Raw genomic sequence first — 57,671 nt, forward strand, 5'->3', positions numbered from 1 at the left:
GGACATCCGTGTTTTTAGGTACAGTCCCCGATTTCGCATTTCTACCGCGCATAACCACCGCTAGTTCCTCTTCATCGAGCAGTTGATCATCGATCATGTGAAAAAGAATTCGGCTTTGTGCTTTCGCCGACACGTAAGTGGTCCCTGTCCGATGCAACTGATTGGGCCTTACCTTTCCGCTATAGAGGAGGTGGCGCCTTACATACGTTTCATAAATGGCGTCACCCATGTAGGCAAGGGCGAGACTATTCAATTGTTTAACATCGATTGTATTTTGATATTCAAGCATGAATTAGCCTCTCTTCCACCTTGTACCCTGCGGTGTATCTTCTAAAATAATATTCATTTCTTTTAACTGGTCTCTAATTTGGTCAGACAATTGGAAGTTCCGGTCTTTCCGAGCCTGGATTCGCTTTTCAATCAGCGCATCGATCTCTTCGTCAAGCATTTCTTCTTTTTCAAATGTCAGCCCTAAGACATGGAATAACTCTTCAAATTGTGTTGTGAAAGCATCAATCACTTCAACCGCTGTATTTTTTTCTAAAAGATAATAATTAGCTAGTTTCGAGAGGTCAAATAAAACGGAAATAGCTTTTGCTGTGTTAAAATCATCATCCATTGCTTCAATGTATTCTTGGTGCAATTTTGCAATCTTTTCAAGCCATTCCTGATTTGTATCTGTTAAGTCCGTGCTAGCTTCTTTGCGATGCTTTAAGTTTTGATAGGAAGTTGTTAAACGTTCAAATGCTGCTCTCGTGCTCTCCAGTAATTCCTCGCTATAGTTAATCGGATTACGGTAATGAACTGATAACATGAAAAACCGTAACACTTGCGGATTATGCTTTTTAATAATGTCATGAACAAGGACAAAATTCCCTAATGATTTAGACATTTTTTCATTGTCAATATTGATATAGCCATTGTGCATCCAGTAACGAGAAAATAACTTTCCTGACAAGGCTTCTGACTGAGCAATTTCATTTTCATGATGCGGGAAAGTTAAATCCTGTCCACCAGCATGAATATCAATGGTTTCGCCCAAATACTTTTTCGCCATCGCGGAGCACTCGATATGCCAGCCGGGACGACCAAGTCCCCATGGGCTCTCCCAGTAGATTTCCCCTTCCTTAGCCGCTTTCCATAAAGCAAAGTCTAAGTCGTCTTGTTTTCGGTCCCCGACTTCAATTCTTGCCCCTACCTGCAAGTCATCAATCGATTGATGCGACAGCTTCCCATAATCATCAAATTTTCTCGTCCGGAAATAAACATCGCCGGCAGATTCATAGGCGTAGCCCTTTTCGACTAATTGACTGATGAAATCAATGATAATATCCATATTTTCCATTACCCGTGGGTGAACATCCGCCTTCTGGCAGCCTAATGCTGTCACATCTTCATAATAGGCATTAATAAATCTGTCAGCAATCGCCGGCACACTTTCGCCTAACTGATTGGCTGCTCGAATCAATTTGTCATCAACATCGGTGAAGTTAGAAACATAATGTACCTCATAGCCGCGATATTCCATATAGCGCCGAACCGTATCAAAGACGATCGCCGGACGGGCATTACCGATATGAATATAATTATAGACCGTCGGACCGCAAACATACATTTTTACTTTTCCTTCTTCAAGCGGTACGAACGTTTCCTTCTTGCGTGTTAGTGTATTATAAAGTTGAATGGCCATTGATTTTTATCCTTTCTCCTTTTAATTCTTCGAGTTCATGCATTAACTTATCCAGATCATTTTGCATTTCTTTAAAGCGGTCTGCAACAGGGTCCGGCATGTCACAGTGGTCCAAGTCCCTGGTAATTCTTCTTCCATCCTGAATGACGACTCTCCCGGGAATCCCAACTACCGTTGAATTAGGAGGAACTTCTCTCAATACAACCGAGCCGCCGCCAACTTTGGAGTTTTCACCCACCGTTATTGAACCTAGTACCTTTGCACCTGTGGCAATCAGAACATTATCCTTAATCGTCGGATGCCGCTTTCCTTTTTCTTTACCCGTTCCACCAAGGGTCACCCCTTGATATATAGTTACATTATCCCCAATTTCACACGTTTCCCCTATAACGACACCCATACCATGGTCAATAAAAAATCGTCTGCCTATTTTTGCCCCGGGATGTATTTCAATTCCCGTAAAAAATCGGCTTACTTGTGATATAACCCTGGCAAGGAAAAATAATTTCCGATTAAAGAGTGCATGTGCGAGTCGATGTGACCAAATGGCATGTAAGCCTGAATACGTCAAGATTACTTCTAAATGACTTCTTGCTGCTGGATCTTGTTCAAAAACAACCTCAACGTCCTCCCTCAACTTCTTGAACATTACCATTCTCCCCCTTATTTATAAAGCGTAAGCACCCGTTTAGCGGCGTATGGACTGGAGCACTTTGACTGAGATAAAGGAAACACGGAGAGCGTAGCGATCCGATGTTGACTTATCGTAGGGAAAAGGGCGAAGTACACTAGCCGCTGGGTGCTGAAGCTAGACTTTATCTAAGTTCAAAGTAATAACAACCTTTCTGAGAAATAAAAAACGCCTCTGTCTTAACGACAGAGACGCTTATGCGCGGTTCCACTCTGATTAGACCGTAAAGCTCGTTCGAAAACGGAAGCTTACAACTGGTCTCACTCTACCTGTTAACGGATAGGTTCCGCCCATTTCTACTCGGAGTTGACTCCTTTCAAAACAGGGCTCAGAGGTGCATTTCAAAAAACGAGAGGCTTAAACCATTTTCAGCCGGTGATGGTTTTCTCTTTAAAGCGTCTTTTTTTTACTTATCCTCTTCTACACTTTTAGAAGTATGAAATTTCTTTCTTTTACTATATTACATTTCTTCTACAATGTTAACTAATTATTTTACTAATTCTCATTTGAACTTTATCTTTCCCTAGCAACTCAATCGCTTGTGGAAGGTCTGGCCCGTGTGTTTGGCCCGTTACTGCCGCACGAATTGGCATAAATAGGTTTTTCCCCTTTTGGCCGGTCGACTTTTGTACAGCCTTCATAGCTGCCTTAATTCCATCTGCACGGAAATTTTCAAGCTGATCTAGTTCATGAGAAAACGCCTTTAGCACTTCTGGAACGGTTTCTCCCGCTAATATCTCTTTCGTATCTTCTTCATAGACGGCATCTTCTCGGAAAAACATATCTGATAATTCCACGATTTCAGCGCCATAGCTTAGTTTTTCCTGTAAAAGAGCGGCAAGTCCCTGCAGCCATTGGTATTGTTCATCCGTCATAATTTCACTGATTCGCCCAGCTTTCATTAAGTGGGGCTTGACCAGATCAACGACACGGTTAAGCTCAATTTTTTTCATATATTGGTTGTTCATCCACAACAGCTTTTGCTTATCAAATAGTGCCGGAGATTTCGATAAACGATTCGCATCAAAGATTTCAATAAACTCATTCTTAGAATAAATTTCTTCTTCACCCGCTGGCGACCAGCCGAGCAGTGTAATAAAGTTAAATAACGCTTCTGGGATATACCCCAGTTCTTCATATTGTTCAATAAATTGGATGATAGACTCATCACGCTTACTCAACTTTTTGCGGCTTTCATTGACAATCAAGGTCATATGTCCAAATATTGGCGGCTCCCAGCCTAATGCTTCATAGACCATCAATTGCTTAGGTGTGTTAGAAATATGATCATCGCCACGAAGCACATGCGAGATTTTCATTAAATAATCGTCAATCGTTACCGCAAAGTTATAAGTCGGGGTACCATCTTTTTTAATGATGACCCAATCGCCCATCCCTACGGACTCAAACGAAACAGTTCCCTTTACCATATCATCAAATGTGTAGGTTTTTCCTTCAGGTACGAGGATACGGATACTTGGCTGACGGCCTTCGCTTTCGAATTGGCTTCTTTGTTCATCTGTTAAATGACGGCATTTGCCTGAATAATGAGGTGTTTCTCCTCTTTCAGTCTGAGCTTCCCGCTCTGCTTCAATCTCTGCTTCCGTACAATAACATTTATAGGCATGTCCATTGGCTAATAATTGATTATAGTATGTTTCATACATATCATTTCGTTCCGATTGACGGTACGGGCCGTATTCGCCTCCGACATCGACACTCTCATCCCAATCCATGCCAAGCCATTTTAAATATTTTAACTGGCTTTCTTCGCCGCCTTCAATATTCCGCTTTTTATCGGTATCCTCAATACGGATGATAAATTTCCCGCCTTGATTGCGGGCAAATAAATAATTAAATAACGCTGTACGGGCGTTGCCAATATGTAAATGTCCCGTTGGACTTGGAGCATATCTTACACGAACTTCGTTTGACATCTTCATGCCTCCATTCTAGTAATGCGAAAGCGTCTGGGCGTTGTAGCTAGACAGCTTACCTTTTGATTTCAGGTCTATTGTATCACTGTACATTTGACTGTAAAAGGTTAATTGTTAACCTTTTTTAACAAAACAGCTACCTGGGAAGCAATCCCTTCTCCTCTGCCGGTAAAGCCCAGCTTTTCTGTTGTGGTCGCCTTTACATTGATTTGTTCAGGTGCTGCCTCAAGTAATTCTGCAATCCTTATGCGCATTTGGTCAATATAAGGTGCCATTTTCGGCTTTTGAGCAATAATCGTACAATCGGCATTAACAAGTTCGTAGCCTTTGTTCTTTACCAATTGCCAAACATGCTCCATCAGCTTAGCCGAGTCAGCATCTTTAAAATTTGGATCAGTATCCGGAAAGTGTTTCCCAATGTCGCCTTCCCCAATCGCACCAAGGCAGGCATCAGCAACAGTATGTAATAAAACATCGGCATCTGAATGACCGAGCAAGCCCTTTTCATAAGGTATGGTGATTCCACCTATAATTAACGGGCGCCCTTCTGTTAATTGATGAACATCAAAGCCCTGACCAATTCGAAACATCATTAAAAACCCCTTTTTCTTAATTGTCTAGCTACAGCGCCCCTGACCAAGGCGCTTTCGCTTTTCTAGTATAGCTTCAGCAAAGAATAAATCTTCTGGTGTTGTTAATTTTATATTATCGTAATCGCCCTCTACCATGGCAACTGGATACTTAAGCCGCTCAACCAAACTAGCATCATCTGTTCCTAGGAAGTCATCCTTTTCTGCCTGTTCGTACGCTTCCTTTAGAAGTAAAACGCGAAAAGCTTGTGGGGTTTGAACAGCCCACAAGCTTGAACGTTCGACAGTTTCAACGACTACACCGTCATCTACCTTTTTGATGGTGTCTTTTGCCGGTACTCCCAAAATGGCTGCACCTGTTTCTTCAGCTATGTCTGCTAAACGGTGGATGTGTTCTTTTAAGATAAAAGGACGTGCCGCATCATGGACAAGAATAATTCCGTTGGGGTCCACTGATTTAAGTGCATTATAAATGCTATCCTGACGTTCTTTGCCGCCCGGTACTAAGGTAATTACTTTCGTTACATTGTACCTGGCTAATAGCACTTTAAATTCCGGTTCATCCTGGGGGTGAATGGCAAGAATCATTCCACTGCATGCCTCATCCTGCTCAAACACCCGAAGTGTATGAATGAGGACAGGAATCCCGTTTAGCTCCAGCAAAAGCTTATTTTTCCCTGCACCCATCCTTTTTCCCTGGCCGGCTGCCGGGAGAATGACTTGGTAAGTCATAAAATTTACCCCACTCTATCTAGTATCTATAGTGCTTTTTCTAATAATTTGGGTTTAGCAAAAATCATACGTCCCGCGGATGTCTGAAGAACACTCGTGACAAGAACCTCAATTCTTTTACCGATATATTCTCTTCCTTCCTCTACGACAATCATCGTACCGTCATCTAAATAGGCAACGCCTTGATGATATTCTTTTCCATCTTTAATGACTTGAACGGTTAATTCCTCACCAGGCAGGACTACAGGCTTGACGGCATTGGCTAAATCATTGATGTTTAGCACCGAAACATTTTGTAATTCACAAACTTTATTCAGGTTAAAATCATTCGTAACTAAGATGCCATTTGTAATTTTTGCTAATTTAACGAGCTTTGAGTCCACTTCACTAATTTCCTCAAAATCTCCCTCATAAATTTCCACCTTAATGGCGAGTTCCTTTTGAATTCGATTTAAGATATCCAAACCTCTGCGGCCGCGGTTTCGTTTCAACACATCGGAAGAGTCGGCAATATGCTGTAATTCTTCAAGTACGAATTGAGGAATGACAATGGTACCTTCCAAAAATCCCGTCTGACAAATATCGGCTACACGACCATCAATGATGACACTTGTATCTAATATTTTCAAAGGATGATTAACTTCCTTATCATTTTCTTCATCAGCGCCCTTTTTCTTATTACTGCGGTTCCCAAAAAGACCTAAGAGCTCATCCCGTTTCTTGAATCCAACCTGAAAACCCATATAACCAAACAAGATGGTAAGCAGGATTGGAGCAACGGCATTTAATATTGGGACCTGAACGGCATTAAGGGCAAAGCCGATTAAAAAGGCTACCAACAGGCCGAATATTAAGCCCACACTACCAAAAAGAACATCTGTCACAGGAACCTTTACTAAAGAATCCTCAGCCCACTTAATAAAATTAAAGACATAATCTACTGCCCAAAAGGTAATAAGATAAAAAATAATAGCACCTAAAACAGCAGTGATATACGAGTTGTTAATCAGGGGAATGTCATTGATATGAAGTAAATTGAACAATTCCGGTAATAATAAAATACCAAGCGTACCACCCATAATGAGGAAGCAAGCCTGCACAATACGTTTTAACATTCCTTCACCTCCTCTACTCATTATAAACATTTTCATGGAAATGAAACCTTAATTTCCAGATTATTTTTCAGTAACAAAATCGTATAAAAGATTATCTTGTTAGTTAAAATAAATAGGTTTAGGATGTCTCCCCTAGGGTAACATTGGAAAAATTTTGTGTCAAACGGTTGGATTTTTTTTACTTTCGTTAACTCGAAGTTTATTAACCCTAAAGATGACGGTCGGTGTATAACCGTTCTTTAATCAATTTAAAGCCTTCTTTGATCTTTTTAGCCCGAACTTCCCCGATTCCTTCTACATCATCTAGTTCTTCAACTGATGCAGAAATTATTTTGGAAAGCTCACCAAAACTGCTAATTAGATTTTCGATAATGATAGAAGGAAGCCTTGGTATTTTATGAAGAATTCGGTAGCCACGCGGACTTTTATTCTCATCCAGATGCACATAGCCGAGATATCCCATTAATTTCAAAAGAACCATATCCTCAATCGTACCAGTACCGCTCGTAGCGATTGCCTGCATTTTTCCGAGCATGTCTCTTGCCTTGATGTCTCTGTCAAAGGCATAATCCTTGATAATGAGCATCGTCTCGTCTTCTAGATCTGTGAGTATTTCATTCAATTGCAACCGAATGAGACGGCCTTCTGTTCCCAACTCGTGTAAATAGGTTAACAGTTCATTCTTAATCTTTAAGACCATTTCAAACCGATGGAGAACAAGCAAAAAGTCGTTATAGGTAACCGACTCCTCAAACTCGAGAATACTCAAATTGGTAATACTTTGTTCCAATACCGTCTTATACTTTTCAAGTGTCTGTATCGCTTGATTCGCTTTTGTTAAAATAACAGCAATATCTTTTAAGGCATAGCGGAAATTCCCTTGGTAGAGTGTAATGACATTTCTCCGTTGCGAAATCGCAATGACTAAAGCTTTGGTCTGCTTTGCCACTCTTTCAGCTGTGCGATGCCTCATTCCTGTTTCTGAAGAAGGAATATCGGAATCAGGAGCTAGCTGGGCATTGGCAAAGAGAATTTTATTTCCTAATTCGTTGAGGATGATGGCACCGTCCATTTTTGCTAATTCATATAAAAAGCTAGGCGAAAATGGACAATTGATTTCAAAGCCGCCGTCAACGATGCTTTTTACTTTTTCGTTAAATCCAATGACAATGAGGCCCCCCGTGTTCGCACGGAGAACATTGTCGATTCCCTCGCGGATGGGTGTACCAGGTGCAAGGAACTGTAAAATTTCACTTACGGTATGTTCACCTAGCTTTTTATTCTCCATCTGCTACCCTCCCAACGCTGCTTTTAATGCTTCACTTACGTTCGAAACCCCAATGAGTTCAATTCCCTTTGGTCCCTTCCAGCCGCCAAGATTATTAGCCGGCAAGATGACCCGTTCAAATCCCAGCTTGGCTGCTTCCTGGACGCGCTGCTCAATCCTAGATACCCTTCTCACTTCACCGGTTAACCCGACTTCACCAATAATACAATCGGTTGGTCTTGTTGGTTGATCTTTATAACTCGAAGCAATACTCACAGATATGGCTAGATCAATCGCCGGTTCATCTAATTTTACGCCCCCTGCAACTTTCAAGTAGGCATCCTGATTCTGAAGGAGCATTCCGACTCGTTTTTCTAATACGGCCATCAATAGGGGCACACGGTTATGATCGATTCCAGTTGCCATTCTTCTTGGATTCCCAAAACTAGTCGGGGATATCAATGCTTGAATTTCAACGAGGACCGGCCTTGTCCCTTCCATTGATGCCACTACCGTAGAGCCTGCGGCACCCCGTGAACGCTCTTCCAAGAATATTTCTGAAGGATTGGCCACTTCTTCCAGACCTAATTCTTTCATTTCAAAAATCCCCATTTCATTGGTTGAACCGAAACGGTTTTTGACTGCCCTTAGAATTCGGTAGGTATGGTGTCTTTCCCCTTCAAAATAGAGAACGGTATCCACCATATGCTCAAGCAACCGAGGACCCGCAATCGAGCCTTCCTTGGTTACATGCCCGACAATAAATATGGCAATCCCTTTGGTCTTCCCGATTCTCATTAATTCCGATGTACACTCACGAACTTGTGAGACACTTCCCGGTGCACTGGTTACATCTGGATGAAATACCGTCTGAATGGAATCAATGATCACAAAGCTTGGATTCGAATGATCAATGGTTCGGTTGATTTCCTCAAGATTCGTTTCAGCGTAGACGAGGAGATTTTCAGAGGATATCCCTAATCGTTCCGCACGAAGCTTGGTTTGTCGCATGGATTCCTCTCCGGATATGTATAAAACCTGATTGCCTTTATTGGCGAGTTGGGAAGATACTTGTAAGAGGAGTGTTGACTTACCGATTCCGGGGTCTCCGCCAATCAGCACTAAGGAACCCTTGACCACGCCCCCGCCAAGCACCCGGTTTAATTCATTTAAGTCCGTTAGAATCCTTGGTTCATTTTCCATCTCTATGGAGTTAATCGGCATAGGTTTAGCTAATAGTCCTGACCCGCTTTGGGAATGAGCAAAGGCACCTCTTCTAGTCACACCGGTTACTTCAACTTCCTCAACCATCTTATTCCATTCACCACAGCCGGGACATTTACCCATCCACTTAGCTGACTCATACCCGCACTCCTGACACATAAACTTTGTTTTTCGTTTTGCCATTCTTCTTCGATCCTCTCATACAGAAGTCCACTAGCCGCTGGGCGCTGGAGCCAGAAAGTTTTCTAAGTTCAAAAACTTATACTTTTTTCTAAAAACAAAAGGCACAAGCACCCTATAGCGAGGACGCTATTTGCTGGGCGCTAGAGCCAGAATCTGTTGACTATTTCAAGGTTACCACACCTAATTTATTTTTTCACTTCAAAGCGCAAGCGCCCTGAAGCAGGACAATTTTCAAAGTCGAAATTATTATACTTTCTTTCTTTTCTCGAAAAAAAGAGGTACACGATTTTTCTTTATTTACGTGTACCTCTGCATGGGTATAGCAGCCTAATTGATTACCATTCTATTTGACCAAACTTGTTTTCTCAGCTGTTCGAACAGTGAATTCGCCATTGTCTACATCGATTACTGCATGCTGACCTGTTAATAATGTTCCTTTTAATAGTTCTTCAGAAAGCCGGTCTTCAATATGCTTTTGAATCGCACGGCGTAGTGGTCGTGCACCATACTCTGGATCATAGCCTTCTTCAGAAATCTTTGCCTTTGCCGCAGCTGTTAATTCTAAGGAAATATGCTGCTCCTTTAAGCGTTTAATTAACTGCTCTGATAACAAGGTGACAATTTCTTCAAGATGCTTTCTCTCTAACGCATGGAAAACAATAATTTCATCGATACGATTCAGGAATTCAGGACGGAAGGCTTTCTTTAATTCTCCCATTACTTTCCCCTTCATATCTTTATAATCCTGATCGCCATCTTGAATATTAAAGCCGACATACTTGTTCCGTTTGAGTGCTTCAGCACCAACATTGGATGTCATAATCAAGACCGTATTACGGAAATCTACAGTTCTTCCTTTTGAATCTGTCAAACGGCCATCTTCAAGAACTTGGAGCAGGATATTAAATACGTCTGGGTGTGCCTTTTCAATTTCATCGAGCAAAACAACAGAGTATGGCTTTCTACGAACCTTTTCTGTTAATTGGCCGCCTTCTTCATAGCCTACATATCCTGGCGGTGAACCAACCAGACGGGATGTAGAATGTTTCTCCATATACTCGGACATATCAATTCGAATCATCGCATCTTCATCACCAAACATAGCCTCAGCAAGAGCACGAGCTAATTCCGTTTTACCAACACCTGTAGGTCCTAAGAAAACGAAGGAACCAATTGGACGTTTTGGATCTTTTAATCCTGCTCTCGCACGGCGGACAGCCTTAGAAACCGCCTTAACAGCCTCCTCTTGGCCAATGACACGAGAATGAAGAACTTCCTCTAAATTAAGCAGCTTCGTCATTTCTGTTTGAGCAAGCTTAGAAACAGGTACTCCGGTCCAGCTGGAAACAACACTGGCAATATCTTCAACGGTTACTTCATTATTTTCTTTCCCTTGCTTTTCTTTCCAGTTCTTCTTTGTCTCCTCGAGTTGTTCACGCAAACGCTGCTCCGTATCCCGTAAAGAAGCAGCCTTTTCGAATTCTTGACTCTGCACGGCAGAATCCTTTTCTTTTCGAACTTCCTCAAGCTTCACTTCTAATTCTTTTAAATTAGGTGGAGTCGTAAAGGAACGAAGACGAACCTTGGACCCTGCTTCATCAATTAGATCGATCGCTTTATCCGGCAAGAAGCGATCAGAGATATAGCGGTCTGATAATTTTACAGCTGCTTGAATGGCTTCATCCGTAATCGAGACACGGTGATGGGCCTCATAGCGATCACGTAAACCTTCTAAAATTTGAATCGATTCTTCAGCCGTTGGTTCATCGACACGAATCGGCTGGAAACGTCGTTCAAGTGCTGCATCCTTTTCAATATATTTACGATATTCATCGAGAGTAGTCGCACCGATACATTGAAGCTCCCCACGAGCAAGCGATGGCTTTAAGATATTGGAAGCATCAATAGCCCCTTCTGCACCACCAGCACCAATCAATGTGTGGAGCTCATCAATGAAAAGAATAATATTCCCGGCTTGGCGAATTTCATCCATAACTTTTTTTAGACGATCTTCAAATTCACCGCGATATTTTGTCCCTGCTACGACTGTACCCATATCAAGGGTCATTACCCGTTTATCACGAAGAATTTCTGGAACCTCATTATTAACAATTTGCTGGGCGAGTCCTTCAGCAATTGCTGTTTTACCAACTCCCGGCTCTCCAATTAATACCGGGTTATTTTTAGTCCGACGGCTTAGCACTTCAATGACACGTTGAATTTCTTTTCCACGTCCTATCACAGGATCAAGGCTTCCTTCACGCGCAATCGAGGTTAAATCACGGGCAAGACTATCGAGTGTAGGCGTGTTGGCACTAGCTGATGCTCCGCCTTGATGCCCGCCAGACTCATTACTTCCCAATAGTTGAAGCACCTGCTGTCTTGCCTTATTCAAACTTACACCCAAATTGTTTAGTACTCGGGCTGCAACCCCTTCGCCTTCGCGGATTAAACCAAGGAGAATATGTTCTGTGCCGACATAGGAATGTCCTAATTTTCGTGCCTCATCCATTGATAATTCAATGACCTTTTTAGCTCTAGGAGTGTAGTGAATAGTTTGAGAAGCTTCCTGTCCTTTGCCAATTAAATTTTCTACTTCTTTTTGAATTTTTTCAGAACCTAACCCCAGTCCATAAAGGGCCTTTGCTGCTATCCCTTCGCCTTCTCGAGTTAAACCTAATAAAATGTGCTCTGTTCCAATATTATTATGGCCAAGACGAATGGCTTCCTCTTGTGCTAAAGCTAGAACCTTCTGCGCTCTTTCAGTAAAACGGCCGAACATCATATTCTCTTCCTCCCCACCTATTTTTCTTGCTCCATTTTTATTCGATCCCTAATTAACGCTGCCCGTCTGATGTCTCTTTCATATGGCCTTAATGAACCCCCAGCGTATTGCTGTAAGAAACCTGGCTGGGTCAAAATCATTAATTCATTTAAGATTGTCTTAGGCATTTTATCAATATAACCCATATCTATTCCAAGCCGAACATCAGATAAACACCTAGCTGCTTCTTTTGATTCAATAATTCGGCTATTAGATAACACTCCTAATGATCGGAAAACCCTATCTTCTAATTGTATGTTTGAAGTTTTGCGTAATGCTTCACGTGCCGACCTTTCTTGTGAAATTAGCTGGCTGACAACCCCCTTAAGATCACGACTAATATCTTCTTCTGATTTCCCAAGTGTGATTTGATTAGAAATTTGAAATATATTACCTAAAGCTTCGCTACCTTCCCCATAAATTCCTCTAACAACAAGGCCTAATTGATTAATTGCTGGAATAATTTTATTAATTTGCTGTGTTAACATTAACCCGGGCAAGTGCATCATCACAGAAGCACGGAGACCGGTTCCCACGTTTGTCGGACAACTGGTTAAATATCCATGTTTTTCATCAAATGCGTATTGAACATTACTCTCAAGCCAATCATCGATTTCATTCGCAGCATCCAATGCTTCCGATAATTGCAACCCTGGGTATAAGCACTGAATCCGGATATGATCCTCTTCATTAATCATAATACTAACTTCTTCATTTTCGGTTAATAGAACTGCCCCATATCGTGAATCTTCCGCAAGATGCGGGCTTATTAGATGTTTTTCAACTAGTACCCTTTTCTGAAGCGGCTGTAATTCCTCAATTTTTAATAATTCCATATGGCCAAACTTTTCTATAGGCGATTGATTTAATATAAATTCCATATTTTCAATAATCAATTTGGCTTCTTCATGAGTAAAAAGTGTTGGAAACTTATACTCATCAAAGTTGCGAGCCAAGCGTATCCGGGAGCTGAGGACAATATCTGAATCCGGTCCTTCTGCGCTCATCCACGAACTGACAGCTTGATTTAGAAACCGTTCGAGCGACACGTTATTCCCCTCCCTCGTGGCTGGCTGCTAAATTTTTCTCCAGGTTTCGTATTTCATCGCGAATTTCTGCAGCCTTTTCAAATTCTTCATTGTTGATTGAATCTTTAAGAATACTTTTCAATTCCTCAATTTGTTTACGTAGATGAATTCCTCCACCTATTCTTTTTGGTATTTTCCCATTATGTGTCCAGTTTCCACTATGGAGTCGCCTTAATACTGGTTTAAGTTGTTCCTTAAATGCTTCGTAACAATGGGAACATCCAAAGCGACCCACTTTTAAAAACTGTGGAAAGGTCATTGAGCAAGAGTCACATTGAAGAATTTCCTCTTGATGGAAGGGACTCTGGCTAGGCTTTTGGAAGTTAGGATCAATATTTAATAATCCTGCCAATAAATTATTAAAAGTAAAACCGGATTCCCCATTAAAAATAAACATTTCGCCCTTTTCCTGAGCACACTTTTCACACAGATGCACTTCTGTCTTTTCCCCATTGATTATTTTTGTAAAATGAAGCGCTGCAGGTCTTTGATTACATTCTTGGCAAATCATACTTTCACCTCTTTACACAGAAAAAATTTACTTATATTTTAAAGATGTTAACATCGCTTTAAGCATTCTTGCTCTTAATTCATCTCGGTATGGAAGATCAATATACAGAACGGAACGATCGATTACACTTAGCATAATTTTCGCTTCCCGCTGTGAAATAATTTCTTCTTGTATGAGCCTTAATATGACATCCTCTGCACTTGTTTGACTAACCCTGCCTTGAATAAGTGCGAGCAATTGATCTATTAAGTGGGCCAAGTCATGGGATTGAACTTTCATAATCCGTATATATCCGCCGCCGCCCCGTTTACTTTCGACAATATATCCTCTTTCAATCGTAAAACGGGTATTAATCACATAATTTATTTGAGAGGGTACACATTGGAATTTATCAGCAACTTCACTCCGTTTAATTTCAACAAGATCCTTTTCACTTAATTCCAATACTTGTTTAAGATATTTTTCAATAATATCAGAGATGTTTCTCATCTTCCCACCCCCATTCTCTGACTTTGACTATCTTTGACTAAATTATACTTAATTTTTTATGTAGATGCAACGATTCACTATTATAGATTTTCTCCAAATCTCGTCATTGTGAAACCTAGGAAAGATGAAAAGTATTGCTGTGTTGACTCCTTATTTAATTTGGGCATAAAAAAAACAACCATTTCTGTAAAGGATTCTGTTAACTATTGCAAACATTAAAAATGTAATGCAAAAAGACCTTCAAATTGTATGGTAATTTGGAGGTCCTTTTTTGTTGATATAAAGGGATTTCAATAATTATTTAGGAGAATTTGTAGTGCAATTTGTATATTAAAGTGTTGGGGTACAATAGCCAGTGTAACTCTGCAAAATAAACTACAATTTTACTTACAAATTGGTATACAGGAAATATTGGTTAGGCTCTTCTATAACTGAATGTTGATTTCAATGTGTCTGAAAAATAAACGGAGAAAATCCGGCTAAATTGGGAAATACCCATATTTCCTTAAAAATAAGGGGAGTTTTTCCGCTTATATGATCCAAATCTTTAGATATTGTCTTACTTAGAGGAGTTAAGCGGAATATCTCCGTCTATATCGGGTGCTTTAGCTTCATCTAAAAATAATAGACGGAAATTTTCCGCCTATGAATTCTCATACCTACGCAAAAATCGATTCGAAAGACACTTTCCCTGCTTTCCGATGGTGTTTTGTCCTTCGGAATCCCCATATAACTAAAAAAACAACCATTTCTGGTTGTTTTTTTAAATGTGCCTGGCAACGTCCTACTCTCACAGGGACGCGTGTCCCAACTACCATCGGCGCTGAGAAGCTTAACTTCCGTGTTCGGTATGGGAACGGGTGTGACCTTCTCGCCATTGCTGCCAGACTATAAAATTAGAGGTATCATTCCCTCAAAACTAGATAATGCAGAAGAAGTTTGTAAAAACGAGTTCGCTTTAAAATTTGGTTAAGTCCTCGAACGATTAGTATCAGTCAGCTCCACATGTTACCACGCTTCCACCTCTGACCTATCAACCTGATCATCTTTCAGGGTTCTTACTAGCTTGCGCTATGGGAAATCTCATCTTGAGGGGGGCTTCATGCTTAGATGCTTTCAGCACTTATCCCGTCCGCACATAGCTACCCAGCGATGCCCTTGGCAGAACAACTGGTACACCAGCGGTGCGTCCATCCCGGTCCTCTCGTACTAAGGACAGCTCCTCTCAAATTTCCTGCGCCCACGACGGATAGGGACCGAACTGTCTCACGACGTTCTGAACCCAGCTCGCGTACCGCTTTAATGGGCGAACAGCCCAACCCTTGGGACCGACTACAGCCCCAGGATGCGATGAGCCGACATCGAGGTGCCAAACCTCCCCGTCGATGTGGACTCTTGGGGGAGATAAGCCTGTTATCCCCGGGGTAGCTTTTATCCGTTGAGCGATGGCCCTTCCATGCGGAACCACCGGATCACTAAGCCCGACTTTCGTCCCTGCTCGACTTGTAGGTCTCGCAGTCAAGCTCCCTTGTGCCTTTACACTCTGCGAATGATTTCCAACCATTCTGAGGGAACCTTTGGGCGCCTCCGTTACTCTTTAGGAGGCGACCGCCCCAGTCAAACTGCCCACCTGACACTGTCTCCCACCCCGATCAGGGGTGCGGGTTAGAATTTCAATACAGCCAGGGTAGTATCCCACCGACGCCTCCACCGAAGCTAGCGCTCCGGCTTCTCAGGCTCCTACCTATCCTGTACAAGCTGTACCAAAATTCAATATCAGGCTACAGTAAAGCTCCACGGGGTCTTTCCGTCCTGTCGCGGGTAACCTGCATCTTCACAGGTACTATAATTTCACCGAGTCTCTCGTTGAGACAGTGCCCAGATCGTTACGCCTTTCGTGCGGGTCGGAACTTACCCGACAAGGAATTTCGCTACCTTAGGACCGTTATAGTTACGGCCGCCGTTTACTGGGGCTTCGATTCAGAGCTTCGCTTAGCAGCTAACCCCTCCTCTTAACCTTCCAGCACCGGGCAGGCGTCAGCCCCTATACTTCGCCTTGCGGCTTCGCAGAGACCTGTGTTTTTGCTAAACAGTCGCCTGGACCTATTCACTGCGGCTCTTCGAGGCTATTCACCTCAAAAAGCACCCCTTCTCCCGAAGTTACGGGGTCATTTTGCCGAGTTCCTTAACGAGAGTTCTCTCGCTCACCTTAGGATTCTCTCCTCGCCTACCTGTGTCGGTTTGCGGTACGGGCACCATTTATCTCGCTAGAGGCTTTTCTTGGCAGTGTGGAATCAGGAACTTCGGTACTAAATTTCCCTCGCTATCACAGCTCAGCCTTAGTGAGAAGCGGATTTGCCTACTTCTCAGCCTAACTGCTTAGACGCGCATATCCAACAGCGCGCTTACCCTATCCTCCTGCGTCCCCCCATTGCTCAAACGATAAAGAGGTGGTACAGGAATATCAACCTGTTGTCCATCGCCTACGCCTTTCGGCCTCGGCTTAGGTCCCGACTAACCCTGAGCGGACGAGCCTTCCTCAGGAAACCTTAGGCATTCGGTGGATGAGATTCTCACTCATCTTTCGCTACTCATACCGGCATTCTCACTTCTAAGCGCTCCACCAGTCCTTACGGTCTAGCTTCAACGCCCTTAGAACGCTCTCCTACCACTGACATCTAAGATGTCAATCCACAGCTTCGGTGATACGTTTAGCCCCGGTACATTTTCGGCGCAGAGTCATTCGACCAGTGAGCTATTACGCACTCTTTAAATGGTGGCTGCTTCTAAGCCAACATCCTGGTTGTCTAAACAACTCCACATCCTTTTCCACTTAACGTATACTTTGGGACCTTAGCTGGTGGTCTGGGCTGTTTCCCTTTTGACTACGGATCTTATCACTCGCAGTCTGACTCCCACGGATAAGTCTTTGGCATTCGGAGTTTGTCTGAATTCGGTAACCCGATGAGGGCCCCTAGTCCAAACAGTGCTCTACCTCCAAGACTCTTACTACGTGAGGCTAGCCCTAAAGCTATTTCGGAGAGAACCAGCTATCTCCAAGTTCGATTGGAATTTCTCCGCTACCCACACCTCATCCCCGCACTTTTCAACGTGCGTGGGTTCGGGCCTCCATCCAGTGTTACCTGGACTTCACCCTGGACATGGGTAGATCACCTGGTTTCGGGTCTACGACCACATACTCATACGCCCTATTCAGACTCGCTTTCGCTGCGGCTCCGTCTCTTCAACTTAACCTTGCATGGGATCGTAACTCGCCGGTTCATTCTACAAAAGGCACGCTATTACCCATTAACGGGCTCTAACTACTTGTAGGCACACGGTTTCAGGAACTATTTCACTCCCCTTCCGGGGTGCTTTTCACCTTTCCCTCACGGTACTGGTTCACTATCGGTCACTAGGGAGTATTTAGCCTTGGGAGATGGTCCTCCCTGCTTCCGACCGGATTTCTCGTGTCCGGCCGTACTCAGGATCCACTCAGGAGGGAACGAAGTTTCGACTACAGGGTTTTTACCTTCTATGACGGACCTTTCCAGGTCGCTTCATCTACCCCGTTCCTTTGTAACTCCATGTTGAGTGTCCTACAACCCCAAGAGGCAAGCCTCTTGGTTTGGGCTATGTCCCGTTTCGCTCGCCGCTACTCAGGGAATCGCGTTTGCTTTCTCTTCCTCCGGGTACTTAGATGTTTCAGTTCCCCGGGTATGCCTTCCATACCCTATGTATTCAGGTAAAGATACTGTTCCATTACGAACAGTGGGTTCCCCCATTCGGAAATCTCCGGATCAAAGCTTACTTACAGCTCCCCGAAGCATATCGGTGTTAGTCCCGTCCTTCATCGGCTCCTAGTGCCAAGGCATTCACCGTGCGCCCTTTCTAACTTAACCTAAAAGGTTTATAACTCTTACTTACATAAGAGAGAAAATCTAAAATGGCGATTACTCGATGTTTACTTTGCTTCTTCTTACGATTATCTAGTTTTCAAAGAACGATTAAAAAAAGCCTTGAGAGATTGTACTCTCAAAACTAAACAAACAAAGATCGCGTTACAAACAAACTGTTTTGTCTGGCTCACAGGTCCAGCTTTATCCTTAGAAAGGAGGTGATCCAGCCGCACCTTCCGATACGGCTACCTTGTTACGACTTCACCCCAATCATCTGTCCCACCTTAGGCGGCTGGCTCCTTACGGTTACCCCACCGACTTCGGGTGTTACAAACTCTCGTGGTGTGACGGGCGGTGTGTACAAGGCCCGGGAACGTATTCACCGCGGCATGCTGATCCGCGATTACTAGCGATTCCGGCTTCATGCAGGCGAGTTGCAGCCTGCAATCCGAACTGAGAATGGTTTTATGGGATTGGCTAAACCTCGCGGTCTTGCAGCCCTTTGTACCATCCATTGTAGCACGTGTGTAGCCCAGGTCATAAGGGGCATGATGATTTGACGTCATCCCCACCTTCCTCCGGTTTGTCACCGGCAGTCACCTTAGAGTGCCCAACTAAATGCTGGCAACTAAGATCAAGGGTTGCGCTCGTTGCGGGACTTAACCCAACATCTCACGACACGAGCTGACGACAACCATGCACCACCTGTCACTCTGTCCCCCGAAGGGGAACGTCCTATCTCTAGGAGTGTCAGAGGATGTCAAGACCTGGTAAGGTTCTTCGCGTTGCTTCGAATTAAACCACATGCTCCACCGCTTGTGCGGGCCCCCGTCAATTCCTTTGAGTTTCAGCCTTGCGGCCGTACTCCCCAGGCGGAGTGCTTAATGCGTTAGCTGCAGCACTAAGGGGCGGAAACCCCCTAACACTTAGCACTCATCGTTTACGGCGTGGACTACCAGGGTATCTAATCCTGTTTGCTCCCCACGCTTTCGCGCCTCAGCGTCAGTTACAGACCAGAAAGCCGCCTTCGCCACTGGTGTTCCTCCACATCTCTACGCATTTCACCGCTACACGTGGAATTCCGCTTTCCTCTTCTGCACTCAAGTCCCCCAGTTTCCAATGACCCTCCACGGTTGAGCCGTGGGCTTTCACATCAGACTTAAAGGACCGCCTGCGCGCGCTTTACGCCCAATAATTCCGGACAACGCTTGCCACCTACGTATTACCGCGGCTGCTGGCACGTAGTTAGCCGTGGCTTTCTGGTTAGGTACCGTCAAGGTACCGGCAGTTACTCCGGTACTTGTTCTTCCCTAACAACAGAGCTTTACGACCCGAAGGCCTTCATCGCTCACGCGGCGTTGCTCCATCAGACTTTCGTCCATTGTGGAAGATTCCCTACTGCTGCCTCCCGTAGGAGTCTGGGCCGTGTCTCAGTCCCAGTGTGGCCGATCACCCTCTCAGGTCGGCTACGCATCGTCGCCTTGGTGAGCCGTTACCTCACCAACTAGCTAATGCGCCGCGGGCCCATCTGTAAGTGTCAGCCGAAACCGACTTTCAGCATTTCCTCATGAGAGGAAATGGATTATCCGGTATTAGCACCGGTTTCCCGGTGTTATCCCAGTCTTACAGGCAGGTTGCCCACGTGTTACTCACCCGTCCGCCGCTAACCACCGAAGTGATTCGCTCGACTTGCATGTATTAGGCACGCCGCCAGCGTTCGTCCTGAGCCAGGATCAAACTCTCCAAGAAAGTTGATTAGCTCATTTTGTTACGTTGGCTTAGTTTCATAAATGAAACTAATAATTTTTTATTTGTTTGCACGATCTTGTTTGTTTAGTTTTCAAAGAACAATTTATTGCCGCAACTGCGACTATACTAACAGAATATTATTACTGCGTCAATATTAAAATAAATAATTTTTGGTGGAGTCTAGGGGGATCGAACCCCTGACCTCCTGCGTGCAAAGCAGGCGCTCTCCCAGCTGAGCTAAGACCCCAGATTATAATAAGGAATGGTCGGGAAGACAGGATTCGAACCTGCGACCCCTTGGTCCCAAACCAAGTGCTCTACCAAGCTGAGCTACTTCCCGTTAAGTGCGCCCTGAGAGATTCGAACTCCCGACCTTTTGATTCGTAGTCAAACACTCTATCCAGCTGAGCTAAGGGCGCATATGAAATTTATTAACTTAAATGGTGCCGAGGACCGGAATCGAACCGGTACGGTAGTCACCTACCGCAGGATTTTAAGTCCTGTGCGTCTGCCAGTTCCGCCACCCCGGCACAAATAGAGAGCGGAAGACGGGATTCGAACCCGCGACCCCCACCTTGGCAAGGTGATGTTCTACCACTGAACTACTTCCGCATATAAAAGTTAATGATGCGGGTGAAGGGAGTCGAACCCCCACGCCTTGCGGCGCCAGATCCTAAGTCTGGTGCGTCTGCCAATTCCGCCACACCCGCATATTGAAAGTTATTTTGCTAGTGCAAAAAACTTTGGTGAGCCATGAAGGACTCGAACCTTCGACCCTCTGATTAAAAGTCAGATGCTCTACCAACTGAGCTAATGGCTCATCGTAAGATGAGAAAAAAGTGGTGCCGGCGAGAGGACTTGAACCCCCAACCTACTGATTACAAGTCAGTTGCTCTACCAATTGAGCTACCCCGGCATAGGAAATATGGTGGAGGATGACGGGCTCGAACCGCCGACCCTCTGCTTGTAAGGCAGATGCTCTCCCAGCTGAGCTAATCCTCCATATATACCGCCTGGCAACGTCCTACTCTCACAGGGACGCGTGTCCCAACTACCATCGGCGCTGAGAAGCTTAACTTCCGTGTTCGGTATGGGAACGGGTGTGACCTTCTCGCCATTGCTGCCAGACTATAAAATTAGAGGTATCATTCCCTCAAAACTAGATAATGCAGAAGAAGTTTGTAAAAACGAGTTCGCTTTAAAATTTGGTTAAGTCCTCGAACGATTAGTATCAGTCAGCTCCACATGTTACCACGCTTCCACCTCTGACCTATCAACCTGATCATCTTTCAGGGTTCTTACTAGCTTGCGCTATGGGAAATCTCATCTTGAGGGGGGCTTCATGCTTAGATGCTTTCAGCACTTATCCCGTCCGCACATAGCTACCCAGCGATGCCCTTGGCAGAACAACTGGTACACCAGCGGTGCGTCCATCCCGGTCCTCTCGTACTAAGGACAGCTCCTCTCAAATTTCCTGCGCCCACGACGGATAGGGACCGAACTGTCTCACGACGTTCTGAACCCAGCTCGCGTACCGCTTTAATGGGCGAACAGCCCAACCCTTGGGACCGACTACAGCCCCAGGATGCGATGAGCCGACATCGAGGTGCCAAACCTCCCCGTCGATGTGGACTCTTGGGGGAGATAAGCCTGTTATCCCCGGGGTAGCTTTTATCCGTTGAGCGATGGCCCTTCCATGCGGAACCACCGGATCACTAAGCCCGACTTTCGTCCCTGCTCGACTTGTAGGTCTCGCAGTCAAGCTCCCTTGTGCCTTTACACTCTGCGAATGATTTCCAACCATTCTGAGGGAACCTTTGGGCGCCTCCGTTACTCTTTAGGAGGCGACCGCCCCAGTCAAACTGCCCACCTGACACTGTCTCCCACCCCGATCAGGGGTGCGGGTTAGAATTTCAATACAGCCAGGGTAGTATCCCACCGACGCCTCCACCGAAGCTAGCGCTCCGGCTTCTCAGGCTCCTACCTATCCTGTACAAGCTGTACCAAAATTCAATATCAGGCTACAGTAAAGCTCCACGGGGTCTTTCCGTCCTGTCGCGGGTAACCTGCATCTTCACAGGTACTATAATTTCACCGAGTCTCTCGTTGAGACAGTGCCCAGATCGTTACGCCTTTCGTGCGGGTCGGAACTTACCCGACAAGGAATTTCGCTACCTTAGGACCGTTATAGTTACGGCCGCCGTTTACTGGGGCTTCGATTCAGAGCTTCGCTTGTGCTAACCCCTCCTCTTAACCTTCCAGCACCGGGCAGGCGTCAGCCCCTATACTTCGCCTTGCGGCTTCGCAGAGACCTGTGTTTTTGCTAAACAGTCGCCTGGGCCTATTCACTGCGGCTCTTCGAGGCTATTCACCTCAAAAAGCACCCCTTCTCCCGAAGTTACGGGGTCATTTTGCCGAGTTCCTTAACGAGAGTTCTCTCGCTCACCTTAGGATTCTCTCCTCGCCTACCTGTGTCGGTTTGCGGTACGGGCACCATTTATCTCGCTAGAGGCTTTTCTTGGCAGTGTGGAATCAGGAACTTCGGTACTAAATTTCCCTCGCTATCACAGCTCAGCCTTAGTGAGAAGCGGATTTGCCTACTTCTCAGCCTAACTGCTTAGACGCGCATATCCAACAGCGCGCTTACCCTATCCTCCTGCGTCCCCCCATTGCTCAAACGATAAAGAGGTGGTACAGGAATATCAACCTGTTGTCCATCGCCTACGCCTTTCGGCCTCGGCTTAGGTCCCGACTAACCCTGAGCGGACGAGCCTTCCTCAGGAAACCTTAGGCATTCGGTGGATGAGATTCTCACTCATCTTTCGCTACTCATACCGGCATTCTCACTTCTAAGCGCTCCACCAGTCCTTACGGTCTAGCTTCAACGCCCTTAGAACGCTCTCCTACCACTGACATCTAAGATGTCAATCCACAGCTTCGGTGATACGTTTAGCCCCGGTACATTTTCGGCGCAGAGTCATTCGACCAGTGAGCTATTACGCACTCTTTAAATGGTGGCTGCTTCTAAGCCAACATCCTGGTTGTCTAAACAACTCCACATCCTTTTCCACTTAACGTATACTTTGGGACCTTAGCTGGTGGTCTGGGCTGTTTCCCTTTTGACTACGGATCTTATCACTCGCAGTCTGACTCCCACGGATAAGTCTTTGGCATTCGGAGTTTGTCTGAATTCGGTAACCCGATGAGGGCCCCTAGTCCAAACAGTGCTCTACCTCCAAGACTCTTACTACGTGAGGCTAGCCCTAAAGCTATTTCGGAGAGAACCAGCTATCTCCAAGTTCGATTGGAATTTCTCCGCTACCCACACCTCATCCCCGCACTTTTCAACGTGCGTGGGTTCGGGCCTCCATCCAGTGTTACCTGGACTTCACCCTGGACATGGGTAGATCACCTGGTTTCGGGTCTACGACCACATACTCATACGCCCTATTCAGACTCGCTTTCGCTGCGGCTCCGTCTTTTCAACTTAACCTTGCATGGGATCGTAACTCGCCGGTTCATTCTACAAAAGGCACGCTATTACCCATTAACGGGCTCTAACTACTTGTAGGCACACGGTTTCAGGAACTATTTCACTCCCCTTCCGGGGTGCTTTTCACCTTTCCCTCACGGTACTGGTTCACTATCGGTCACTAGGGAGTATTTAGCCTTGGGAGATGGTCCTCCCTGCTTCCGACCGGATTTCTCGTGTCCGGCCGTACTCAGGATCCACTCAGGAGGGAACGAAGTTTCGACTACAGGGTTTTTACCTTCTATGACGGACCTTTCCAGGTCGCTTCATCTACCCCGTTCCTTTGTAACTCCATGTTGAGTGTCCTACAACCCCAAGAGGCAAGCCTCTTGGTTTGGGCTATGTCCCGTTTCGCTCGCCGCTACTCAGGGAATCGCGTTTGCTTTCTCTTCCTCCGGGTACTTAGATGTTTCAGTTCCCCGGGTATGCCTTCCATACCCTATGTATTCAGGTAAAGATACTGTTCCATTACGAACAGTGGGTTCCCCCATTCGGAAATCTCCGGATCAAAGCTTACTTACAGCTCCCCGAAGCATATCGGTGTTAGTCCCGTCCTTCATCGGCTCCTAGTGCCAAGGCATTCACCGTGCGCCCTTTCTAACTTAACCTAAAAGGTTTATAACTCTTACTTACATAAGAGAGAAAAACTAAAATGGCGATTACTCGATGTTTACTTTGCTTCTTCTTACGATTATCTAGTTTTCAAAGAACGATTAAAAAAAGCTTTGAGAGATTGTACTCTCAAAACTAAACAAACAAAGATCGCATTACAAACAAACTGTTTTGTCTGGCTCACAGGTCCAGCTTTATCCTTAGAAAGGAGGTGATCCAGCCGCACCTTCCGATACGGCTACCTTGTTACGACTTCACCCCAATCATCTGTCCCACCTTAGGCGGCTGGCTCCTTACGGTTACCCCACCGACTTCGGGTGTTACAAACTCTCGTGGTGTGACGGGCGGTGTGTACAAGGCCCGGGAACGTATTCACCGCGGCATGCTGATCCGCGATTACTAGCGATTCCGGCTTCATGCAGGCGAGTTGCAGCCTGCAATCCGAACTGAGAATGGTTTTATGGGATTGGCTAAACCTCGCGGTCTTGCAGCCCTTTGTACCATCCATTGTAGCACGTGTGTAGCCCAGGCCATAAGGGGCATGATGATTTGACGTCATCCCCACCTTCCTCCGGTTTGTCACCGGCAGTCACCTTAGAGTGCCCAACTAAATGTTGGCAACTAAGATCAAGGGTTGCGCTCGTTGCGGGACTTAACCCAACATCTCACGACACGAGCTGACGACAACCATGCACCACCTGTCACTCTGTCCCCCGAAGGGGAACGTCCTATCTCTAGGAGTGTCAGAGGATGTCAAGACCTGGTAAGGTTCTTCGCGTTGCTTCGAATTAAACCACATGCTCCACCGCTTGTGCGGGCCCCCGTCAATTCCTTTGAGTTTCAGCCTTGCGGCCGTACTCCCCAGGCGGAGTGCTTAATGCGTTAGCTGCAGCACTAAGGGGCGGAAACCCCCTAACACTTAGCACTCATCGTTTACGGCGTGGACTACCAGGGTATCTAATCCTGTTTGCTCCCCACGCTTTCGCGCCTCAGCGTCAGTTACAGACCAGAAAGCCGCCTTCGCCACTGGTGTTCCTCCACATCTCTACGCATTTCACCGCTACACGTGGAATTCCGCTTTCCTCTTCTGCACTCAAGTCCCCCAGTTTCCAATGACCCTCCACGGTTGAGCCGTGGGCTTTCACATCAGACTTAAAGGACCGCCTGCGCGCGCTTTACGCCCAATAATTCCGGACAACGCTTGCCACCTACGTATTACCGCGGCTGCTGGCACGTAGTTAGCCGTGGCTTTCTGGTTAGGTACCGTCAAGGTACCGGCAGTTACTCCGGTACTTGTTCTTCCCTAACAACAGAGCTTTACGACCCGAAGGCCTTCATCGCTCACGCGGCGTTGCTCCATCAGACTTTCGTCCATTGTGGAAGATTCCCTACTGCTGCCTCCCGTAGGAGTCTGGGCCGTGTCTCAGTCCCAGTGTGGCCGATCACCCTCTCAGGTCGGCTACGCATCGTCGCCTTGGTGAGCCGTTACCTCACCAACTAGCTAATGCGCCGCGGGCCCATCTGTAAGTGTCAGCCGAAACCGACTTTCAGCTTTTCCTCATGAGAGGAAAAGGATTATCCGGTATTAGCACCGGTTTCCCGGTGTTATCCCAGTCTTACAGGCAGGTTGCCCACGTGTTACTCACCCGTCCGCCGCTAATCACCGAAGTGATTCGCTCGACTTGCATGTATTAGGCACGCCGCCAGCGTTCGTCCTGAGCCAGGATCAAACTCTCCAAGAAAGTTGATTAGCTCATTTTGTTACGTTGGCTTAGTTTCATAAATGAAACTAATAATTTATTGTTTGTTTGCACGATCTTGTTTGTTTAGTTTTCAAAGAACAATTTCTTTATCGCCTAAAAGCGACTTTATCATCTTACCAAGTTATTAACTGAAAGTCAATATCTTTTTTAATTTCTTTTTTTCAATGTCACTGTCTCGCAGCAACAGATATTAATATACCACCATTGGAGACCCAGTGCAAGAGTGTTTTCCGTTTTTTTACGAAATAATTCAAAGTAAAAATATTCTAACTTCTTTTTCTGATTTTCATTAAAAAAGTGCCAGTAGTCCCGGCACTTTTGTAAACTCTTATTTATGACGCATAAGCGGAAATAATAGAACATCACGGATAGATGGTGAATTTGTAAGCAGCATAACCAGGCGGTCTATTCCGATTCCTAATCCCCCTGTAGGCGGCATTCCATATTCTAGTGCTTCAACGAAGTCATCATCCATCATATGGGCCTCATCGTTTCCTTGTTCACGTTCCTTTAACTGCGATTCAAAACGTTCTCTTTGATCAATCGGATCATTTAGCTCGGTAAACGCGTTTGCGTGTTCACGTGCTACTATGAATAATTCAAAACGGTCTGTAAACCTTGAATCGTCATCATTTTTCTTGGCAAGTGGAGAAATCTCTACTGGATGGCCGTAAATAAAGGTTGGCTGGATTAGCTTTTCCTCTACCTTTTGCTCAAAGAATTCATTAACAATGTGACCATAAAGCATATTGTTATTTATTTCAACGCCATGTTCCTTAGCAAGATCGCGTGCCTCTTCCACACTCATCTCTTTCCAGAAATCTGCACCGGTGTATTCTTTAATTGCATCAACCATATGAAGTCTTTTCCATTCAGGTTTAAGGTCTATTTCATATTCCCCATATTGAATAGTAGTAGAACCCGCTACTTCTTGAGCAATGTGAGCCACTAAATTCTCTGTAAGACTCATGATATCACGATAATCGGCATAGGCTTCGTAAAGTTCAATCATGGTGAACTCTGGATTATGACGGGTTGAGACACCTTCGTTCCGGAATACTCGGCCAATTTCGTAAACCTTTTCCAGTCCGCCAACAATCAAGCGCTTTAAGTGAAGCTCAATTGCAATCCGCATAAATAACGGCATATCGAGCGCATTATGGTGCGTAATAAACGGACGTGCTGATGCTCCCCCGGCGATAGAATGCATCATCGGTGTTTCTACCTCTAAATAACCGTGGTCATCTAAATAACGGCGCATCGATTGAATAATACGGCTTCTTGCAATAAATGTCGCCTTACTTTCCTGACTCATGATTAAATCCAAATAACGCTGACGGTAGCGCTGTTCCACATCCTTAAGTCCATGGAACTTATCGGGAAGCGGTCGCAATGCCTTTGTTAAGAATACAAAGTTTTCTACCTTTACCGATAACTCGCCAACCTTTGTTTTAAATAATGTTCCTGTTACTCCAATAATGTCCCCTAGGTCTGAAGAATCGAATAGTTTATAACTTTCTTCACCGATGGCATCCTGACGAACATATACTTGGATTTGACCTGTTAAATCTTGAACATGCGCAAAACCGGCTTTACCTTTCCCGCGCTTCGTCATAATTCGGCCCGCTAAAGAAACGGATACATTTTTTGCCTCAATATCTTCCTTTTCTAATTCTCCATATTGCTCAATTAATTCATTTGTACTGTGTGAACGGTCAAAACGCTTACCAAATGGATCAAGACCATTTTCGCGCATGGTATTCATCTTTTCACGTCTGACCCTTAATTGGTCATTTAAATCTTCCTGGCTCATAAAATTCACTCCAATAATCATTTATTATGTAAAATGCTTTAAATAAGGCAATCCCATTTTTCTACATACTTTATTATTTTACACAAACTTATACTTTCAGACATCAAAAAAGATTTAATAAAATAAAAACTGCCAGTTTTTTCACTGGCAGCATCCAATTAGGATAGAAAAAGACACTTTAAGTGACAAATTTAACCTACAATCATCTGACTTTGCTCTTTTTCTTCAGCTTCTAAAACTAAATCATTTAATATTGTCACTAAGTGATCTCTATTCACACAATCATTAATGGCATTTCGCACTATCGCATTTCCTGGTACCTTTTTTAAATACCATGCCGCATGCTTACGCATTTCACGAACAGCAATACTCTCATTTTTAAGTGCAATTAAGCGGTCTAAATGAAGAATACATACATCTATTTTTTCTCTTACGGTCGGTTCAGGCATTAATATCCCTGATTCTAAATATTGAACAGTACGATAAATCATCCAAGGATCTCCTAGTGCCGCTCTTCCAATCATTACCCCATCCACGCCTGTTTCCTCGAGCATCCGTTTCGCATCCTGAGGAGTCTGGACGTCTCCATTCCCAATCAACGGAATTGTTAGGTTTTGCTTTACCTCACGGATGATATCCCAGTTCGCTTTTCCTTCATACATTTGAACACGTGTACGTCCATGTAGAGATATAGCCTTTCCACCGGCACGTTCTACAGCTTGGGCATTTTTCACCGCATAAATATGCTGCTCATCCCAGCCTATCCGCATTTTTACAGTTACAGGCTTTTCCACTTCCGCAACCACTGCAGAAACCATCTCGTAGATTTTATTTGGATCCAAAAGCCACTTTGCTCCCGCATCGCATTTCGTGATTTTGGGAACAGGACAACCCATATTAATATCGATAATATCGGCATTGGTATTCTTATCAACAAACTTGGCTGCTTCAACAAGGGTTTCCCTTTCGCCGCCAAAAATTTGCAAACTAAGCGGTTTTTCACGCTCATCGATGTAAAGCATATTGATCGTTTTTTCATTTTTATAAATGATACCTTTATCACTTACCATTTCCGCACAGACTAACCCTGCACCAAACTCTTTAACAGTTAGTCGGAATGCGGAGTTACAAACACCTGCCATTGGTGCCAATACGACAGGATTCTTCATCTCAATATTTCCAATCTTCAACACGCGCAAAACGACCTCCTCTTAAGTCTTTTCATTTCCTTCAAACTATAATCGCAAAGCGCCAGCATCAACCACTGCGCTAAACGAGGATCAGCTTATTCTTTAGGCGCTAAATCATCTACACTAATTTTTAATGAATAAGCGATCCTTTCAAGCAAATCACCTGCCGGCAGGCGGTTTCCTCTTTCAATTTCACCTAAAATTGATACAGATACACCTAGTTCCCTCGAAAAGCTTTCTTGTGTATAACCTTTTAGCTTTCGATAGGCTCGAATACGTCTTCCCCATTTTTCCGCTTCCATATTCGGACTCCTTCTTTGTTAGGTAATTCTTCTAATGATGATTCTAGCAATTGATTTATCTTAAAAAATTGGCTGTCGTGAGTTATTTCTAAAAGTGGAATGATTACGAATGCCCGTTCTAACATCCTAGGATGCGGAACAATTAATTTCTCGCTTTCAATATTTTCTTGGTTAAAGGTGAGAATGTCAAGGTCAATTGTGCGTGGCCCCCACCTGATTCCCCGTTTTCTTCCAAGTTCCAATTCAGTTTTTAAGCATAACTCTAATAACTCCAGTGCAGTTAACCCTGTTTGAATCTCAATTACCATATTCAAAAATAAATCTTGGTCTTCATAACCAACAGGATCTGTTTCATAAATGGAGGAGTAATTTACCAAATGGATGTTAGAATAACTTACTAATTGGTTGATTGCACTCGTTATATTGTCATAACGGTCTCCAATATTCGAGCCAAGGGCAATAAATGCTGTGTTTTCCACTTTTATCTTCTCCTTGTAATTTCTACTGCAACCGAATTGTAATGACCCGGAATCGGCGGATCAGGCTTTATTACCTTGACGGTAACCTCGGAAATGAGACCAAACCTTTTCAAAACCAGTGCAGCAATATTTTCTGCCACGGCTTCGACTAGCTTATAAGGTGGACCCTCGACTATGTCTTTAGATATTTGATAGAGCTCAGCGTAGTTGACTGAATACTCCAGTTCATCTGTTTCACCGGCTTTTTTTAAATCAAGGGACACGGCTAAATCGACAGCAAATCGCTGCCCTAACCGGTTCTCTTCTGGGAAAACTCCATGGTATCCGTAAAATTCCATCCGATTGATGTAGATCTTATCCAACCGTTTCACCCTTTCTCATTAGGGCATCCATCATTTTTGCCATTCTGCTCATTTCCTTGACATCATGAACACGAATAATGTGACAGCCCTTTTGAATTCCATAACAAATCGTTGCTCCGGTCCCTTCCATTCTTTCATGAACAGGCAGGTCCAATGCTTGTCCAATCATTGTTTTTCGGGACGTACCTAATAATACTGGATAGCCCAGTTTGACAAACGTATCTAAATTCTGCATGGTTAGTAGATTTTCTTGATAATCTCTTGCAAACCCAATCCCCGGGTCAACGATAATCTTCTCATCCTTTACCCCTGCATTTTTTACAATCGCAATACTTTCATAGAGGTCATTGATGACATCTCTCATGAAAACCTTGTAGTCCCGATTATGACGATTATGCATAAGCACGATGGGAACATCATAGTCAGCCGCCACTCGTCCCATATTTTCATCGGCCTTTGCCCCCCATATATCATTAATAATATGGGCTCCCGCTTCGATTGCCTGCTTGGCCACTTCTGCCTTATACGTATCAATGGATATCGGTACCTCAATATGTTCAGCTATCGCCCGAATAATCGGAATCACACGTTCCAATTCTTCCTCCACTGAGACAGCCGCAAATCCGGGACGTGTCGATTCCCCGCCAATATCAATAATATCAGCTCCATTTCTCACCATTTCTTTTGCACGTATAACGGCATTTTCTATTTCATTGAACTTGCCGCCATCTGAAAAGGAATCTGGAGTTGCATTTAAAATGCCCATTATCATGGTCTTTTTACTGAAATCTAAGGTATATGGTCCACATTGAATTTGTTCTCGAGTTGTGCTCATACCTATTCCTCCTATGCAGCCTTTTTTCACTCTTTTTATCATACATGAAAATATAAATAGTTTACAAAAAAACATGTAAGAGTCTTAACTTGTTTATGTGGCGCTCTGGCCCTTTTCCACAAAAAAGAAGCATCGGCAATCGCCAACGCCTCTCTTCAGTTCAACGCCGCTAAACGGACGTTTCCACTTTTTTAATTATTCAGCATCATACTGGTAAAGTGCTGTACTTAAATAGCGTTCACCATTATCAGGAATAATCGCTAGAACCTTTTTACCTTTTCCAAGTTTCTTAGCTACTTCTACCGCTGCGTGGATCGCTGCTCCTGAAGAAATACCGCCTAAGATTCCTTCTTCTCTTGCTGCACGTCTTGATGCTGAAAAAGCTTCCTCCGTGCCAACTTGAATGACTTCATCATAAATATCCGTATCTAAGGTTTCTGGAATAAACCCAGCTCCAAGACCTTGAAGTTTATGCGGGCCAGGTGATCCACCGGAAAGGATTGGAGAATCTGTTGGTTCGATTGCATAGATTTTGATTTCAGGAAATTTCTCACGAAGAACACTTCCTGCGCCAGTGATGGTACCGCCCGTTCCAATACCTGACACAAATGCATCTAGTTGGTCCATTTGTTCAACAATCTCTTTACCTGTTGTTCTTCTGTGAACTTCAGGATTCGCTTGGTTTTTGAATTGCTGCGGTAAGAAATAACCATGTTCTTGTACTAGCTCTTCCGCCTTAGCAATAGCACCCTTCATCCCAGCCGGACCCGGTGTTAACACAAGTTCTGCGCCGTAAGCACGGAGCAGGTTCCGTCTTTCTAAACTCATCGTTTCAGGCATAACAAACACAGCTTTGTAACCTTTTGCTGCAGCAATCATCGCAAGTCCAATTCCTGTATTTCCACTTGTAGGCTCAATAATAGTATCGACACCCGGTTTGATTAAACCTTGCTCTTCTGCCGCTTCAATCATAGCTAAAGCGATACGATCCTTAACACTACTGCCGGGATTAAAATACTCAAGCTTTAAATAAACCTCTGCACTATTTTCATCTACTAATCTGTTTAATTTAACAATTGGTGTTTGACCGACTAATTCGGCCACTGAATTTGCAACACGTACCATTAAGAGCACCCCTATTCCGAGTAAGTTGATTGGATTTATTATAATATTAAATTTACCAGTATTAGACTGTGTTTGTCAATCGTTTTATTTTGGTATTTTTCCAATATTTCAAATGTTGGAAAGGAAAAACACAGAAGTATCTCCTGTGTTTTAATATCCCTATTTTCCGTAAACCCAATCCACCTTAGCATCATTCCAAAAAGGAGCAGCAGATACAGGAATATTCATTTTTTCAAGCGCCATTTGACGGCGAATTGTCTCTTTCACATCTTTAAAGGCATAGTTCCGTCCAGTTATTTTCCCTTCCAACTTAAGGATGGCAAAACCTTGTTCAATGTTAATTGGCTGACTGTATGCCCCCGTCTTTAATTCCTTAGCTATTTGAATATATTCAAGAGGGTATCTCTCATCTTGTTCACTAATGTATCCGATATCTCCACCTTCATTGGCGGAAAATTCATCGATCGAACGTTCCATCGCTAACGTTGAAAAATTCGAACCCTCTCCCAACTCTTGTCGCGTCTGATCTGCTTCTTCCTTGGTTCCTACAACGATGTGTGATAAGTGGTAAGCAGCAGGGACATTAAAAAGGTCTTTATTTTTTTGATAATAACTCTCTAATTCATCGTTTGAAACTTTCGCATCTTTTGTTAAAAGTTCCTCTAACAGGAGATTAGTCCGGATTTGTTCCTTCAATCTTTTCTCATTCTTGAGATTTTGCTTACCGAACGAATTGTAGGTTGCCTTCAGCATTCTAAATTCTCGCTCAACATCCAGATTGGATATCTTGATTCTATATTTTGCGGCCATTTCTTCGATAACCTTTTGATCGACCATATCTTTTAGAACATCTTTCCCATACCGTGCTTCTAGTTCATTAAGCCATTCTTTTCTTTCGATTGTTTTTCCTCTGACCGTCGCTACTGTCTCTTGATCTTCTGCTCCGACTGCCAGATTTGCCTTTGATAGAAAAAAGGCGAGCGTTAGGCAGTTTATCAATATTAGGGCAGCAATAACCGTCCATAGCTGCTTCCTCCCCAATCTCTCTCCCCCAATCAGAAAAGCGCAAGCACCCGTTTAGCGGCGTATGGACTGGAGCCCTTTGACTGAGATAAAGGAAACACGGAGAGCGGAGCGATCCGATGTTGACTTATCGTAGGGAAAAGGGCGAAGTCCACTAGCCGTTGGGTGCTGAAGCTAGACAGTTATCTAAGTAAAAAGTATTACCTTTTATCTTTTCAGAAAAGCGCAAGCACCCGTTTATCTGGCATCCTTTTTGAGTTCTTCTAATTCAACACGCGAAAAGAGGTACTTTTCATTGCAAAAGTGACAATGAGCCTCGGCCTGTCCATCTTCTTCAATCATGGCATTGATCTCTGCAACACCTAAACCAACAATCGCATTTGCGAAACGGTCTTTCGAGCAATTACATTCAAATCCCACCGGCATGGTTTCTAAGATCTTTACTTGCTCGCTTCCAAAAAGTTCTCCTAGGATTTGTTCTGGCGTTAGACCTCGTTCAATTAATTTGGAAATAGGCTCAATCGTTTGCAAACGCTCTTCAAGTTTTGAAATGATTGAGTCAGGTGTACCTGGCATCAATTGAAAAATAAATCCGCCTGCGGCTAATATCGTATCATCGGGATTCACTAACACACCGACACCTACTGACGACGCAACCTGCTCAGAGGTGGCAAAATAATAAGTAAAGTCCTCACCTAATTCACCTGAAACCAAGGGAACCTGTCCGGAAAAAAAGTCACGCATCCCGACATCTTTAACAACAGCCAAAGTTCCTTCCGTGCCGACCGCGCGGCGGACATCAAGCTTGCCATGTTCCGTTGATTCAAAATCAACCTCCGGATTGGTTACATAGCCACGAACCTCACCCTTAGCGTTACTATCAACGACCATAGGGCCCAGTGGTCCGCCGCCATTGATCTTAATCGTTAATTTATCATCACCCTTTAACATAGCCCCCATCATTACCCCTGCGGTCAACGTGCGGCCAAGGGCAGCTGATGCGGTCCGCCAGGTTTGATGTCGTCTTTGTGCCTCACTTACTGTTTCGGTTGTACGAACGGCATAGGCTCGAATATTGCCATCATAGGCAAGTGCTTTAACAAGATAATCCTTCATTTGTAAACCCCCTTCTAGCTGTTATTCCTTAGGATATCCACGTTTCTTTTATAGATAAGCTGTAAACCTTTTAAAGTTAAAAACGGGTCGACAACATCAATAATTGTTGATTCTTGGGCAATTAAGTTAGCTAGTCCGCCTGTCGCAATTACGGTTGGCTTCTTCTCGCTTTGCTCCATCATCCGCTTGACAATCCCCTCGACTTGACCAACGTATCCATAAACAATTCCGGCCTGCATGGCTGCCACTGTATTTTTGCCGATGACCGCTTCCGGTCGGGTAATTTCAATTCTTGGCAGTTTGGATGCCCTTGAATAAAGGGCCTCTGTCGAAATGCCGACTCCCGGGGCAATTGCTCCACCCATATATTGACGTTCCTCATTTACATAACAATAAGTAGTCGCTGTTCCAAAATCGACGATAATCAGCGGACTTCCATATTCGTGAATAGCCGCAACGGCATTGACAATACGATCCGCCCCAACTTCTCTCGGATTTTCATATTTAATATTTAGACCCGTTTTTATTCCTGGCCCCACCACAAACGGCTTCACATGAAAATACTTTTGGCACATTCTTTCGAGCGCAAACATAATCGGTGGAACAACCGAGGAAATAATAATCCCGTCAATATCTGAAAAAGAGAGGCCTGCATGATCAAACAATGCTTTGATGTTCATTCCAAACTCATCTTCCGTACGGTTTCGATTCGTTTCAACACGCCAATGATATTTAAGCTCCTCCCCATCATAAACACCCAGAACAATATTGGTATTCCCTACATCAAATACGAAAATCACATCTATCACTCACTTTTCAGATTATTCTCTTCTCTACTGAAAACATAATAACATAAATATGAATATTGATAAAAAAAGAAAAGCGCAAGCGCGCTTGAGCTAGCCTAAAAAAGAGTGCTTCAGAGAAGCACCCTTTATCTTGCTATTATAATTTAGTTTCGTCATCAGAAGGGTTAAGCGGCTCAACTTCAACCTCATCCTTTTTCGTGCTAATATTAACCTTCACGTCGTCTACCTTTTTCGGACCGATTTTAACGGCTTCTAAAGCGACGTTTGGCGCTGGCATATGACCATGGTCAACCAGATATTTAATCTGTTCTGCAACGAGCGTTTCTACTTCAAGTAGTGTCTTAGCAATCAGATCCAGCTTATCACGATTTTCAGTGAGTATCACTTTAGCTCTTGCATAACATTCCTTGATAATTCTTTGGACTTCTAAATCAATCTCATACGCAATCGCATCGGAATAATTCTGTTCATTATGAATGTCACGACCCAAGAATACCTGACCGCCTGAACCTTGACCAAACTGAAGTGGTCCAAGTTTATCACTCATTCCATATTCAGTTACCATCTTACGGGCAATTCCTGTCGCACGTTGGAAATCGTTATGGGCTCCTGTACTAACTTCGCCAAAGACAATCTCTTCCGCCACACGTCCACCGAGTAATCCAACAATTTTATCGAGCAACTCAGGCTTCGTCATAAAGTAACGGTCTTCTCGAGGAAGCATAACGGCATATCCACCTGCCTGGCCACGAGGTACGATTGTAACCTTGTGGACCATATCTGCTTCATCTAGTACTAAACCGATAACCGTGTGTCCGCCTTCATGGAAGGCCACAATATTACGTTCCTTTTCAGAAATAACCCTGCTCTTCTTAGCCGGACCGGCAATAACACGATCTGTTGCTTCATCAATATCTTCCATATCGATTTTCTTCTTACTGCTTCTAGCAGCCACTAACGCCGCCTCATTCAATAAGTTTTCTAAGTCTGCACCAGAGAATCCAGGTGTACGCATCGCAATATTCTTTAGGTTTACCGACTCATCTAATGGCTTATTACGTGCATGAACTTTAAGAACAGCTTCACGTCCGATAACATCGGGACGGTCAACGGTAATTTGTCGGTCAAAACGACCTGGACGTAAAAGGGCCGGATCCAGAATATCGGCACGGTTTGTAGCAGCAATAATGATAATTCCTTCATTAGCGCCAAATCCATCCATCTCAACAAGCAATTGGTTCAAGGTTTGCTCACGTTCATCGTGTCCGCCGCCTAAACCAGCACCACGTTGACGTCCAACGGCATCAATTTCATCAATAAAAATAATACAAGGTGCGTTTTTCTTAGCATTTTCAAATAAATCACGTACACGGGAAGCACCGACCCCGACAAACATTTCAACGAAGTCCGAACCGCTTATCGAGAAAAACGGAACGCCCGCTTCACCTGCAGTTGCTCTAGCAAGCAAGGTTTTACCAGTACCCGGAGGACCGACCAAAAGCACTCCTTTTGGAATACGAGCACCCAGTTCGGCATATTTCCGAGGGTCCTTTAAGAATTCAACCACTTCGACTAATTCTGCCTTTTCTTCATCAGCACCTGCTACATCTCTAAAACGAACCTTTTTCTTATCATCGTTATAAAGCTTCGCCTTAGATTTACCAAAGTTCATCACACGGCTGCCGCCGCCTTGAGCTTGGTTTAATAAGAAGAAGAATAAAATAAAGATAATCACAAACGGAATAATTGAGGTAAAGAAAGTCACCCAACCGCTTGTTTCCTTTGCAGGCATTACTTCAACTTTTGAATCAGCTTTATTAATTTTGTTAATTATTTCTTCACTATTTGGAACATAAGTTATGAATTGTTTACTTTTCGTTTCAAGCACACCACGAACTTCATAAACACCTCGTTCAGGTTGCATTGTGAACGACTTTACTTCGCCTTTGTCTAATTGGCTAACAAACCTATCATATGAAATATGATCGGTCGTCTCATTACTTCCATTAAAGAAACTTACCACGCCAATAATGACTAAAAATATCAATAAATAAAAGATGGTATTACGGAAAATCCGATTCATCTCTTACCTCCTCCCACGATAGGCAAACTATACTAAATAGTATCATAAAAAATCTTACAAATTCAAGGAATTACACTCATTCGTAAGGTTATATATTGTTGCTTAAGGAATGAGCTGATAAATAAATCTAGAGATTATTGCTGTATACTTCAGGTTTTAAGACACCGATATATGGAAGGTTACGATATTTTTCAATATAATCCAAGCCATAACCGACAACAAACTCATCCGGTACAATAAAACCAACATAATCAGCCTTAATCGCACTTTTTCTACCTGTCGGTTTATCCAGCAATGTCACAATCTTGATTGATTTTGCCTTCCGATATTTAAATAGGTCGACCAAATAACTAAGGGTTAGACCGCTATCGATAATATCTTCAATTATGAGAATGTCTCTTCCTTCGACAGATGTATCTAAGTCTTTGAGAATTTTTACTTCACCAGAAGAAACAAGTCCAGTTCCATAGCTTGAAACATCCATGAAATCCATTTCAAGATAGCAATCCATACGCTTTAATAAATCCCCCATAAATGGCATCGCACCTTTTAGAACACCAATAGCAAGCGGAAATTTATCCTGATACTCTTCCGTTAACTGTGCTGACAGCTCCCGGATTTTCGTTTGAATCTCTTCTTCTGTAACTAATACTTTTTCAATATCCTGTTTCATTCTAATTGCGCCCCCTAGAAGATCCTACTTTTGATATGTGAGTAGTATATATTTTTCAGCTGCAAAATCTATGCCTTCAAAGGAAGATTTTTTTAAACCTGGAAGCCAGATAATACAACCTTCTTTGTCGGTTAGTACAGGCCACATATTTCGTTCCTGAACTGGTACTTTCTGGTCAATGAATATTGATTTTAACTTCTTTGACCCTTGCATTCCCTTTATTGACATCCGATCGCCTATTTTTCTAGAACGAATAATAATGGGCCACTTCACGCTGCTTACTTTAAACAATGCCGTATTTGAATCTGTTGTTGGAATTTCCCCTTCAATATACTCAGCTCTAATTTCCCCTCCATTCGGCAATACAATCATTCCAGGCCCTGTCATTTCAAAATGATAGGATTCACCTTCATTCGGTTGAAATTGGAATGAAAGGGAATGATAGGAACGAAAAACGTGTAATCCATTAGGAAAATCAAGTTGACCTGATGGTTGAGAATGATGAACTATGGAAAATACTTGATCGATATGTACGGCAGATAAAGATGCTGGTTTTTCTTTGTAAAGATAGTTTAATATTAGATGAATCCCTCTTCTTTGTAAAGGTAAAGGCATTTCAAGAAAGCTAATAATGTCAATGGTAATTTTGTCTTCTTCTCTTTTAGTGATTACCTTAATCAGCCGTTGTCCTGTTAATTCTAGAAGGAAATTTTCATCACTTGTGATTTCCTCACTAAATCGTTGAAATTGTTCATGGACATGTGGATTTTCCTTTTTTAAAAAAGGGACAACTTCTTTGCGAAATCGATTCCTGCTATAGATCCCTTTCTCATTACTTGGGTCCATTCGCGGGCTAAGGCTATGCTTTTGGCAATATTCCTGGATATCAGCCCTTTCCAGTCCCAAAAACGGACGAATGATCATTCCGCTTTCAAATGGCCGTGAAAATGGTATACCTGCACGAGCCAGGCCTGAACTGCCCCTCGTTAATCTCATTAGCATCGTTTCCATTTGATCATCACCATGATGTGCAAGTGCTAACCATGGATATTGATACTTTTCCATAATCTTTGAAAAAAACTCATACCTTATATCTCTTGCGGCGATTTGTGAACTTTTCCCCGTACTTCTGATAATTTCCGGCACATTCACCCGAGTCATTTCGAACGGAATGCTATTCTGTTCACAAAAATCTTTAACGAACATTGCATCCTCATAGGACTCTTGACCACGAAACATATGGTCTACATGGGCAACAACGAAGTGCAAATTTTGTTTCTCTCTTTCCGCAAGCAAAAAATGAAGCAGTGCCAGCGAATCCGGTCCTCCCGAAACACCAATGACCATCCTTTTAGATGCTAAACTGAATGCCTGGTGAGTAAGAAAGGCCTTGACCTTAGTTTCCAACATATGATTGCATCTTCCTTAAAACAAAGTGTAGAACTTTACATCGTTAAGAATAACATTAGTCTACCACTATTAAGAATAAACTATCAAAGCATAGGCATTACAAATGGCTTAGAAAATTTTCCTAATTCTCCGCTTAAATAACTACTTATAAAATTACCTTTCTTCTTATACGGATGACCTAAGAAATAGTTTCACATTTAAAGAAAAGAATAAGTATATTTCAACTTTGAAAATTGTCCAGCTCCAGCGCCCTAGCGGCTAGTGTCCTTCGCACTCCGCCCTACGATAAGTCAACATCGAATCACCTTCGGCTCTTCGTGTTTCCTTTATCTCAGTTGGAGCGTTCCAGGCCATACGCCGCTGAACAGGGCGTTTACGCTTTTCTTATAAAATTTTATTAAAGGTGTACCAGGCATATAAAAGGCCTAACACAAGGGCTATTAACCAAAATTCCATCCAGCCGCTCTTTTTCTTCTTTTTCCGATAGTGCTGCCGCGTTACAGGTTGGTTGGCGTTTGAGCCCTTTCGGGGCGGCTGTTTCTGAGCAGGCTGGCTTGCACTATTAGGCTTTATGAGCGGGTCTGCTGTTTTTTTATCGACCATTAGATCTAATAATTCAGCTCTCATTTGTTTCGCGCTTCCATATTGGCCTTGAAGAGCTTTTAGGATGACCTTTTCCCACACGATTAGCTCTGGTTTTTGCCGGATAGCCTCTCTTAATTGAGAGATTCCTCCACTCGTTTTCGTCAGCCTTTTAGGATAGGCGGTATTTATCATAATCATCGCCACCGCAAACAGGTCATAGGTCCGCTCAGCCTTCCTAGAGCCTAATCCCCAATACCCACGGTCATAGAACTCAGTGAATTCCTTAATCGCTCTTCCTTGAATTGTCGTGCCGCCGACGTCAATACATCTTATTTTTGGCGGGGGTCCCGTGACTATTAGGTTTTCTGGCTTTAAGTCACCAAATACCCACCCATTTTCATGAAGCTTGTCTAAATCATTTAAAAGCTGCAAGAATAAAACACTAGTCCATGATTTTCCCTTTTGTTGTAAAAAGGAGAGAAAGTCAGGACCCTGAATATATTCCATCACATAAAAAGAAATGCGTCCGCGATTACTCTGCCAATCGTCGACGTCAAGCAAAGAAGGCCCGAGGGTTGGGGGTCCCTGGACCTTTGCTAAGGATTTTAAAACATTTACCTCAGAAGTGATCGACATACCATTGTCACTCATTTTTAAAGCGACTTGTGTGTTCTTATGCTTGGCAAGGTAAACCACTCCGTTTGCTCCAAATCCAAGTTCCTTTATAATTGTATACTCCTTTGAATGCCACTTTCCTGTAATGACTGTCCCCGGGCTTACCTTACATTGACTCTTCAAAGTATGATTCATCATCACGTGAAAGCAAGCTCCTTAAGGATTGTTTTTCTTCAAATGAGGATAACGCTGTCCGCAACGCTGGTCCTGTCGGCGTAATTCCTCCAGTTGACAGCTGAGAGAATACACTGGTCAATGTTTGCAATTTAGGTGTCCAATCCAGCAATTTTTCGACATCTTTCTTTTTCCCGGGAAATACATAGACCGAAAATTGATTATCACCTGTTCGAGCGTTCAAGCTTAGAGAAAGGTCAAGCAATGCTTCCTTCACGGTCGGAAGTTTGTGTTTCATACTTGCACTTGTATCGACAAGAATCAACACCTCTAATTCGACAGTTTCTCCTAATTCATCGACAACCTCCATCACTTCCCCGCGTTTCTCGGGCGGGAGGTCTTCCATGGTTTGTGATCGTCCTAATATTTGCTGCAATTCACGGTTGACCACTCCCTGAATGGTTTGGTTCATCGCTTTACGAGTGACCATTTGCACGGTTTGCGAGAGTTGCTGCGCATAGACAATCTGACTGACGCCACCGCCTGACATCGCAATCCTGTCAATTTCAGCCATTCCTTTTTCGTCAATCGTATCCTGTTCCATCACACCGATTACATTAACGGTGATTCCTTGTTCTTTTGCAAGTGCAGCCATAGCAATTGGATCGTCCCCTTGATTGGAACATCCATCCGTAATCAGTAAAATTTGACGTATTTTCCCTGTATACATAACCTTCTCCCTCCACAACATGTATTGGTACCATTTTCGACGGGATGTAAATGATTTATACATATTTTAAAGGGGGATGGCATAAAATAACTTGTTTAGGCCTGACGCTTTAATTTTTGAACAGGAATGGATGCCCACTTTGGGGTATTATGTTTAATTTTCGCTACGGTCACGGTCATGTCATCATGAATGATTTCCGATCTCGACCGGATCACTTCTTCTAAAATTAAATCAGCTACCTCCTGCGGATTATCTGTTTCTAGTCCTTGTAATTTTCTCTTCATCCATAAATCATAATTCTCAACATGCAACGGACCCTCAAATACCCCATCGCTCATCATAATCAAGAGATCCCCAGCTTTTAGCTGTTCACTGACCACATCCACTTCAAATTCCTGGATCATACCTATTGGCAGATTACTTGCCTGGATTTTAATAATCTTATTCCCTCTTTTAATAAAGCTCGGTGTTGAACCAATTTTAAGAAATTTGGTTGATGCATTTTGCAGGTCAATCATCGCTAAATCTAAGGTAGAAAATATTTCATCCGTCGTCCGGAGTGAGAGAATGGAGTTAACTGATTTAATCGCCACTTTTTCTTCAATTCCTGATTGGAGAATTTTTTGTAAAAGAAGCAGTGTTTCTTTACTCTCGTAATGAGCTCTTTCTCCATTTCCCATTCCATCACTAATGGCAATGGCATACTTCCCTAATCCGAGTTCAATCGTCGAATAACTGTCTCCTGACACCAGCCCGCCGTCCTTAGCAGCATGGGCAATGCCTGTCTCTACCGTATACTTCTTGGAGGACCGGAATGTCACATGACAAAAGTCATTCGAATAAGTTGCACATTCTTCCTTATTTACAACAATCGTTTCCCCCAGAATATCAGATAGCATCGGAGCAATTAATTTGTCACATTCACCATGGCCATCGCAAAATGGTAATGACATCTCAATATCGACATTTCCTTGCTCAAGGCTATAGATTTCCACTTGTTCAATATGGATTCCGAACGATTGCATTGCCTCCATAATTTGTTCTTCCTGCTTGTGGTGGTTTTCTCGTTCCCGTTGAATTTCCTTTGCGAAATTATCCATTACTTCGGACACACCTAACAATTGTTCAGCAACCAGCCTGCGGCTTTCCTGAACCTGCTTTTTTAACTTTTGATTGGCTTGAAAAAACGTTAATTCTTGTCCAATCGATTCATACACTCGTTTTGAACGGGTGCATATCTTTTCCCATTCACGGGATAGCTTAGAAGAAACATTTCCATCATTTTGATCCATTTCATGAATAATTTCTTCCATATAAGAATAGGTTGTATTAAAATTGTTTGCCCAGCATTGATCCTTCTTAAAGCAGGTTTGGCAGGTTTTTTCGGTAACGTTACTCATAAAGTAATCCATTTCCCGATCACTTTCATCTTCCTTCGGTTGAATTTCCATTTGTGAAAAGCTTTTGGACAGAGCATGGAAGACGCTAGAGAACTGTGACACCCGCTGTGCCGTAACATCACGCATTTTACGCATATATTTTTGCTGCTCAGCTGTGTATTCCGGTGTACCAGGGATATACTTTGCTAATCGAGAAGTTAATACCTGAGGTGTTAAGAGGAATAGAAAGATGGCTGCCGCTGTCTCCAATACCGTAAGCTGGATGGAGCCACCGCCTTCTCCATACATACCAATTAGGAGTGTAGCGATAAATAAACCGATGGAAACACCTATTTTTTTCCCTTCCTTCATCAATCCTCCCAGGACACCAGAAAAAGCAAGTAGACTCATATGATAAAAACTAGAGACACTCGCCAAACTAAAAATCAACCCCGTGACAACCCCCACAGTGGAGCCAACTGTTGCTCCGGCGATAAACGAAAATACCAATACTAAGTATCTCGACATGATATGCTCAATCGACAGGTCATAAACCTTCCAGCCAATTGTTCCTGTCATAATTGAAGCAAGCATGATAATTAGGCAAACAATTTCTTCTGTTTTTAACAATTGTCTCCGTTTGTTAAAGGTTAACAATGGAATACTTTGGAGAAAGATAAGCGTCAAAATAAACGCAAGACTGGTTTGGACCCCGACCATCATTAAATCATAGAGTGTCAATTGTCTTGAAAGAATAAAGGCTTCCGCCAATTTCCCGAGCCCAAGGACAATAGCGACAATTAAAGGTGTCCATTTCATATCATTGGTGACCCATTTCTTACATATTCTGAAGACTATCATAAATAAAATGGTAATTATAAAGGTAAAGGCCGCGTTTGTGAGTGAAATAGTGACTGCTCCAATAATTAGTCCGATCAGGGCAAGCGGTGCCCGATCTCGCTTAATTAAATAAACGGAGGCAAAAAAGGGAAGGCAAAAAGGAGTTAGTTTTGCCAAAATCAAGGCCCGACCAAGTAAAAAGCCAACCAATAATAGCAGATATCCCTTTTTTATGAAAAAGGACTCTAGCATTAGTTGGATTTTTTTCAATCCATTCTGCAAAGCCCATTTGGATGAATGCAGATTAACTTCTCTGACTGGTTCTATGAAACTAGCATTTGTCTTTTCCATAAATCACACTCCCTATTCTTTCATCGTTCAGACTATTATAAAATTAATAGTCAGAAAAGTTTGTCAAATTAGTGAACGGGCTAAAAAAATCGTTCGACCGTTTTCACTATAATCATTCAATTAATATTAATTAGTGTCGTAGGGTGTCAGGCACCATGTGAATTTTTCCACATGGTGCCTGACACCCTTTTAAGTTGAACAGCAAAAAAGACAGGCCATTTAGGCCTGTCTTCTATTTATGATATTGAGTGAAGCATCCTTATAAGTTAGTAGCAAGTTACCCCCGTTTAGCTCCTCTTCCTCCGCGCTTGGACTCTGTGCTCCGTTTTAAGGAAGATAAACGATCCTCGCTATCTTTTAAAAATTTTGCCATTTTGGTTTCAAAATTTTCTGGCTTAAAATTATTGCGATCGTTGTTTCTACCCTGGCGTGGACGTTGTGAGTTTGAGTTTGAATAAGATCGTTGCTGCGACTCCGGTCGATCCTTCGCCTTTTTAATCGACAGCCCGATTTTCCCATCTTTCTCAACATTGAGGACTTTTACCTCTACTTGATCGCCAACCTTTAAATGGTCATTAATATCTTTGACGTAATTGTCAGCAACCTCACTGATGTGTACGAGTCCTGTTGAGCCTTCCGGCAGCTCCACAAACGCACCAAACTTAGTAATTCCTGTTACTTTCCCCTGTAACTTGCTGCCTACTTCAATTGACATAAAAAGAATGTTCCTCCTTAAAAGTATAGAAAATCAATCTTACTCTATATTATACAAAAAGAAAAAAAACAGTGTCAATATGGCTACAAATTGGTTCATTTCCCCGTTTTTTCATCAGGAATATTAAAAATAATTTCATTTTTTTCTGAGAAGAAATATTCTTTCCTAGCTAACTTCGCAATATAATCATCGTCATTTAATTTAATAATATTTTCATTCAGAATTCCTTGCTCATTCTTTAACTCCGTTAGCTGGTGAGTAAGTTCCTTCTTTTGGGTCATTTTAGCACTGAGCTTAGCAGATTGGGAAATGGTACTGGAGATCATTAAATAGGAGATAATACTGGCCAGTGCCAAAAACATCGCCAATCGCCTTACTAATAGCTTCTTTTTCCTAGCTGAGGCAATTTCTGCATACTCCTGCTGTTTAACATACGTCGTCTGTATCTTAGAAACACTTTTCTTTGGTTCTGCTCCCATTCCCCTCACCGCCTTACTCTTTTGGTTTTTTCCATCTATTAAACAACTTACTTATATAATTCCTGATTTTGTGAAAATTTCCTGCCGTTTTATTATATAACTTCTCGACGGAATTTTTAAGACCTTTCGGCAAAAGTTTCCAAAAAATCAACACAATCTTTTGTAACGGTACAAATATTATTTTTAGAATTAATAGTAAAACCTTGCCAATAAATTTGACAAGGGATAAAAGGCCCCTGCCAATCGCAATGATAATGACAATAACCAGTTGAATAAGACCCACGATTGGTTTATAAATCAAGAGTTGAAATACTTTTTTAATAAAACGGCTGACAGCAAGGATTGTTTTTATTGTCAGCTCAAGCAAGCGAAGGTAAGTCCCTTTAAATAAACTCTGATAGGCGGCAAATCCACAAAGAAGTGCGAGAAAGATATAAAATCTTAGTTCCCCATTATTCACTAAAAATAACGTGTAAAAAATAACCACTGCTTGGATGATCCAAAATAATAAATCATTGAAGAAGACAATCCATTGCTTTCTTTTCGGCCGATTTAAAAATCGCTGATAGGTGTCGAACATCGCACCGAATAACGACCCCATCCCAATCATCGAAAGCAATGTTATAAATTGAGTCGAGAGGGTCATCGGAATAACTTACTAAAGAACCCTTTAGCTTTCTCCCCATGCTGTTCATCAAGGTAGACTAAATCAAAAATTTTCCCCTTAATTGAAACAATCCCCTTTTCCACATCGAGGTTTTTCATTTGCAGATTTTGTCCTTTGATTGCTAAAAATCCCATCGATGTTTCTAATAAAAATTCTTCATTATCAAAACTTTCCACTTGTTTGACACCGGTAATCTCAAGAAGCTTTCTGCCTCTCATGATGACATCATGGTCTGGAACGCTGCTTTTTGTTGGATTATTATCATAATACTGGTTCATTAACATCCCCCACAATCATTTGTACAACCTTTTTGATACATATTTATGTGAGGGATTTGAAAATTAGAACCCGGTTACTAGAATGGGAATTCTGATGAGCCAATTCTTTCTTCATTAATAATCGTATACATCTCTGCCGCTTCCTCTTTACGGGTGGTATCCTGGATTCGGTCTATCCGAGCTGTAACTTTTCTTTGCCCAAGGCGAATCGTTAATTCATCGCCAACTTTCACCGTTGAGCTCGCCTTTGCCTCTTTCCCATTAATTTCGATTCTTCCTTGGTCGGATACTTCTTTTGCCAACGTCCTTCTTTTGATTAAGCGCGATACTTTTAAAAATTTATCTAGACGCATACCTGATCTCCCCTTATTCTTATAGTCCCTTAAGTTTTGCTTCGTCCCAATACTGGTCTAGTTGCTCCAGTGTATGCTCCTCAAACGTCCTGCCGCTGCCCATTACCTTTTCCTCAACAAACTGAAACCGGCGGGTAAACTTTTCGTTTGTTTCAAACAAGGCTTCTTCCGGGTGAATCTTTAAGAATCTCGCTACATTTACAAAAGCAAAGAGTAAATCGCCAAATTCACCCTTTGCCCGGGCCATGCCCTCGACTGTTCCATCTAATTCATTCATAAATTCTTCAAGCTCTTCTTTCACTTTCTCTAAAGCCGGGGTGATTTCCTGCCAATCAAAGCCAACCTTTGCTGCTTTCTTTTGGAGTTCGAATGCTCTTAACAAATTCGGTAAAGCCATTGATACACCTTCAAGTAAAGAAGCAGGCACATTCACCTCACCTTTCTCCTGCTTTTTAATTTCCTGCCAGTTTATTAATGCTTCCTCAGCATTATCAGCCTCGGCATTTCCAAATACATGTGGATGACGGCGAATCATTTTCGCTGATAATCCCTCAATGATGTCATCAATCGAAAAATAGCCATCATCCTCACCAATCTGGGCGTGCAGCATGACCTGGAGCAGGACATCCCCCAGTTCTTCGACTAAATGATCAATATCTTCCCTGTTAATCGCATCAATCACTTCGTACGTTTCTTCTATTAAATATTTTTTTAAGGTTTCATGCGTTTGCTCCCTATCCCAAGGGCAACCAGTCGGACTCCTGAGTTCGGCAATAATCTCTCTTAGTTTTGAAAAATTCTTCAGGAGAATTTGTTCCTCTTTAACGGGAGGAATATATACGGAGGTCAGATTGTTAATCGATACATTTCGATCCAGTTCATATAAAGGTACTTCTTCAATGATTTCCTGACTACTTCCTGCAGCCGTGACGATATACACTGGATAATCATCCGGTAACTTTTCCATTAACGTTAGTTTAACGTTAGAAGCAATAAATTGATCATAAACTTGGCTGACAATCATATGCTGGTCAATTTGCAGTTGTGCTTTGTTGAGGGATGTCCCATCAAGTAACTGAAACCCTTCGATCGGGTCTATTTTTAAGGCCGTAAATAGAGCATCAATAAAACTTTGTCCACCGCCAATGATTATTTCTATATTCCTTGCTGGACCATAAGCTAACAGAAGCTGCACGGCCCGTTCTGCAACGAGTGGATGTCCTGGGACCGCATAGACAATTGAGTCACTTTCTGCCTTTTGCAATAACGTCTGGACAATTTCTTCATATACTTCCTCAAATTGATCATGCTTTTCATAGACGGAATCAAATGAAGTATAACTCAATCCTTCTTTCTCCAAGTCAGCGATAACGGGATGCTCTTTCGTCCGTAGAAATACCGAACTTGCATTAAGTAATTTTCTATAAACACCAACAGGCAGCTGTTCCAAATCTCCTGCACCTAAGCCTAGAATTTCAATTCTTCTTACCATCTTTATTTCCTATCCTTTCGGGCGATTAATTTAATTAATTTACTGCCAAATGGAAAAAGTGCCAATTCTTCCTCACGAAAAATTTTACCTCTAATAATAATTAATAAAAAGACGAAACCACCTATAATAACTCCGCTTAACGATTGGAAGGCAGCTTCGGTCCGACCATAACCATCCGTGCCGAACATAAATAAATAAACCTTTAAAAAAAGGACCATTGCTGCAGTGGCGCTGATAACAGTTTTCCAAAAATGAACCGAAAATAGCGAGATGCCTACTGTCTTTTTAAATCGAAACCAGAGAAGTGCTGTGACCAATCCCAGCGAAATAAGCGATGCTATGGCAGCCCCCATTGTTCCATATAAAGGAACGAATAGACCATTTAGGATATATTTTAACGGAAATATGATTAAAGCGGCAATTGCGGGAAATAACAGTACACTCAAGCCTTGCATAATGGCAATAATTGTTGATGCAAGTGATGTAAACAGAATCACAAAACTTAGTACCCCTAACACTGCCGAACCAGCCTCATTTTCAAAAAGCATCGTATTTGTTTGTCTAATAATTGCCCATAGACCAGATGATGCGCCTAGACCGAAGATCATACTCACTTTAAGCGCAACTTGAATTTTGTGGTGTAAAAATTCAGGTTTTGCAGACAGCCGCTCTCTTGTGATTAAGGGAACAAGGGTTAACGACATGGAGGTGGCAGCGATGGTTCCTAACTGGATTAACGGCTGACCACGGTCAAATATCCCCTTGAGGCTTTTGGCCAGGTCCTTTTCAATCCCACTTTCAACGAGCAGGGAGTAGAGATTCAATGCATCAGCTAATTGAATAAAAATCATAAACATCCCGCTTATACAAATCGTCAGACCCTGATAGACAAGTGCCTTTAGAATCTTTTTGGTATCACCGGCATATCGTTGAAACATCCCGCTCCTTGGCGCTATTACCTTCCATTCTTTACGAATCCATATAAACATAAACAGAATAATACCTGAAATCATACTGCCGGTAATTGAGCCAAACATAGCCCCTCCGCCGACAAGATAAAGAGAATATCCTTTTTCCATAAAAAGATAGGCCAAAAAGAGGATCGTCATTACTCGTGTTGTTTGTTCCCCCACCTGCGATAATGCTGTTGGGACCATATGCCCTATCCCCTGGTAATACCCTCTAAGGACAGACATAATCGGAAATAGCAAAAACACAATCGAGACAACCCTTAGCAGGATGGAGAGGTGGGGGTCATTCATCCACAAGGCAATACGGTTTGCACCAAAGTAAAGGATACTGAAACAAATAAACCCAAAGAACTGCAAATAAAGAAAGGATACAAATAGAAGCAAGCGAGATCTATCATCATCCCCTATTTGTTTTTGCTCCGCATAGAGCTTAGAAATGACAACAGGAAAGCCAGTCGTCGAAAGAACAATGGCAATCCCATAAAACGGGTAGATTTGTTGGTATATGTAAAAGCCAATATCGCCGACAATGTTTTGAAAAGGAATACGGTAAAAGGCACTTAATATTTTCGTCATAAGAGCCGCAAGCATTAAGATAAAGGCTCCTCTAAACAGAGCCTTTGATGGATTCACAGACTTCTTCATTCACTCACCCTATCAAAAAATACAAACTCGAAGGTAATTATAGCATAGGGAAACCGCTTTTAAACTAAATAAAAAAGACAGCAATGGCTGTCTTTTTATACTTTGCAAAATAGAATTAGTTCTGTAGTTCTGTTAAGACTCCATCTGGCGAGCTAAGAAACTAGCTGCTGTTTCAACTGCCTTATGTTCCACTTCGCCAAGAGTTCCTTCTTTAGAGAAAATAATCACTGCCCCGATTGGATCACCATTTGCAATAATAGGGCCGATAGTATATGAAGTTACTGCCTCTTCATTTCCATCCACTAAGGCGATATCGCCCTTTTGAGTGGACAGCACCGAATTCCGTTCTTCCATGGTCTTTTCAACGATATCACTAATGTTTTTATTTAAGTATTCTTTCTTAGAACCCCCTGCCATTGCAATAACGGTATCTCTATCACAAATTAACACAGGGTTTCCGAGGCTATCGAAAAGTGCTTCAGCATATTCTTTGGCAAAATCACCTAATTCACTAATAGGTGAATATTTTTTCAAGATGACTTCTCCGTCTCGATCAACAAAAATCTCTAACGGATCCCCTTCGCGGATACGCAAAGTTCTGCGTATTTCTTTGGGAATGACAACACGACCCAAATCATCGATTCGACGAACTATTCCAGTTGCTTTCATCCAATGTTGCCTCACTTTCATCTGATGATTATTCAACTTGGTGAGTGACAATATTACCTTTTATATGTAATCATCACCAACTTTGAACTTAGTATCTTTCATCTGGAAAGTTCTATACATAATCGTAATAATTTTTCAAATATATTACAATTATTCCAAATTGGATTAATTCACAGGGTTTTCATGACCCTTTTTTGCCTGGGACAGTCCCTTAACCATTTCAAAGGCAATATTCAGCCATTCTGAGGTTTTATAGTCCTTGACCTTAATAACAATTTTCAGCCTTGGTCCTTCCATCCCAGGAGAAATATTTCGTCCAAACTGACTGCCAATATGGAAAATCTTACTTCCGTCAATCGTATTGGTAACCGGTTCAGACACGAGGATGGTTACCTCCTGTTTGGCCTGCTTAATTTGCTCTACCCCATTTAAAAGGGCATAAACCTTCATTTCTGCGATTTGGAAAAGGCAGGCAACCTCCTCCGGATATTCACCAAACCGGTCCTGCATTTCCTCTTCAAGCTCTTCAATATCCGCAAGCGACTCCGCGCCTCTAAATCGCTTATACATCTCTATTTTTTGATGCCCATCCTTAATATATGTATCCGGAATATAGGCATCAATTTCAAGGTCAATTTCAACCGATTTTTTTTCAGCAGCTCCCGTCACCCCAATGGTCACTTTTCGCTCTTCAATCGCTTCTTTTAGCATTTGCGAATAAAGATCAAAACCAACTGAGTCAATAAAACCATGCTGTTGGGCTCCCAATAAATTACCCGCACCACGAATCGATAAATCCCGCATGGCAATTTTAAAACCGGAACCTAGCTCAGTAAATTCCTTAATCGCTTGGAGACGCTTTTCTGCTACCTCCGTTAATACTTTATCTTTTCGATAAGTGAAGTAGGCGTAGGCAACACGATTAGAACGACCGACCCGTCCGCGGAGCTGATAAAGCTGTGAAAGACCCATGCGATCCGCATCAAAGACAATGAGGGTATTCACATTTGGTATATCCACACCTGTTTCAATAATCGTCGTACTCACAAGGACATCAAATTCACCTGCTAAAAAGCCGATCATCACCGTTTCTAATTCATTTTCTGTCATTTGACCATGGGCACAAACCACACGTGCATCAGGGACAAGCATCGAGATTTCCTCTGCTTTCCGTTCAATATCTTCTACTCTGTTATATAAAAAGTAGACTTGTCCGTCGCGGGCTAGTTCCCTCTCAATTGATTCTCTTACTAAAGAACCATTATATTCCATCACATAAGTTTGGACAGGAAAACGATTTTCCGGCGGAGTTTCGATTACAGATAAATCACGGACTCCGAGCATCGACATATGCAGGGTTCTAGGAATCGGCGTTGCCGTTAATGTTAACACATCGACATTTGTTTTTAGCTTCTTAATTTTTTCCTTATGGGTAACCCCAAACCGTTGCTCTTCATCAATAATCAACAACCCTAAATCACGATAAACAATATCCTTGGAGAGCAGGCGATGCGTCCCTACGACAATATCAATTGTCCCCGCCTTTAACCCTTTAAGCGTCTCCGTTTGTTGTTTTTTCGAGCGGAAGCGGTTTAACAGACCGATATTAATCGGATAATCCTGAAATCTTTCCCGCATTGTTTCATGATGCTGCTGCGCCAAAATCGTTGTTGGCACAAGAAAGGCCACTTGCTTTCCGTCTGCGATTGCCTTAAAGGCCGCCCGAATTGCAACTTCTGTTTTTCCATATCCCACATCGCCGCAGAGGAGACGGTCCATCGGACGCGGTCTTTCCATGTCCTTCTTAATCTCATGAATCGAGCGGAGCTGGTCGTCTGTTTCTTGGTAAGCGAAGGATGTTTCAAATTCCCTTTGCATATCGCCATCAGGCGAATAGGCATAACCGACGGCTGCTTCCCGCTCTGCATATAATTTGATTAAATCGTCGGCAATATCTTCAACAGAGGACTGAACCTTTTTCTTTACCTTTTTCCAATCTGTTCCGCCTAGTTTATAAATCTTCGGCTCTTTTCCTTCTGAACCGACATACTTCATTACAAGATCAATTTGTTCAACCGGAACATAAAGCTTATCTGTGCCCTGATAGCGGATATGGAGATAATCCTTATGAATTCCGTTAATGACAAGCGTTTCAATGCCTAAATATTTACCAATCCCATGATTAACATGGACAACATAATCACCTATCTTCAGCTCGGAGTAGCTCTTAATTCTTTCAGCGTTTGATAGTTTTTGACGATTAGTAGATTTTTTGACCCGTTTATTAAATAGTTCTTCTTCAGTGATTACGGCGATTTTCTGAATTGACAGCTCAAAGCCTGCTTGCAGGTTTCCCTGCATGATTTGAACCCGGCCAGGTAACAGCTGCTGATCTCCTGTCGTGATGCTGGCATGAACCTCATAGTCCTCAAGCACACGCTCTAACTTTTTTACCCGCTCTTCATCCGGTCCTAAGAATAAAATGGAATAATTGCTTTTCTTCCACCTGTCGATCTCCGCTTTTAATAAATGCATTTGCCCATGAAAGTTTTGCATTTGCTTACAGGAGATATTAATGATGTTTTGTGGACTTGTATTCGCTACATGCCGTAAAAATAAGGACATATACACAATCGGCCTTTCCTTCTTTTGCAAAAGAACAGCTAAGTCATGTGATATATGTAAATCATGGATAATTTGGCCTGTGCCGAGTAAACTTGTATACCATTCTGCTTCTTCTTTTATTAAGGAATCATTCATTTCTTGAACTCGGCTGACTTCATCAATAAATACAAGGCCGTTGCTTGGCAGATAGTCTAGTAAACTAGTAGCCCCATCGTAGGCTAGTGATAGGTATTTAAAGACTTGATCAGGTTTTTGACCGTTTTTTAATTGCTCCAGTTCGAAACTGATATTTTGTGATAACTGCATTTTTGCTTTATCATCTTTTAGCTTCCGAAGGCTTTTGCCCAATCCGGCTTCAAGTCGATCAATTATGCGGCTATAATTCTCTGCTTCTAACAATACCTCAGTTGCAGGTCCAATCAGAATTTCAGAAACCTTCTCTTTCGAGCGTTGATCATCAAGAGAGAAATATCGAATGGAATCAATGTCCGTGTCGAATAATTCTATTCGAAGCGGATTTGCTTCCGTGAGCGGATAAATATCAATAATCCCGCCTCTTACGCTAAATTCCCCTGGAGTTGTCACCATTTCTGCTCGAATATAACCCATTTTGACAAAGGTATTTAAGGTTTTTTCGATATTGATATCTTCCCCTAATTTTAACGAGAGCTGGTATTCCTTCCATACATTCTTTGGAGGAACAATTTTCTTTAACCCTGCAATTGGGACAATTAAAATCCCCTTATTATGCTTACTCCAGTAGTTTAAGGCTTCAATTCTTTGTGCTTTTAATTCCGGACTGGCAATGCTCATCTCGGCAGCAATTAACTCATTAGCGGGAAAAAGGAAAACTTCCTTCTCACTTAATAGATTGACAATATCATCATAGAGTTTTTGTGCTTGTAATAGATTATGGGTGACGAGCATGATCGGCCTTTGCATTTGTTCGTAGATTGAAGCCGTTAAAACGGTTCTAGACGAACCCGATAACCCAGCAATCAGCTGCTCCCTTAATCCCTCTTCCACTCCCGCGATCACGGAATGGACATCTTCCTGCTTTAAAAACAACGATTTTAGCGCTCTCAAGGTTTCTCCCCCTCCTCATCATAGTTCATATTAATAATGTTTTTATATTAGTAAATTATAAATAGAAAAATGCTTTGGAGTTCAGTCCAAAGCTGGTTAGTGAATAAGGAAATCGTATTGATGGTACTCTGGATTCCGCTCTAAAGCTTCCTGACAGTCTTCACAAATGGCCGTGATGTGAATGTCGCCGGACGAGTCATACGCAACCATTTCCAGTCTTTCTTGATCGGTTAGTTTATGAAGACCGAGGCTTTCGCTGTGTATCGATGCTTTATCAATTGAACCAAGTTTGGTACCACAATGATGACAATGGTAATGGATGGCCACGCCTGTCCCTCCCTAATCTAGGATTCCATATTAGTATTAACCCACTAGGAGGAACTTATTCAATTAGATTTACCTTTGTTATTTATGATCCTTCCCTAACGTTTTATTGCTCTATTGTATGAAAGAACGGCTTGTGTCATGTGCAATTTACTGATTATATTCATTCATTACCTGAAGGAAGGGCTTCTCCAGCCATGCCGAGCAGGCTTCTGCACTTTTCTTCACGGCATCCTCTGTTGGAGTCTTTTCATCGGGGTGAAAACGCCCCAGAACATAATCAGGGACACTCAGCCCTGCTTGCGGGCGGTCAATCCCAATCCTTATTCTGTTAAACTGCTGCGTGCCGAGATGGGCCACTGTGGACTTTATCCCATTATGGCCGCCCGGGCTCCCTTTTTGACGAAGTCTGATTTTTCCAACAGGCAAATCAAGATCATCATAAATGACGAGCAAATCTTCGATGTCAATATCATAATAATCCATGACAGCTCGTATCGATTCTCCGGATAAATTCATATAGGTAAGCGGTTTTAATAATATTACTTTCTCTCCGCTATGAAAACCAATCCCATACAGTCCTTTAAATTTAGACTGGTTAAGCGGGATTGTAAAATTACTGGACAGCGCATCAATTACTTCAAAACCAATATTGTGTCTTGTATGTTCATATTGTTTCCCTGGGTTACCTAAACCAACGATTAACTTCATTTTGGGTCCCACCTCTTTCGGTTTAGCCAACCTTTTAAATAGTTTACGAAACATCATTTTTTCTCCCATGACTAATTAATGCGATAAAAGACGTAATCTGAAGAAGATTACGCCTTACACTCTTAATTTACAGTGAACTTTGAATGTTGTCTAGCCCGAACTCTGTTACTTTTTTATTCAGGTGTGGTCTCTCTTCCTTCTTCGTTATCCGGATGACCCCCTGCTTGTTGCTCACCCGCATTAATTTCCTCTTCCTGCTTTGGTGGAAGAATCGAAGCGACAACCTCATCATTTTCATGGTTGATTGTAAAAGTTCCTTGATAAAGAATATCTGCAATTGTCAGCGTTTCGCCTACCTGCAGATTTGTTACATCGACTTCAATTTGCTGCGGAATTTGATCAGGTGTGGAAGTAACTGCTAATTGATGAAGAGGCTGCTGCATGACGCCGCCGTCTTTTACACCTGCTGCCTCACCAACGAGAACGAGTCTAACATCTACATTAATCTTTGAAGATTTATCTATAGCTAAGAAATCAACGTGAATAATCTCTTTTTTAATAGAGTCCTCTTGGTAATCGGTTAAGACAACGTCCTGTTTGCTGCCATCGACATCAAGTGAAATGACGCCATTCCTGCCCACTTGACGAATCGTCTTTGTTAAGTCTGCTGAACTAATCGACACGGGCTTATTATCGACCTTCGCACCATAAATAACCGCAGGGATGTTCCCGGTATCTCGGATTGCCTTTAGTGCGGAATGGCGGAATTCCTTCCGTTCTTTTGCCTGTAATACTGAACTCATGTTTAGTTACCCTCCTATTTTATCAAAAACTGTCTATATAAAAATGCCCCAAAAGAAGGAGGTCTAAACATTTTTTTAAACAGTTTGTTTCAAAAAAGGCAACTGTAAACAAGCAAAAGGAGGATCTGACCGGTAAGGCCAGATCCTTCATTCTTATAATCAATCAAATAAAGTACTTACGGATTGCTCTTCGTGAACACGAATAATAGCTTCACCTAAAAGTGGTGCAACGGATAAGTTAATAATTTTATCAATCTTTTTCTCTTCCGGAAGGGCAATCGAATTGGTAATCACTAATTCTTTGATTTTTGAATTTTGAATTCGTTCGATGGCAGGACCCGATAGGACTGGATGGGTACAGCAAGCGTACACTTCAGATGCGCCGTTTTCAATTAATGCATTAGCAGCCAGTGTAATTGTACCAGCTGTATCGATGATATCATCAATTAAAATGGCAATTTTCCCTTCAATGTTACCGACGATATTCATAACTTCTGCTACATTTGGTCTTGGACGGCGTTTATCAATAATCGCAATTGGAGCCTTTAATCGTTCAGCCATCTTTCGAGCTCTTGTCACTCCACCGTGGTCTGGAGAAACAATGACAATATCGCCTTGAAATTCTCTGGATTTAAAATAATCCGATAAGATAGGTACACCCATTAAGTGATCCGTCGGAATATCAAAGAAACCTTGAATTTGTGGAGCGTGCAGGTCGAGACAGATGACACGGGTTGCGCCGGCTGTTTCAAGCAAGGTTGCCACTAACTTCGCTGTAATCGGCTCACGGGCACGTGCCTTGCGATCCTGACGTGCATAACCGTAATATGGCATCACAATGTTAATTGTTTTAGCAGAGGCTCTTTTTAAGGCATCAATCATGATTAATAATTCCATGATATTTTCATTTACTGGTTGGCTAGTCGACTGGATGACATAAACATCACCACCACGGATACTTTCTTCGATATTAATTTGTATTTCACCGTCACTAAATCTTGTGACTGAACATTTACCTAATTCCACACCGATGAATTTCGCGATTTCTCTTGCAAGAGGAAGATTTGAATTTAAACTAAATACCTTCAGATTTGGGTCTAAATATTGATTCGACATGATAGCCTCCTAAATTGATTCGCTTATTTCTTTAGATTCAGCTTTTGGACATAATTTTCCTTATTCACTTGCTTTGCCCGGGCAATCGATAAGGCTTCACCCGGTACGTTTTTAGTGATGGTCGAACCGGCGGCCACATAAGCACCTTTCCCAATCGTGACAGGGGCAACTAGATTGGAATTGCAGCCAATAAAGACTCCATCTTCAATTTTCGTTAAATATTTATTTTTACCGTCGTAATTCACTGTAATCGAACCACAGCCAATATTTACATCGGAGCCCACCTCTGCATCACCAATATAACTAAGATGTGAGGCTTTGCTTCCTTTTCCAAAGACAGCTTTTTTTATTTCAACGAAATTACCAATTTTCACTTCGTTATGGATCATTGATTCCGGACGAATATGGGCAAAGGGCCCAATGTTGACCTGAGCACCAATCGAGCTGTTATGAGCAACGGATTGACGGATTACTGTTTGGTCACCGATATGACATGAATCAATTTCAGAATTTGGACCAATCTGGCATTCTGAACCAATAACTGTTCTTCCTTTAATCATCGTGCCCGGATAGATAACCGTTTCTTGCCCTATTTCTACATCGGTTTCTATATAGGTATTTGCCGGGTCAATGATGGTAACCCCATTCCGCATATGCGCTGTATTTGTACGGACACGCATAATTCGTTCGGCTTCTGCTAACGCCACACGGTCATTCACACCTAAAGTTTCTTCAAATTCAGCGGTTTGAAAGGCAGTGACCACTTCCCCTTGTGTCTTGAGTATTTCGATCACATCCGGTAAATAATATTCCCCTTGAACATTGTCATTAGAAACATTCTTTAAAGCTTCAAATAATGCAAGATTATCGAAGCAATAAGTACCCGTATTGATTTCACTAATCTTTCTTTCGCCTTCAGACGCATCCTTATGCTCGACAATCTTTTC

Annotated in this window: 43 protein-coding genes, 9 tRNA genes, 6 rRNA genes and 1 other annotated feature (2 of these 59 only partly in view); all 58 genes read right to left on the reverse strand. The window is 42.6% G+C overall.

From position 1 onward, the window contains the following. Positions 1-289: the 5' portion of a Mini-ribonuclease 3 gene (locus RCG22_RS15055; protein ID WP_098262343.1), read on the reverse strand. The gene continues 131 nt to the left of window position 1, outside the view; only the first 289 of its 420 coding nucleotides appear in the window; its start codon is at positions 287-289; its stop codon lies beyond the left edge, outside the window. A 3-nt stretch (positions 290-292) separates the two neighbouring features. Then, positions 293-1,690 carry a cysteine--tRNA ligase gene (gene cysS, locus RCG22_RS15060; RefSeq protein WP_308103621.1) on the reverse strand — a complete coding sequence of 466 codons (1,398 nt, stop codon included), beginning with the start codon at positions 1,688-1,690 and terminating at the stop codon, positions 293-295. Next, positions 1,671-2,339, reverse strand: a complete 669-nt coding sequence (cysE, locus tag RCG22_RS15065; protein ID WP_098262345.1) for a serine O-acetyltransferase — start codon at positions 2,337-2,339, stop codon at positions 1,671-1,673. The genes cysS and cysE overlap by 20 nt, the downstream gene beginning before the upstream one ends. Positions 2,340-2,565: 226 nt before the next feature. Then, positions 2,566-2,813, reverse strand: a binding site (T-box leader). Positions 2,814-2,860: 47 nt separating this feature from the next. Continuing rightward, the gene (gltX, locus tag RCG22_RS15070) at positions 2,861-4,318 is read right to left on the reverse strand and encodes a glutamate--tRNA ligase (RefSeq protein WP_308103622.1); all 1,458 of its coding nucleotides are present in this window, start codon (positions 4,316-4,318) and stop codon (positions 2,861-2,863) included. Between the two features lie 107 nt (positions 4,319-4,425). Beyond that, complete coding sequence (gene ispF / locus RCG22_RS15075) at positions 4,426-4,908, reverse strand: 2-C-methyl-D-erythritol 2,4-cyclodiphosphate synthase (protein ID WP_308107170.1); 483 nt, start codon at positions 4,906-4,908, stop codon at positions 4,426-4,428. A 27-nt stretch (positions 4,909-4,935) separates the two neighbouring features. Next, positions 4,936-5,640, reverse strand: coding sequence for a 2-C-methyl-D-erythritol 4-phosphate cytidylyltransferase (gene ispD, locus RCG22_RS15080; RefSeq protein ID WP_308103623.1), 705 nt, complete (start codon positions 5,638-5,640; stop codon positions 4,936-4,938). A gap of 26 nt (positions 5,641-5,666) precedes the next feature. After that, positions 5,667-6,755: a PIN/TRAM domain-containing protein gene (locus tag RCG22_RS15085; protein ID WP_098262349.1), complete on the reverse strand. Its 1,089-nt coding sequence runs from the start codon at positions 6,753-6,755 to the stop codon at positions 5,667-5,669. 208 nt (positions 6,756-6,963) lie between these two features. After that, positions 6,964-8,043 (reverse strand): DNA integrity scanning diadenylate cyclase DisA, encoded by a 1,080-nt coding sequence (disA, locus tag RCG22_RS15090; RefSeq protein WP_308103624.1) that lies wholly within the window; start codon positions 8,041-8,043, stop codon positions 6,964-6,966. A gap of 3 nt (positions 8,044-8,046) precedes the next feature. Then, entirely contained in the window at positions 8,047-9,429 is a 1,383-nt protein-coding gene (gene radA, locus RCG22_RS15095; RefSeq protein ID WP_308103625.1) for a DNA repair protein RadA, read from the reverse strand. A 343-nt stretch (positions 9,430-9,772) separates the two neighbouring features. Next, the gene (clpC, locus tag RCG22_RS15100) at positions 9,773-12,214 is read right to left on the reverse strand and encodes an ATP-dependent protease ATP-binding subunit ClpC (protein ID WP_098262352.1); all 2,442 of its coding nucleotides are present in this window, start codon (positions 12,212-12,214) and stop codon (positions 9,773-9,775) included. 17 nt (positions 12,215-12,231) lie between these two features. Beyond that, positions 12,232-13,302: a protein-arginine kinase McsB gene (gene mcsB / locus RCG22_RS15105; protein WP_308103626.1), complete on the reverse strand. Its 1,071-nt coding sequence runs from the start codon at positions 13,300-13,302 to the stop codon at positions 12,232-12,234. Position 13,303: 1 nt separating this feature from the next. Further along, a complete protein-coding gene (gene mcsA, locus RCG22_RS15110) occupies positions 13,304-13,852 on the reverse strand; it encodes a protein-arginine kinase activator protein McsA (protein ID WP_098262354.1) in 549 nt (182 codons plus the stop codon). A 27-nt stretch (positions 13,853-13,879) separates the two neighbouring features. After that, positions 13,880-14,341, reverse strand: a complete 462-nt coding sequence (locus RCG22_RS15115) for a CtsR family transcriptional regulator (RefSeq protein WP_098262355.1) — start codon at positions 14,339-14,341, stop codon at positions 13,880-13,882. A 771-nt stretch (positions 14,342-15,112) separates the two neighbouring features. After that, positions 15,113-15,229 (reverse strand): 5S ribosomal RNA (rrf, locus tag RCG22_RS15120). Between the two features lie 77 nt (positions 15,230-15,306). Beyond that, positions 15,307-18,243, reverse strand: a 23S ribosomal RNA gene (locus RCG22_RS15125). Between the two features lie 208 nt (positions 18,244-18,451). Beyond that, positions 18,452-19,989 (reverse strand): 16S ribosomal RNA (locus RCG22_RS15130). A gap of 171 nt (positions 19,990-20,160) precedes the next feature. Beyond that, positions 20,161-20,236: transfer RNA gene (locus RCG22_RS15135), tRNA-Ala, on the reverse strand. A 16-nt stretch (positions 20,237-20,252) separates the two neighbouring features. Continuing rightward, positions 20,253-20,329 (reverse strand) — tRNA-Pro (locus RCG22_RS15140). A 5-nt stretch (positions 20,330-20,334) separates the two neighbouring features. Next, positions 20,335-20,408 (reverse strand) — tRNA-Arg (locus tag RCG22_RS15145). 22 nt (positions 20,409-20,430) lie between these two features. After that, positions 20,431-20,519, reverse strand: a tRNA-Leu gene (locus RCG22_RS15150). A 10-nt stretch (positions 20,520-20,529) separates the two neighbouring features. Continuing rightward, a tRNA-Gly gene (locus RCG22_RS15155) sits at positions 20,530-20,601 on the reverse strand. A gap of 16 nt (positions 20,602-20,617) precedes the next feature. Next, positions 20,618-20,699 (reverse strand) — tRNA-Leu (locus RCG22_RS15160). 34 nt (positions 20,700-20,733) lie between these two features. Beyond that, a tRNA-Lys gene (locus RCG22_RS15165) sits at positions 20,734-20,809 on the reverse strand. A gap of 20 nt (positions 20,810-20,829) precedes the next feature. Further along, positions 20,830-20,905: transfer RNA gene (locus tag RCG22_RS15170), tRNA-Thr, on the reverse strand. A gap of 10 nt (positions 20,906-20,915) precedes the next feature. Then, positions 20,916-20,991: transfer RNA gene (locus RCG22_RS15175), tRNA-Val, on the reverse strand. A 9-nt stretch (positions 20,992-21,000) separates the two neighbouring features. Beyond that, positions 21,001-21,117 (reverse strand): 5S ribosomal RNA (gene rrf / locus RCG22_RS15180). Between the two features lie 77 nt (positions 21,118-21,194). Further along, positions 21,195-24,129: ribosomal RNA gene (locus RCG22_RS15185) — 23S ribosomal RNA — on the reverse strand. 208 nt (positions 24,130-24,337) lie between these two features. Then, positions 24,338-25,875 (reverse strand): 16S ribosomal RNA (locus RCG22_RS15190). The 16S, 23S and 5S rRNA genes sit together here with 9 tRNA genes alongside, the layout of an rRNA operon. Positions 25,876-26,224: 349 nt before the next feature. Continuing rightward, positions 26,225-27,709, reverse strand: a complete 1,485-nt coding sequence (gene lysS / locus RCG22_RS15195) for a lysine--tRNA ligase (RefSeq protein WP_308103627.1) — start codon at positions 27,707-27,709, stop codon at positions 26,225-26,227. A gap of 191 nt (positions 27,710-27,900) precedes the next feature. Then, positions 27,901-28,902: a tRNA dihydrouridine synthase DusB gene (gene dusB / locus RCG22_RS15200; RefSeq protein ID WP_308103628.1), complete on the reverse strand. Its 1,002-nt coding sequence runs from the start codon at positions 28,900-28,902 to the stop codon at positions 27,901-27,903. A gap of 92 nt (positions 28,903-28,994) precedes the next feature. Continuing rightward, positions 28,995-29,201, reverse strand: a complete 207-nt coding sequence (locus RCG22_RS15205) for a helix-turn-helix domain-containing protein (RefSeq protein WP_098262704.1) — start codon at positions 29,199-29,201, stop codon at positions 28,995-28,997. Continuing rightward, on the reverse strand, positions 29,153-29,680 hold the full coding sequence (gene folK, locus RCG22_RS15210; protein WP_308103629.1) for a 2-amino-4-hydroxy-6-hydroxymethyldihydropteridine diphosphokinase: 528 nt from the start codon (positions 29,678-29,680) through the stop codon (positions 29,153-29,155). Before folK ends, RCG22_RS15205 begins: the two co-directional genes overlap by 49 nt. 2 nt (positions 29,681-29,682) lie before the next feature. Beyond that, positions 29,683-30,042, reverse strand: a complete 360-nt coding sequence (gene folB / locus RCG22_RS15215; RefSeq protein ID WP_308103630.1) for a dihydroneopterin aldolase — start codon at positions 30,040-30,042, stop codon at positions 29,683-29,685. Beyond that, a complete protein-coding gene (folP, locus tag RCG22_RS15220; RefSeq protein WP_308103631.1) occupies positions 30,035-30,877 on the reverse strand; it encodes a dihydropteroate synthase in 843 nt (280 codons plus the stop codon). Before folP ends, folB begins: the two co-directional genes overlap by 8 nt. A 195-nt stretch (positions 30,878-31,072) precedes the next feature. Continuing rightward, positions 31,073-32,002: a cysteine synthase A gene (gene cysK, locus RCG22_RS15225; protein WP_098262708.1), complete on the reverse strand. Its 930-nt coding sequence runs from the start codon at positions 32,000-32,002 to the stop codon at positions 31,073-31,075. A 159-nt stretch (positions 32,003-32,161) separates the two neighbouring features. Beyond that, complete coding sequence (locus tag RCG22_RS15230; RefSeq protein ID WP_308103632.1) at positions 32,162-33,043, reverse strand: peptidyl-prolyl cis-trans isomerase; 882 nt, start codon at positions 33,041-33,043, stop codon at positions 32,162-32,164. A gap of 219 nt (positions 33,044-33,262) precedes the next feature. Continuing rightward, positions 33,263-34,141: an Hsp33 family molecular chaperone HslO gene (hslO, locus tag RCG22_RS15235; protein WP_308103633.1), complete on the reverse strand. Its 879-nt coding sequence runs from the start codon at positions 34,139-34,141 to the stop codon at positions 33,263-33,265. A gap of 14 nt (positions 34,142-34,155) precedes the next feature. Next, positions 34,156-34,941 carry a type III pantothenate kinase gene (locus tag RCG22_RS15240; protein ID WP_098262711.1) on the reverse strand — a complete coding sequence of 262 codons (786 nt, stop codon included), beginning with the start codon at positions 34,939-34,941 and terminating at the stop codon, positions 34,156-34,158. Between the two features lie 145 nt (positions 34,942-35,086). Next, positions 35,087-37,033 carry an ATP-dependent zinc metalloprotease FtsH gene (gene ftsH / locus RCG22_RS15245; RefSeq protein WP_308103634.1) on the reverse strand — a complete coding sequence of 649 codons (1,947 nt, stop codon included), beginning with the start codon at positions 37,031-37,033 and terminating at the stop codon, positions 35,087-35,089. A 127-nt stretch (positions 37,034-37,160) separates the two neighbouring features. Next, on the reverse strand, positions 37,161-37,706 hold the full coding sequence (gene hpt / locus RCG22_RS15250) for a hypoxanthine phosphoribosyltransferase (protein WP_098262713.1): 546 nt from the start codon (positions 37,704-37,706) through the stop codon (positions 37,161-37,163). A 24-nt stretch (positions 37,707-37,730) separates the two neighbouring features. Next, positions 37,731-39,116 (reverse strand): tRNA lysidine(34) synthetase TilS, encoded by a 1,386-nt coding sequence (gene tilS / locus RCG22_RS15255; protein ID WP_308103635.1) that lies wholly within the window; start codon positions 39,114-39,116, stop codon positions 37,731-37,733. Positions 39,117-39,500: 384 nt separating this feature from the next. Further along, the gene (locus tag RCG22_RS15260) at positions 39,501-40,514 is read right to left on the reverse strand and encodes a protein kinase domain-containing protein (protein WP_308103636.1); all 1,014 of its coding nucleotides are present in this window, start codon (positions 40,512-40,514) and stop codon (positions 39,501-39,503) included. Next, positions 40,483-41,220 (reverse strand): vWA domain-containing protein, encoded by a 738-nt coding sequence (locus RCG22_RS15265; RefSeq protein WP_308103637.1) that lies wholly within the window; start codon positions 41,218-41,220, stop codon positions 40,483-40,485. The genes RCG22_RS15260 and RCG22_RS15265 overlap by 32 nt, the downstream gene beginning before the upstream one ends. Positions 41,221-41,315: 95 nt before the next feature. Further along, entirely contained in the window at positions 41,316-43,790 is a 2,475-nt protein-coding gene (gene spoIIE, locus RCG22_RS15270; RefSeq protein WP_308103639.1) for a stage II sporulation protein E, read from the reverse strand. 277 nt (positions 43,791-44,067) lie between these two features. Further along, on the reverse strand, positions 44,068-44,505 hold the full coding sequence (locus tag RCG22_RS15275; RefSeq protein ID WP_066249284.1) for a S1 domain-containing RNA-binding protein: 438 nt from the start codon (positions 44,503-44,505) through the stop codon (positions 44,068-44,070). A gap of 95 nt (positions 44,506-44,600) precedes the next feature. Next, on the reverse strand, positions 44,601-44,984 hold the full coding sequence (locus RCG22_RS15280; RefSeq protein WP_308103640.1) for an FtsB family cell division protein: 384 nt from the start codon (positions 44,982-44,984) through the stop codon (positions 44,601-44,603). A 13-nt stretch (positions 44,985-44,997) separates the two neighbouring features. Then, the gene (gene yabQ / locus RCG22_RS15285; protein WP_308103641.1) at positions 44,998-45,630 is read right to left on the reverse strand and encodes a spore cortex biosynthesis protein YabQ; all 633 of its coding nucleotides are present in this window, start codon (positions 45,628-45,630) and stop codon (positions 44,998-45,000) included. Beyond that, on the reverse strand, positions 45,627-45,929 hold the full coding sequence (gene yabP / locus RCG22_RS15290) for a sporulation protein YabP (protein ID WP_066249276.1): 303 nt from the start codon (positions 45,927-45,929) through the stop codon (positions 45,627-45,629). Before yabP ends, yabQ begins: the two co-directional genes overlap by 4 nt. Positions 45,930-46,006: 77 nt before the next feature. Continuing rightward, on the reverse strand, positions 46,007-46,282 hold the full coding sequence (locus RCG22_RS15295; protein ID WP_098262721.1) for an RNA-binding S4 domain-containing protein: 276 nt from the start codon (positions 46,280-46,282) through the stop codon (positions 46,007-46,009). Between the two features lie 19 nt (positions 46,283-46,301). After that, positions 46,302-47,774, reverse strand: coding sequence for a bifunctional methyltransferase/pyrophosphohydrolase YabN (gene yabN, locus RCG22_RS15300; RefSeq protein ID WP_308103642.1), 1,473 nt, complete (start codon positions 47,772-47,774; stop codon positions 46,302-46,304). Positions 47,775-47,776: 2 nt separating this feature from the next. Further along, positions 47,777-49,390 carry a putative polysaccharide biosynthesis protein gene (locus tag RCG22_RS15305; RefSeq protein WP_308103643.1) on the reverse strand — a complete coding sequence of 538 codons (1,614 nt, stop codon included), beginning with the start codon at positions 49,388-49,390 and terminating at the stop codon, positions 47,777-47,779. Positions 49,391-49,522: 132 nt separating this feature from the next. Continuing rightward, positions 49,523-50,059 carry a stage V sporulation protein T gene (spoVT, locus tag RCG22_RS15310; protein ID WP_098262724.1) on the reverse strand — a complete coding sequence of 179 codons (537 nt, stop codon included), beginning with the start codon at positions 50,057-50,059 and terminating at the stop codon, positions 49,523-49,525. A 165-nt stretch (positions 50,060-50,224) separates the two neighbouring features. Next, entirely contained in the window at positions 50,225-53,770 is a 3,546-nt protein-coding gene (gene mfd / locus RCG22_RS15315; RefSeq protein WP_308103644.1) for a transcription-repair coupling factor, read from the reverse strand. A gap of 96 nt (positions 53,771-53,866) precedes the next feature. After that, entirely contained in the window at positions 53,867-54,097 is a 231-nt protein-coding gene (gene fin / locus RCG22_RS15320) for an anti-sigma-F factor Fin (RefSeq protein ID WP_098262726.1), read from the reverse strand. A gap of 147 nt (positions 54,098-54,244) precedes the next feature. Beyond that, positions 54,245-54,805: an aminoacyl-tRNA hydrolase gene (gene pth / locus RCG22_RS15325; protein WP_308103645.1), complete on the reverse strand. Its 561-nt coding sequence runs from the start codon at positions 54,803-54,805 to the stop codon at positions 54,245-54,247. Positions 54,806-54,978: 173 nt separating this feature from the next. Next, positions 54,979-55,608, reverse strand: a complete 630-nt coding sequence (locus RCG22_RS15330) for a 50S ribosomal protein L25/general stress protein Ctc (RefSeq protein WP_098262727.1) — start codon at positions 55,606-55,608, stop codon at positions 54,979-54,981. Between the two features lie 159 nt (positions 55,609-55,767). Further along, positions 55,768-56,724, reverse strand: a complete 957-nt coding sequence (locus RCG22_RS15335; RefSeq protein WP_098262728.1) for a ribose-phosphate diphosphokinase — start codon at positions 56,722-56,724, stop codon at positions 55,768-55,770. A gap of 23 nt (positions 56,725-56,747) precedes the next feature. Then, positions 56,748-57,671, reverse strand: the 3' portion of a protein-coding gene (glmU, locus tag RCG22_RS15340; protein ID WP_308103646.1) for a bifunctional UDP-N-acetylglucosamine diphosphorylase/glucosamine-1-phosphate N-acetyltransferase GlmU. 450 nt of this gene lie beyond the right edge of the window; only the last 924 of its 1,374 coding nucleotides appear in the window; its start codon lies beyond the right edge, outside the window; it ends in the stop codon at positions 56,748-56,750.

Origin of the sequence: Neobacillus nitrireducens, from assembly GCF_030915405.1 — a bacterium.
Taxonomy (GTDB): domain Bacteria; phylum Bacillota; class Bacilli; order Bacillales; family Cytobacillaceae; genus Neobacillus.

Coding starts and splice junctions, on each gene's coding strand:
- cysS (WP_308103621.1), bottom strand. CDS start 1,690: ATGGCCATTCAACTTTATAATACACTAACACGCAAGAAGGAAACGTTC.
- cysE (WP_098262345.1), bottom strand. CDS start 2,339: ATGTTCAAGAAGTTGAGGGAGGACGTTGAGGTTGTTTTTGAACAAGAT.
- gltX (WP_308103622.1), bottom strand. CDS start 4,318: ATGTCAAACGAAGTTCGTGTAAGATATGCTCCAAGTCCAACGGGACAT.
- ispF (WP_308107170.1), bottom strand. CDS start 4,908: ATGTTTCGAATTGGTCAGGGCTTTGATGTTCATCAATTAACAGAAGGG.
- ispD (WP_308103623.1), bottom strand. CDS start 5,640: ATGACTTACCAAGTCATTCTCCCGGCAGCCGGCCAGGGAAAAAGGATG.
- RCG22_RS15085 (WP_098262349.1), bottom strand. CDS start 6,755: ATGTTAAAACGTATTGTGCAGGCTTGCTTCCTCATTATGGGTGGTACG.
- disA (WP_308103624.1), bottom strand. CDS start 8,043: ATGGAGAATAAAAAGCTAGGTGAACATACCGTAAGTGAAATTTTACAG.
- radA (WP_308103625.1), bottom strand. CDS start 9,429: ATGGCAAAACGAAAAACAAAGTTTATGTGTCAGGAGTGCGGGTATGAG.
- clpC (WP_098262352.1), bottom strand. CDS start 12,214: ATGATGTTCGGCCGTTTTACTGAAAGAGCGCAGAAGGTTCTAGCTTTA.
- mcsA (WP_098262354.1), bottom strand. CDS start 13,852: ATGATTTGCCAAGAATGTAATCAAAGACCTGCAGCGCTTCATTTTACA.
- RCG22_RS15115 (WP_098262355.1), bottom strand. CDS start 14,341: ATGAGAAACATCTCTGATATTATTGAAAAATATCTTAAACAAGTATTG.
- lysS (WP_308103627.1), bottom strand. CDS start 27,709: ATGAGCCAGGAAGATTTAAATGACCAATTAAGGGTCAGACGTGAAAAG.
- RCG22_RS15205 (WP_098262704.1), bottom strand. CDS start 29,201: ATGGAAGCGGAAAAATGGGGAAGACGTATTCGAGCCTATCGAAAGCTA.
- folP (WP_308103631.1), bottom strand. CDS start 30,877: ATGAGCACAACTCGAGAACAAATTCAATGTGGACCATATACCTTAGAT.
- cysK (WP_098262708.1), bottom strand. CDS start 32,002: ATGGTACGTGTTGCAAATTCAGTGGCCGAATTAGTCGGTCAAACACCA.
- hslO (WP_308103633.1), bottom strand. CDS start 34,141: ATGAAGGATTATCTTGTTAAAGCACTTGCCTATGATGGCAATATTCGA.
- ftsH (WP_308103634.1), bottom strand. CDS start 37,033: ATGAATCGGATTTTCCGTAATACCATCTTTTATTTATTGATATTTTTA.
- hpt (WP_098262713.1), bottom strand. CDS start 37,706: ATGAAACAGGATATTGAAAAAGTATTAGTTACAGAAGAAGAGATTCAA.
- tilS (WP_308103635.1), bottom strand. CDS start 39,116: ATGTTGGAAACTAAGGTCAAGGCCTTTCTTACTCACCAGGCATTCAGT.
- RCG22_RS15260 (WP_308103636.1), bottom strand. CDS start 40,514: ATGATGAATCATACTTTGAAGAGTCAATGTAAGGTAAGCCCGGGGACA.
- RCG22_RS15265 (WP_308103637.1), bottom strand. CDS start 41,220: ATGTATACAGGGAAAATACGTCAAATTTTACTGATTACGGATGGATGT.
- spoIIE (WP_308103639.1), bottom strand. CDS start 43,790: ATGGAAAAGACAAATGCTAGTTTCATAGAACCAGTCAGAGAAGTTAAT.
- RCG22_RS15275 (WP_066249284.1), bottom strand. CDS start 44,505: ATGTCAATTGAAGTAGGCAGCAAGTTACAGGGGAAAGTAACAGGAATT.
- RCG22_RS15280 (WP_308103640.1), bottom strand. CDS start 44,984: ATGGGAGCAGAACCAAAGAAAAGTGTTTCTAAGATACAGACGACGTAT.
- yabQ (WP_308103641.1), bottom strand. CDS start 45,630: ATGACCCTCTCGACTCAATTTATAACATTGCTTTCGATGATTGGGATG.
- yabP (WP_066249276.1), bottom strand. CDS start 45,929: ATGAACCAGTATTATGATAATAATCCAACAAAAAGCAGCGTTCCAGAC.
- RCG22_RS15295 (WP_098262721.1), bottom strand. CDS start 46,282: ATGCGTCTAGATAAATTTTTAAAAGTATCGCGCTTAATCAAAAGAAGG.
- yabN (WP_308103642.1), bottom strand. CDS start 47,774: ATGGTAAGAAGAATTGAAATTCTAGGCTTAGGTGCAGGAGATTTGGAA.
- RCG22_RS15305 (WP_308103643.1), bottom strand. CDS start 49,390: ATGAAGAAGTCTGTGAATCCATCAAAGGCTCTGTTTAGAGGAGCCTTT.
- spoVT (WP_098262724.1), bottom strand. CDS start 50,059: ATGAAAGCAACTGGAATAGTTCGTCGAATCGATGATTTGGGTCGTGTT.
- pth (WP_308103645.1), bottom strand. CDS start 54,805: ATGAAGTTAATCGTTGGTTTAGGTAACCCAGGGAAACAATATGAACAT.
- RCG22_RS15330 (WP_098262727.1), bottom strand. CDS start 55,608: ATGAGTTCAGTATTACAGGCAAAAGAACGGAAGGAATTCCGCCATTCC.
- RCG22_RS15335 (WP_098262728.1), bottom strand. CDS start 56,724: ATGTCGAATCAATATTTAGACCCAAATCTGAAGGTATTTAGTTTAAAT.